The 57,671-nt window shown below is 33.6% G+C and carries 54 protein-coding genes (2 of these 54 only partly in view); 24 read left to right on the plus strand and 30 right to left on the minus strand.

What is annotated here, in order from left to right:
- The 7 genes in view from aspS to FNOD_RS06485 are tightly spaced (at most 33 nt apart) and all read left to right on the plus strand, a layout consistent with a single transcriptional unit that may run on beyond the window.
- Positions 1–447 carry the end of an aspartate--tRNA ligase gene (gene aspS, locus FNOD_RS06455; RefSeq protein ID WP_011994387.1) on the plus strand. The gene continues 1,284 nt to the left of window position 1, outside the view, so only the last 447 of its 1,731 coding nucleotides appear in the window; its start codon lies beyond the left edge, outside the window; its stop codon occupies positions 445–447.
- Positions 448–480: 33 nt separating this feature from the next.
- On the plus strand, positions 481–810 hold the full coding sequence (locus FNOD_RS06460; protein WP_011994388.1) for an STAS domain-containing protein: 330 nt from the start codon (positions 481–483) through the stop codon (positions 808–810).
- A 6-nt stretch (positions 811–816) separates the two neighbouring features.
- The gene (gene cmk / locus FNOD_RS06465; RefSeq protein ID WP_011994389.1) at positions 817–1,476 is read left to right on the plus strand and encodes a (d)CMP kinase; all 660 of its coding nucleotides are present in this window, start codon (positions 817–819) and stop codon (positions 1,474–1,476) included.
- The gene (locus tag FNOD_RS06470) at positions 1,473–4,037 is read left to right on the plus strand and encodes a bifunctional 4-hydroxy-3-methylbut-2-enyl diphosphate reductase/30S ribosomal protein S1 (RefSeq protein ID WP_011994390.1); all 2,565 of its coding nucleotides are present in this window, start codon (positions 1,473–1,475) and stop codon (positions 4,035–4,037) included. The genes cmk and FNOD_RS06470 overlap by 4 nt, the downstream gene beginning before the upstream one ends.
- The gene (gene der, locus FNOD_RS06475) at positions 4,006–5,310 is read left to right on the plus strand and encodes a ribosome biogenesis GTPase Der (RefSeq protein ID WP_041257191.1); all 1,305 of its coding nucleotides are present in this window, start codon (positions 4,006–4,008) and stop codon (positions 5,308–5,310) included. Before FNOD_RS06470 ends, der begins: the two co-directional genes overlap by 32 nt.
- 30 nt (positions 5,311–5,340) lie before the next feature.
- Positions 5,341–5,664, plus strand: coding sequence for a hypothetical protein (locus FNOD_RS06480; RefSeq protein ID WP_011994392.1), 324 nt, complete (start codon positions 5,341–5,343; stop codon positions 5,662–5,664).
- Between the two features lie 21 nt (positions 5,665–5,685).
- Positions 5,686–7,410, plus strand: coding sequence for an HD-GYP domain-containing protein (locus tag FNOD_RS06485; protein WP_011994393.1), 1,725 nt, complete (start codon positions 5,686–5,688; stop codon positions 7,408–7,410).
- Positions 7,411–7,459: 49 nt separating this feature from the next.
- On the opposite strand, the gene FNOD_RS06490 is transcribed toward FNOD_RS06485, so the two are convergent.
- Positions 7,460–8,785, minus strand: a complete 1,326-nt coding sequence (locus FNOD_RS06490) for a substrate-binding periplasmic protein (protein ID WP_011994394.1) — start codon at positions 8,783–8,785, stop codon at positions 7,460–7,462.
- A 241-nt stretch (positions 8,786–9,026) separates the two neighbouring features.
- Here FNOD_RS06490 and rpsB point away from each other — a divergent pair, with 241 nt between their 5' ends.
- The gene (gene rpsB / locus FNOD_RS06495; RefSeq protein ID WP_011994395.1) at positions 9,027–9,806 is read left to right on the plus strand and encodes a 30S ribosomal protein S2; all 780 of its coding nucleotides are present in this window, start codon (positions 9,027–9,029) and stop codon (positions 9,804–9,806) included.
- Between the two features lie 55 nt (positions 9,807–9,861).
- Here the strand turns inward: rpsB and FNOD_RS06500 are convergent, their stop codons facing one another.
- The 3 genes from FNOD_RS06500 to FNOD_RS06510 all read right to left on the minus strand — a co-directional run bounded on the left by FNOD_RS06500 (position 9,862) and on the right by FNOD_RS06510 (position 13,488).
- Complete coding sequence (locus FNOD_RS06500; RefSeq protein ID WP_011994396.1) at positions 9,862–10,749, minus strand: DMT family transporter; 888 nt, start codon at positions 10,747–10,749, stop codon at positions 9,862–9,864.
- A 150-nt stretch (positions 10,750–10,899) separates the two neighbouring features.
- On the minus strand, positions 10,900–12,297 hold the full coding sequence (locus FNOD_RS06505; RefSeq protein WP_011994397.1) for an extracellular solute-binding protein: 1,398 nt from the start codon (positions 12,295–12,297) through the stop codon (positions 10,900–10,902).
- Between the two features lie 120 nt (positions 12,298–12,417).
- Positions 12,418–13,488 carry a carbohydrate binding domain-containing protein gene (locus FNOD_RS06510; protein WP_238374571.1) on the minus strand — a complete coding sequence of 357 codons (1,071 nt, stop codon included), beginning with the start codon at positions 13,486–13,488 and terminating at the stop codon, positions 12,418–12,420.
- 443 nt (positions 13,489–13,931) lie between these two features.
- Between FNOD_RS06510 and hrcA the strand changes: the two genes are divergently transcribed.
- Genes hrcA through FNOD_RS06530 form a run of 4 tightly spaced genes read left to right on the plus strand, consistent with a single transcriptional unit; the run spans position 13,932 to position 18,040 of the window.
- Entirely contained in the window at positions 13,932–14,954 is a 1,023-nt protein-coding gene (gene hrcA / locus FNOD_RS06515) for a heat-inducible transcriptional repressor HrcA (protein WP_011994399.1), read from the plus strand.
- Between the two features lie 35 nt (positions 14,955–14,989).
- Positions 14,990–15,574, plus strand: coding sequence for a nucleotide exchange factor GrpE (locus FNOD_RS06520; RefSeq protein ID WP_011994400.1), 585 nt, complete (start codon positions 14,990–14,992; stop codon positions 15,572–15,574).
- A gap of 52 nt (positions 15,575–15,626) precedes the next feature.
- On the plus strand, positions 15,627–16,754 hold the full coding sequence (gene dnaJ, locus FNOD_RS06525) for a molecular chaperone DnaJ (RefSeq protein ID WP_011994401.1): 1,128 nt from the start codon (positions 15,627–15,629) through the stop codon (positions 16,752–16,754).
- Positions 16,751–18,040, plus strand: coding sequence for a pyrrolo-quinoline quinone (locus tag FNOD_RS06530; protein ID WP_011994402.1), 1,290 nt, complete (start codon positions 16,751–16,753; stop codon positions 18,038–18,040). Before dnaJ ends, FNOD_RS06530 begins: the two co-directional genes overlap by 4 nt.
- Before the next feature lie 10 nt (positions 18,041–18,050).
- Here FNOD_RS06530 and FNOD_RS06535 read toward each other — a convergent pair whose 3' ends face one another.
- Positions 18,051–18,815 (minus strand): LytR/AlgR family response regulator transcription factor, encoded by a 765-nt coding sequence (locus FNOD_RS06535; RefSeq protein ID WP_011994403.1) that lies wholly within the window; start codon positions 18,813–18,815, stop codon positions 18,051–18,053.
- A gap of 15 nt (positions 18,816–18,830) precedes the next feature.
- The gene (locus FNOD_RS06540; RefSeq protein WP_420794717.1) at positions 18,831–19,829 is read right to left on the minus strand and encodes a sensor histidine kinase; all 999 of its coding nucleotides are present in this window, start codon (positions 19,827–19,829) and stop codon (positions 18,831–18,833) included.
- Between the two features lie 134 nt (positions 19,830–19,963).
- Between FNOD_RS06540 and FNOD_RS06545 the strand changes: the two genes are divergently transcribed.
- Positions 19,964–20,554 (plus strand): 4Fe-4S cluster-binding domain-containing protein, encoded by a 591-nt coding sequence (locus tag FNOD_RS06545; RefSeq protein ID WP_011994405.1) that lies wholly within the window; start codon positions 19,964–19,966, stop codon positions 20,552–20,554.
- Entirely contained in the window at positions 20,508–22,436 is a 1,929-nt protein-coding gene (locus FNOD_RS06550; RefSeq protein ID WP_420794718.1) for an anaerobic ribonucleoside-triphosphate reductase, read from the plus strand. The genes FNOD_RS06545 and FNOD_RS06550 overlap by 47 nt, the downstream gene beginning before the upstream one ends.
- A gap of 75 nt (positions 22,437–22,511) precedes the next feature.
- Here the strand turns inward: FNOD_RS06550 and mutS are convergent, their stop codons facing one another.
- A complete protein-coding gene (gene mutS, locus FNOD_RS06555; protein ID WP_011994407.1) occupies positions 22,512–24,983 on the minus strand; it encodes a DNA mismatch repair protein MutS in 2,472 nt (823 codons plus the stop codon).
- A gap of 17 nt (positions 24,984–25,000) precedes the next feature.
- Entirely contained in the window at positions 25,001–25,687 is a 687-nt protein-coding gene (gene tsaB, locus FNOD_RS06560; RefSeq protein WP_011994408.1) for a tRNA (adenosine(37)-N6)-threonylcarbamoyltransferase complex dimerization subunit type 1 TsaB, read from the minus strand.
- A gap of 156 nt (positions 25,688–25,843) precedes the next feature.
- Between tsaB and FNOD_RS06565 the strand changes: the two genes are divergently transcribed.
- From FNOD_RS06565 to FNOD_RS06575, 3 genes are all read left to right on the plus strand, one after another.
- The gene (locus tag FNOD_RS06565) at positions 25,844–27,187 is read left to right on the plus strand and encodes a GntP family permease (RefSeq protein WP_011994409.1); all 1,344 of its coding nucleotides are present in this window, start codon (positions 25,844–25,846) and stop codon (positions 27,185–27,187) included.
- 77 nt (positions 27,188–27,264) lie between these two features.
- On the plus strand, positions 27,265–28,503 hold the full coding sequence (locus tag FNOD_RS06570; RefSeq protein ID WP_011994410.1) for a glycerate kinase type-2 family protein: 1,239 nt from the start codon (positions 27,265–27,267) through the stop codon (positions 28,501–28,503).
- A gap of 351 nt (positions 28,504–28,854) precedes the next feature.
- Positions 28,855–30,108 carry a TrpB-like pyridoxal phosphate-dependent enzyme gene (locus FNOD_RS06575; protein WP_011994411.1) on the plus strand — a complete coding sequence of 418 codons (1,254 nt, stop codon included), beginning with the start codon at positions 28,855–28,857 and terminating at the stop codon, positions 30,106–30,108.
- Positions 30,109–30,158: 50 nt separating this feature from the next.
- On the opposite strand, the gene FNOD_RS06580 is transcribed toward FNOD_RS06575, so the two are convergent.
- The 4 genes from FNOD_RS06580 to FNOD_RS06595 are packed head-to-tail and all read right to left on the minus strand — an operon-like array spanning position 30,159 to position 33,112.
- Positions 30,159–30,911, minus strand: a complete 753-nt coding sequence (locus FNOD_RS06580) for an energy-coupling factor ABC transporter ATP-binding protein (RefSeq protein WP_011994412.1) — start codon at positions 30,909–30,911, stop codon at positions 30,159–30,161.
- A complete protein-coding gene (locus FNOD_RS06585) occupies positions 30,899–31,765 on the minus strand; it encodes an energy-coupling factor ABC transporter ATP-binding protein (RefSeq protein WP_011994413.1) in 867 nt (288 codons plus the stop codon). Before FNOD_RS06585 ends, FNOD_RS06580 begins: the two co-directional genes overlap by 13 nt.
- Entirely contained in the window at positions 31,750–32,529 is a 780-nt protein-coding gene (locus tag FNOD_RS06590; protein WP_011994414.1) for an energy-coupling factor transporter transmembrane component T family protein, read from the minus strand. The genes FNOD_RS06585 and FNOD_RS06590 overlap by 16 nt, the downstream gene beginning before the upstream one ends.
- A gap of 7 nt (positions 32,530–32,536) precedes the next feature.
- On the minus strand, positions 32,537–33,112 hold the full coding sequence (locus tag FNOD_RS06595; protein ID WP_011994415.1) for an ECF transporter S component: 576 nt from the start codon (positions 33,110–33,112) through the stop codon (positions 32,537–32,539).
- Positions 33,113–33,294: 182 nt separating this feature from the next.
- Between FNOD_RS06595 and sufC the strand changes: the two genes are divergently transcribed.
- From sufC to FNOD_RS09710, 3 genes are read left to right on the plus strand one after another with little or no spacing between them, the layout of a single operon-like run.
- On the plus strand, positions 33,295–34,029 hold the full coding sequence (sufC, locus tag FNOD_RS06600) for a Fe-S cluster assembly ATPase SufC (RefSeq protein WP_011994416.1): 735 nt from the start codon (positions 33,295–33,297) through the stop codon (positions 34,027–34,029).
- Between the two features lie 14 nt (positions 34,030–34,043).
- Positions 34,044–35,453 carry a Fe-S cluster assembly protein SufB gene (sufB, locus tag FNOD_RS06605; RefSeq protein WP_011994417.1) on the plus strand — a complete coding sequence of 470 codons (1,410 nt, stop codon included), beginning with the start codon at positions 34,044–34,046 and terminating at the stop codon, positions 35,451–35,453.
- A 35-nt stretch (positions 35,454–35,488) separates the two neighbouring features.
- Entirely contained in the window at positions 35,489–35,704 is a 216-nt protein-coding gene (locus FNOD_RS09710) for a hypothetical protein (protein ID WP_041256949.1), read from the plus strand.
- Here the strand turns inward: FNOD_RS09710 and FNOD_RS09715 are convergent.
- Positions 35,678–36,628: a DDE-type integrase/transposase/recombinase gene (locus FNOD_RS09715; protein WP_011993230.1), complete on the minus strand. Its 951-nt coding sequence runs from the start codon at positions 36,626–36,628 to the stop codon at positions 35,678–35,680. The two genes, FNOD_RS09710 and FNOD_RS09715, sit on opposite strands and share 27 nt — an antisense overlap.
- A 124-nt stretch (positions 36,629–36,752) precedes the next feature.
- On the opposite strand from FNOD_RS09715, the gene FNOD_RS09925 reads away from it, so the two are divergent.
- Together FNOD_RS09925 and FNOD_RS09930 are read left to right on the plus strand one after the other, a co-directional pair.
- Positions 36,753–36,938: an MscL family protein gene (locus tag FNOD_RS09925; RefSeq protein WP_011994418.1), complete on the plus strand. Its 186-nt coding sequence runs from the start codon at positions 36,753–36,755 to the stop codon at positions 36,936–36,938.
- Complete coding sequence (locus FNOD_RS09930) at positions 36,935–37,135, plus strand: MscL family protein (protein ID WP_011994419.1); 201 nt, start codon at positions 36,935–36,937, stop codon at positions 37,133–37,135. The genes FNOD_RS09925 and FNOD_RS09930 overlap by 4 nt, the downstream gene beginning before the upstream one ends.
- A gap of 61 nt (positions 37,136–37,196) precedes the next feature.
- On the opposite strand, the gene amrB is transcribed toward FNOD_RS09930, so the two are convergent.
- The 13 genes from amrB to FNOD_RS06685 form a co-directional block, all read right to left on the minus strand.
- Entirely contained in the window at positions 37,197–38,000 is an 804-nt protein-coding gene (gene amrB, locus FNOD_RS06630; protein ID WP_011994420.1) for an AmmeMemoRadiSam system protein B, read from the minus strand.
- Positions 38,001–38,029: 29 nt separating this feature from the next.
- Positions 38,030–42,589, minus strand: coding sequence for a type II secretion system protein GspD (locus tag FNOD_RS06635; protein WP_011994421.1), 4,560 nt, complete (start codon positions 42,587–42,589; stop codon positions 38,030–38,032).
- A gap of 19 nt (positions 42,590–42,608) precedes the next feature.
- On the minus strand, positions 42,609–43,232 hold the full coding sequence (locus tag FNOD_RS06640; RefSeq protein WP_011994422.1) for a hypothetical protein: 624 nt from the start codon (positions 43,230–43,232) through the stop codon (positions 42,609–42,611).
- Complete coding sequence (locus FNOD_RS06645; protein WP_011994423.1) at positions 43,233–43,634, minus strand: hypothetical protein; 402 nt, start codon at positions 43,632–43,634, stop codon at positions 43,233–43,235.
- Entirely contained in the window at positions 43,631–44,191 is a 561-nt protein-coding gene (locus FNOD_RS06650) for a hypothetical protein (protein ID WP_011994424.1), read from the minus strand. Before FNOD_RS06650 ends, FNOD_RS06645 begins: the two co-directional genes overlap by 4 nt.
- Positions 44,163–45,089, minus strand: a complete 927-nt coding sequence (locus tag FNOD_RS06655) for a hypothetical protein (protein WP_011994425.1) — start codon at positions 45,087–45,089, stop codon at positions 44,163–44,165. Before FNOD_RS06655 ends, FNOD_RS06650 begins: the two co-directional genes overlap by 29 nt.
- Before the next feature lie 12 nt (positions 45,090–45,101).
- Entirely contained in the window at positions 45,102–45,437 is a 336-nt protein-coding gene (locus FNOD_RS06660; protein WP_041256951.1) for a hypothetical protein, read from the minus strand.
- 31 nt (positions 45,438–45,468) lie between these two features.
- The gene (locus tag FNOD_RS06665; RefSeq protein ID WP_238374572.1) at positions 45,469–46,476 is read right to left on the minus strand and encodes a type II secretion system F family protein; all 1,008 of its coding nucleotides are present in this window, start codon (positions 46,474–46,476) and stop codon (positions 45,469–45,471) included.
- A gap of 218 nt (positions 46,477–46,694) precedes the next feature.
- A complete protein-coding gene (locus tag FNOD_RS06670) occupies positions 46,695–47,369 on the minus strand; it encodes an energy-coupling factor ABC transporter ATP-binding protein (protein ID WP_011994428.1) in 675 nt (224 codons plus the stop codon).
- Positions 47,370–47,396: 27 nt separating this feature from the next.
- A complete protein-coding gene (locus FNOD_RS06675) occupies positions 47,397–48,017 on the minus strand; it encodes a class I SAM-dependent methyltransferase (protein ID WP_011994429.1) in 621 nt (206 codons plus the stop codon).
- Between the two features lie 26 nt (positions 48,018–48,043).
- A complete protein-coding gene (locus FNOD_RS06680; RefSeq protein WP_011994430.1) occupies positions 48,044–49,105 on the minus strand; it encodes a sensor domain-containing diguanylate cyclase in 1,062 nt (353 codons plus the stop codon).
- Positions 49,092–49,250 (minus strand): hypothetical protein, encoded by a 159-nt coding sequence (locus FNOD_RS09605; protein WP_187146483.1) that lies wholly within the window; start codon positions 49,248–49,250, stop codon positions 49,092–49,094. The genes FNOD_RS06680 and FNOD_RS09605 overlap by 14 nt, the downstream gene beginning before the upstream one ends.
- Positions 49,251–49,277: 27 nt before the next feature.
- Positions 49,278–50,408 (minus strand): sodium ion-translocating decarboxylase subunit beta, encoded by a 1,131-nt coding sequence (locus FNOD_RS06685; protein ID WP_011994431.1) that lies wholly within the window; start codon positions 50,406–50,408, stop codon positions 49,278–49,280.
- A 221-nt stretch (positions 50,409–50,629) separates the two neighbouring features.
- Between FNOD_RS06685 and FNOD_RS06690 the strand changes: the two genes are divergently transcribed.
- On the plus strand, positions 50,630–51,115 hold the full coding sequence (locus FNOD_RS06690; protein WP_011994432.1) for a histidine kinase N-terminal 7TM domain-containing protein: 486 nt from the start codon (positions 50,630–50,632) through the stop codon (positions 51,113–51,115).
- A gap of 83 nt (positions 51,116–51,198) precedes the next feature.
- Entirely contained in the window at positions 51,199–54,108 is a 2,910-nt protein-coding gene (locus FNOD_RS06695) for an ATP-binding protein (protein ID WP_011994433.1), read from the plus strand.
- On the opposite strand, the gene FNOD_RS06700 is transcribed toward FNOD_RS06695, so the two are convergent.
- The 4 genes in view from FNOD_RS06700 to FNOD_RS06715 are tightly spaced (at most 31 nt apart) and all read right to left on the minus strand, a layout consistent with a single transcriptional unit that may run on beyond the window.
- Positions 54,109–55,305 carry an L-serine ammonia-lyase, iron-sulfur-dependent, subunit alpha gene (locus FNOD_RS06700; protein ID WP_041257195.1) on the minus strand — a complete coding sequence of 399 codons (1,197 nt, stop codon included), beginning with the start codon at positions 55,303–55,305 and terminating at the stop codon, positions 54,109–54,111.
- Positions 55,306–55,336: 31 nt separating this feature from the next.
- Entirely contained in the window at positions 55,337–56,278 is a 942-nt protein-coding gene (locus FNOD_RS06705) for a methylenetetrahydrofolate reductase (RefSeq protein ID WP_011994435.1), read from the minus strand.
- A gap of 30 nt (positions 56,279–56,308) precedes the next feature.
- On the minus strand, positions 56,309–57,058 hold the full coding sequence (locus tag FNOD_RS06710; protein ID WP_011994436.1) for a UPF0280 family protein: 750 nt from the start codon (positions 57,056–57,058) through the stop codon (positions 56,309–56,311).
- Between the two features lie 21 nt (positions 57,059–57,079).
- Positions 57,080–57,671 carry the final stretch of a homocysteine biosynthesis protein gene (locus tag FNOD_RS06715; RefSeq protein WP_011994437.1) on the minus strand. It continues 776 nt past the right edge of the window, so 592 of the gene's 1,368 nt are visible here — the last part of the coding sequence; the start codon falls outside the window, past its right edge; it ends in the stop codon at positions 57,080–57,082.

The raw sequence follows: 57,671 nt of genomic DNA on the forward strand, positions 1-57,671 counted from the left end.
GAAGAAGAAGGAAGATTTGTTGCAAGGCACCATCCATTTACAATGCCGTATATAGAAGATCTCGAAGGTGGAGTTGAATTATCCAAGGTTAGAGCACATGCATACGATATGGTAATCAATGGTTTCGAAGTAGGAGGAGGAAGTATAAGAATACACAGAAGAGACATACAAGAAAAAGTATTTGATATAATCGGTTTAACAAAAGAGGAAGCAAAAGAAAAATTTGGTTTCTTCCTCGATGCTTTACAATATGGCGTTCCACCACATGGAGGTATCGCGTTTGGGCTTGACAGACTCGCTGCAATTGCCGCAGGAGTAGATAACATAAGGGAAGTAATAGCATTTCCGAAGACATCTAGCGGAACATGTTTGCTCACAAATGCTCCATCTGCAGTTACCCAGTTCCAACTTGACGAACTAGGAATTGCATTAAAACAAAGTCAATAACTTTCCTCATAGAAAAATTGGGAGGTGTTCTGAATGTCTATAAAATTTGAAAAGAAAGAACTTGCGGACAAACTCGTTGTTTCTATACATGGTGAAATCGATGCATATCATTCTGGAGAAGTAAAAAAGTTCCTCAAAGATGTTATTTCTGAAACAAAATTGAGCAAAATTGTGCTTGATATGTCTGAAGTAAACTATATTGATAGTGCTGGTCTTGGCAGTCTTGTAGCACTTTACAAAGATGCAAGGATGTCAGAAAAAGAACTTATCCTTGCTTCTCTTAAGCAAACAGTTATGAGAATATTTGAAATGACAAGATTGGACAGAGTTTTTAAGATTGTTCAGACAGTTGAGGAGGCATGATCCAAATTGCATTGTAAAATAGCAATAGACGGCCCCGCTGGATCTGGAAAGACCACTGTTGCCAAGCTAATTGCTCAAAAGCTTGGAATTGACTATTTAGACACTGGAGCTATGTACCGTATTGTCGGGTTGTATTTGCATAGCATTGGCGTAGAGCCGAAATCTACAAGTATTAAAGACATTCTGGAAAAAGTTAACATAGAATACATTGGTAAAGATTATTATTTGAATGGAAAAAAAGTGGGCGATGAAATAAGAACACCGGAAGCAGGAATGTTTGCTTCACAGTACGCAGCTAATCCAGAAGTTAGAGAATTCCTTACAAAAATACAAAAGCAAATATGCAGTAACAGAAGTATCGTTGCAGAAGGCAGAGATATAGGGACCGTAGTCATGCCTGATGCAACAGTAAAGATTTTTCTCGTAGCTTCGCCTGAAGTTCGCGCGAGACGAAGGTACGAGGAACTAAAATCCAAGAACATGGAAGTTAGCTACGAAGAACTATTAAGACAAATTGAAGAAAGAGATAAAAACGATTCTAACCGTGATGTGGCACCGCTTGTAAAAGCTCCAGATGCTATAGAAATAGATACATCAAATTTGAGCATAGAAGAAGTTGTTGAAAAAATTTTAGATATTGTAAAAGAAAGGTGCAGAATAAAATGAGTAATGAAACAAATAAAGTGAATTTAGAAATTATAGTTGGCCAATATGGCTTTTGTTTTGGTGTTGATAATGCTGTTAGAGAGATAATAGACCACTTAAATAAAGGCGAAAACCTCTTTACTGATGGCGAAGTTGTACACAATAAAAATGTTCTTGAAGAATTGAAAAGACTTGGTTTGAAGTACTCACCTCAAGAAAATGGTACTTTTGTTGTAAGGGCACATGGTCTGCCACCTGAAAAGTTGAATGAAATATCAAAAAATTACAAAGTTATCGATTTGACATGTCCAATTGTTCAGAATCTTTTTGCTCTTGGAAAGAAATTATCAAAAGAAGGATACAAAGTTGTAGCTTTTGGAAAGAAAGATCATGCAGAAATGGTAGCTTTTGCCGGACATGTAAAAAATTCTTTAGTTACTACTGAACCATTACCCTTGCTAGACAATAAAATAGCAATAATTAGTCAAACAACAAGCTCTAGCGAAAAATTTGCTTTGTTTATTGAAGAAATGAAAAAATTAAACAAAGGTAAAGAGATAAAAGTCATAAACACAATTTGTAAAGTCACCATTGAAAGAGAAGAACAAGCAAAAAAGCTTGCCCAAATTTGTAATTTCGTTGTTGTCGTTGGAGGTAAAAATAGCTCAAATACCAAAAAACTATTTGAGATAGCATATAACTATGGCAAAGCTGTACATATAGAAAGCATCAATGAAATTAACGAAATAGAAGAAATGTTGTTTAGAGAAAAATCAAAAGATATCCAAACCATCAAAATAGGTTTAATAAGTGGTACATCTACATATTCTAAAGATGTCGAACACATCTTAAAGTATCTTGTAAAAAACTACGGTGGGAGGGAACTTTACATGGAAGATTTAAACAACTTAAAACAAGAAGTCTTGGAGGAATCTTTTGAACAGCTATTAAAAGAACATGAAAACATGAATCAAGTGGGAAGGGGAAAGATTGTTGAAGGTATCGTAACAGAAATTACACCCACGGGACTAACAATTGACCTTGGTGGAAAGGTAACAGGAGTTGTTCCTTTAGAAGAACTTTTCAAAGAACTTAATGAATATAAAGTTGGTGAACAAATCAAAGTTAGAGTTGAAAAAATTAACGAAGAAGATGGAACCGCTATCCTTTCCGCAAAGAAACCTATGGAAAAGATAATATTTGATGAAATACAAAAAGCAAAAGAAAATGGAAAACCAGTAAGTGGAAAGATAATCGAAAGAATAAAAGGTGGATACAGGGTCATCCTCGAAAATGTTGTTGAAGCGTTCTTGCCCGGTAGTGAATCAAATATAAGAGAAGATGAAGAAATACCAAGAGAAAAAATGCAATTTGCCGTAATTTCTTACGAAACACGTGGTAGAAAAACAAATATCGTTGTTTCAAGAAAAAAACTTTTCCAAAAACTTATAGACGAATTCTTCTCAAATAGAAAACCGGGCGATGTAGTCGAAGGAATAGTCGAATCTATTTCTGATAATGGCGCATTTGTAAAAATCGCGGGTATAACAACGGGCTTCATACCAAATAGCGAAATATCTTACAACACATCAATTAAAGCCAAAGATGCTTTGACCGTTGGGAAAATTATGAAGTTCTTAATCAAGGAAATAAATCCTGAAAGAAAAAGAATACTTTTAAGTCTTAAAGCACTATTACCTGATCCTTGGGAAAACGTTGCTAAAAAATACCAGATTGGTCAAACTGTTACCGGAGTTGTAACATCAGTAAAACCTTTCGGCTTTTTCGTGAAAATTGAAGATGGTGTTGAAGGCTTCGTACCTATTGAAGAAGTTTTCTGGGGAAGAAAAGGGAATATAAACGAAGTCGTTAGCATCAACGATTTTGTCAAAGTTCAAATTTTAGAAATTAACCCAGAGAAACGTCAAATGAAACTTAGCTACAAAAGTGTTATCGGAGATCCTTGGGAAAAAATAGCTAAGAAATTATCCGAAGGAGATATAAGCGAAGGCAAAGTAGCAAAAGTACTTCCGAATGGTGTAATTATAGAAATCGAACCTGAAGTAACCGCATTTTGCAATATTTCTGAAGTTTCTTGGAATTTTGTCGATAACATCGAAGATGTAATAAAAGAAGGAGAAAGTGTAAAATTCCAAGTACTCAAAATCGATCCAGAAAATAAAAAAATCCGCGTTAGCATACGTAAAGCCAAGCCAAACCCTTGGAAAGCATTTGCCAATGCTCATAAAGAAGGAGACATTATTAAAGTAAAAGTAATAAAAGCTGTAGAAAAAGGTTACATAGGTCTTTGTGAAGAAATAGAAGTGTACATTCCGAAATCACAAGTTTACGAAAATTTAAATTTGGGCGATGAAATAGATGGTAAAATAATTAAGCTTGAAGAGCAAAAAGATATTTACAAAATTATCGTTAGCCCAAAAGCATACGAAAACTCACTGGCAACTAATAAAAATGAATCGAAAGACTTTGAAGGAGTAACGTTGGAGGGAAAAATTTCTGATGCAAACGCCGTCAGTGAAGAAAAACAAAATACCAACAGTTATTTTAGTAGGGAAGAGTAACGTTGGTAAATCAACCCTTTTTAATAAACTCGTTGGAAAAAGAAAATCAATAGTAGCAGATGAAAATGGTACAACCAGAGACGCGGTCGTAGACCGCGTCGTTTGGTATGATAAGACATTCCAATTAGTTGATACTTGCGGTATTTTTGAAGGAAAAAACGATGAAATTTATGAAAAAAGCAAGGAAATAACTATAAAATCACTTTCAGAAGCAGATTTAGTCATCTTTGTGGTCGATGGAAGGAAAGGGCTTTCTTCAGAAGATTACACAATAGCTGACTTGATTAGAAAATCAGGGGCGGAGGTTATTTTGGCCGCCAATAAAGTTGAAAATGAAAAAATTTATCAGAAAAATCTTCCGGATTTTTTTTCATTAGGTCTTGGCGAACCGTTTCCAGTTTCAGCTGAGCAAAGTAGGAATCTTGATGAACTTATAGAAACAATCATTAATAAACTTACATCAAAAGGTCTTGAATTAACTGCCAGTGAATACGACGAAAATATAATAAGAGTAACGTTAGTTGGAAAACCAAATGCAGGTAAATCTTCTCTTTTCAATATGATTGTAAAAGAAGAGCGGGCTTTGGTAACACCTATCGCTGGTACTACGCGGGATATAATAGATGAAATAGTTCAAATAAATAACAAAAATTATTTGTTCGTTGATACTGCGGGATTAAGGAAGAAAAGTAGAATAGAGGATTTTATTGAACGTGTAAGTACAATGAGAACAATTGATTCAATAGAACGATCCGATGTTGTTGTACTTGTTATAGACGCTACAGAAGGTATAACTCGACAAGACCAAAGAATAGCAGGACTTGCCGAAAAAAACGGAAAAGCCACCGTTATTGTTTTCAACAAATGGGATTTAGTTAAACACGCAGACAAAAGAGTTAAGGAATACCTAGATCAAGTAAATGAGAAATTGTATTTTATAGATTATAGTCCTGTAGTATTCACAAGTACCGTCAGCAAAGTTGGTTACAAAGAGCTTATAAACGCTATAAACAAATCATACGAGTCGCTGCACAAAAGAGTTCCAACAAGTGCCATAAATTCTGCAATTCAGAGAATGATTATAAAACCACCACATGGTTTAAAATTGTACTACGGATTACAAGTTGATATAAGACCTCCTACATTTCTTTTCTTCGTAAACAAAACTGAAGTACCAGAGAGTTTTCAAAATGCAATTAGAAGAACAATCAGAGAAAATATAGAGCCATTCGTTGGCGCACCGATATTTTTAAAATTCAAAGAAAGAGAATAAGTAAAAAAACAGTGAATTTGAGGAGCAAAAATGGAAGAGTTTGAAAGTTTAAACAACGAATTCCTTCAAGAACTTGACAAACTTTTAAAAGAAACTAATTGCCCAGAATGTGTAAAATGCGGATGGTGTTGTAAACATACCATCTGTTATTATGGTGAATGGGATTACGAGAAAAATCAATGTAAATTTCTAACAGAAGATAACTTATGCAGTAAATACGATGAAATCGTAGCGTTAGAAGAAGATATGAGATTAGAAATTAAACTTTTCGGTAGTGGATGTTGCTTAAATTACTCAAATCCAGACAGGTTGAAAATAATAAAACAAAGAAATAAAAAATTAGAAGATTTTTAAATAAAGAGGTGTAAACGTGGTATGCTAAGCAGTCAGAAAATAACAAAAGTTATTATGAAAAGAAATGTAACAATAGCTTTAATTGTATCAATAGCTTTTGCTGTTGTCTTTCTTGTGTGGCTTGGAAATTACATTTCAAAAGAGTCGTTTAAAACACACGAAACACTAAGTAAATCTTTCCAAAATATAGTTGATACACTTTCAAATCTTATTTTACTCAACGAAGAAGAAATAGAGATGCATATAAATTCTAGTTTGGCACTTGCAAAACAACTATTGGAAAATGGGAATTACAGTAATATAAACGAAATAAAGAAAATTTATCAATTTTCACTCTCAAAAAAATTTGTTGATATAGACGTCGTAATATCTAACAAAGAAGGCTCTATAATTGCAGCTACGGGCTATTATTCAAACTTTAGCTTTCTGAACTTCAAACCCATTGAAACTAAAATTAGCAACGCAGATATCACTGAACAATATCCGAAACTTCTTTCATTTGTTGGTTCAACAAGACGATTGGCGCTCCATACATGGGTAAAATTCAAAGATAACTTTATAGTATTTGCATTTTATTTAAATCCTGAGTTTTACGAAAAACCTATTGAGGCATTTACAACTAACAAAATAGGAAACATAAAAGATATAGCCATATATGTAAATGACAAAACCCGATTGGATACTTCTCAAACATCATTAGACAACAAAATATCCGAGGTATATTCCGAAAAGGAAATTCATCAATTTTTGAAAGTGACATTCTACAAAAAATTCATACTTTCCAAATATGATACAATTACTACACCATTGTATTTAAGAATTACAATGGAATATTTTAATTATCTATACATAAGCTTATTGTTTATTTTGGTTTTTGTTGGTACAATGCTCATTTTTACATACACATCTTCAAAATCATCTGTTGATCCGTTCATTAAAGACTTAGAAAAATTGGACACCGCTGTCCGAGAAATAGGCAATACCGGTATACTACCACCAGCTGGAAACTTTGTTTTAGCCGAAAGTCAAGAATTCTACGAAACACTCTCTGCAATACTTCAAGAACTAAGTGCAACAATGGAAGAATTGGAGGCAACAAATGAAGAACTTGAAAGAGCATATAATGATATCGCTAAAAAGAGTGAAGAATTTAAAAATCTATTGCTTAACATATCTGAAAGATTAGCAATTATAGCTGAAGGTTACGATGAAAATACGGGTCAGCATATATTCAGGGTTAAGTTACTTAGTGGATTTCTTGCGGAAAAGCTCGGATTGGACGAAGAAACGGTTGAAAAAGTCAAGATGTTTGCAAGTTTACATGATATAGGAAAAATATTTGTTCCGAAAGAAATTCTCCAAAAACCTGGAAAATTAACAGCTGAAGAATGGGAAATTATGCGTCAACATACAATATATGCCAAAAGAATCTTAGATGTACCTGGTTTTGAAAGCGCACTTAACATCGCACTTTATCACCACGAAAATTACGATGGAACAGGTTATCCTTTCGGCCTCAAGGAGAAAGAAATACCTATGGATGCCCATATAGTAAAACTTGTTGATGTCTACGATGCCCTAAGGTCTTCAAGACCATACAAGAAAGGATTTACTCATGAAGAAGCAATGAATATAATATTAAATGGTGATGGAAGAACTTCACCTGAACATTTTGATTCAAAATTACTCGAAGTTTTCGAAGAATATGAAGCTGATATAAATAGACTTTGGGAAAGTATAAAATAAGAAAACATCCACCTAAAAAGGTGGATGTTTTTCTAACGCTTAGTGCGTTTTAAAAAGCACTATTTTTACTTGCTTCAAATAAAGCGTCTAATATAACTTTCTCGATATTTCTATTCTCTTCTGAATTGTAAACCTTGAAACCTAACGAAAATTGAATATCAAAACCAGAATTTAAAAGTTTCTCCCTCAAAATCCTCCTAAAACTTTCCAAAACAAATGCAGCATATGAGAATAATATAATAACATACTCATTTTCACTATATTTAAATGCAAAATCCCCTTCTCTTATAACATTATTCAAAACATTCTCAAATATATTTCTATTCTTCTCTTCAAGATTTTCTACCTTAACGACTAGGACTGAAAGTAATCGATTCTCTCTTTTCGCCAACTCTGAGTACTTTTCCGATAAAATTATTCCAAAGGTTTTGCTGTATATTTTATCATTTAATACAACATTTTCGTTACTACTTTTTACTATACCCTCTCTAAATCCCTCAATTTTTCTTTCATATTCCCTCTTTAATTTTTTCATGCTGATTTTGTGTGACAAATACACAACTCCTAACGAAGCTATAAGAAATACTATAATTATAATCCAAAGATATCCAGGTACCTCAAATTTTTTATTTTCTTTCATTAAAAAGTAGCTATTAAAAAGCTTTTCAATCTCACCATTGGATTTTAGGTTCCTGATAGTTCTATCTATTTCCTGGACAAAAATATAATCTATGTCCTTCTTAAAAGCAAATTTCAGCAAGACAGGTGAAAAAACATAACTTGTTTGCCGAACATTTGGTACTTTTTCACTATTTACTAAGTATGAAAGCCTACTAACAACTCCAAAGTTATACTTACCATCGTTGACATTTGAAAGAACATCATAGTAAGTATCAAACTCATCAAAGTAAACTTCTATTCCAAAACTATTCATCAACTTCTTAAATTCGTTGTAATATATATCTCCTCGGTTAACCGCTACTTTCTTCCCATTCAGTTCTTGAATATCTTTAAATGGAACATTAGTTACAAGAACCCCCCAGTTTGTTAAAACCGGTTCTTCGTTGAATTTATAAATATTTCTACGCTCTTGAGTATCGGCAACAACCGTAAGTATGTCTATTTTTCCCATTCTTAACTCTTCTAGTAAACCATTGAATTCTCCAAAAACAAACTCAATTTTTTCAGACTTAACATCAAACGTTTTTTTCAATATATCTATAAACAAACCCTTGGGTTCTCCGTTTTCTTCGTAGCATAGTGGAAAATTATCATAGTAACCTATTTTTAAACCAAAGGTTTGAATACAAAAAATAAACGAAACCAGAGTCGCTAATATTACTGATTTTAAGGCGTTATTTTCAACATTTTTCATATTATCACCTCTCATTTTTAACGCTTACAGTGTTCATTAAATTTCTAATTTACGAATATATTTTACCACAATTCCTCTTGACTTATGAATTTAATATGATAAAATTCCATAGGTCAATGCCAAGTCATCACTTGGCAAAATTCTCACGCTAACCGTTTCCTACCCAGGTGCTTTGCTTAAAAAGCAAAGTCGGTAGGTGAAAGGTGGCGGAGGAAAAAACCAAATTCATGGAGGTGTAGGTATGCCAGTAGTAACTATGAAACAACTTTTGGAAGCAGGTGTACACTTTGGCCATAGGACACAAAGATGGAACCCAAAGATGAAACCTTACATTTACGGTGCAAGAAAAGGTATTTACATCATCGACCTTCAAAAGACAGTTAAACTCATCGATGAAGCTTACGATTTTGTCAGAGATGTCGCAAGCAAAGGTGGAACAATCCTTTTTGTTGGAACAAAGAAACAAGCACAGCAAGTTGTCAAAAACGAAGCGGAAAGATGCGGCGGATTCTACGTTAACAACAGATGGCTCGGTGGACTTTTGACAAACTTCCAAACAATTCAATCAAGAATCCAACGCCTTATCGAACTTGAAGAAATGGAAGCAAACGGTGAACTTGACAAACTTCCAAAGAAAGAACAAAGCAAACTCAGAAAAACACTTGAAAAGCTTAGAAAGAACCTTGGTGGTTTGAAAAACATGAGAGGGCTTCCTGATGTAATATTTGTTGTTGACCCAAGGAAAGAAAAAATAGCAGTAGAAGAAGCAAATTATCTTGGAATACCAATTGTCGCAATGGTTGACACAAACTGCGACCCAGATCCAATTGATTACGTTATCCCCTCAAACGATGACGCGATAAGAGCAATAGCTTTGATTGCTTCAAAGATTGCGGACGCATATCTTGAAGGAAGAGAAGGAGTACCATATTCATCTGAAGAAGCAGCGGCTCAACCTGAAGAGAAAATCGAAGAAATTGAAATAAACATACCCGAGGGTATCGGTGAAGAAGAAATATAAAAATTCATAGTAAAAACAGCCTTTCCAAATGGAAAGGCTGTTTTTTCTCAAATAACTATCTCACAAGTTTGGATTCTTGAACCTTCATCTTAGTGCTTAAAAAAGAATTTCCAAATAGTGCAACTAAAATCATTACCATCCCCAATATCTGCAAAGGCCGAATCACTTCGTTTCTAATAATGCTCCCTGCTAATACAGAAACGATAGTCGTCAAATTTGAGAAAAGGGAAGAAATCGTCGGCGAGACCTTACTAACCATGAAATTTACCAAGAAAAAAGCAACCGTTGAAGACAAAATGCCAAGGTAAAGAGCACTTATTATAACCGGTTTTGCGAAATTCAATGTAAATTGTCTAGTAAAAATACTTAAAGACGTAAAAAACAAAAATCCGGTTACCATCATAAAAAATGTTATCTCTTCAGGCTTGAATTGTTTTGAAAGTTTCCTTGAAAAAATATTATAAAACGCGGCTGAAAAAACAGCACCAAGAATTAATAATTTACCAAATAAAGAGCCAGACATTTTCTCACCATAGCCTATTATTAAAACAACCCCGATAAAGCTCATAAACGCAAAAACAATTTGAAACCATTTAATTTTTTCTTTCAATAAGAAAGGCGAAAGAATAACGATAACAATTGGAATCATAGCTATTAGCATTCCTGCTTCGGAAGAAGCCGCAAATTTTAAGCCATTTGTCTCAAAAATAAAGTAAAGAACAGGCTGGAATATAGCTACTTTCCATAATTTCCAATACGGTTTTTTTTCGAGTTTTACAATTCGAGATGAGATTAATACCAACATGGCAACAGTCGCAACGAAAAAACGGTACGAAAGAAAGGTATAAACAGGAACGTAATCAAGAGCGTTTTTTGTAAAAAGGAAAGAAAGACCAAATATAAAAGACATAGCTAAACCTGATAGGATAACTCTGATGTCCAACCTAAACACCTCCGAAGAAATACATATAAATACACAAAAGTTCGTATAGCGAATATATTTTTTAATATATTATACTATCATTAATTAAAAAAGAGAACTCCCAATCTTAAAAGATTGGGAGTCTCTTTGAAATTTTTCTTTCACTTTATATTACTTTCCTTCAATTTGTTTTCTTATTTGTGGAAATTTCTTTTCGGCTTCCGCTAATTTTTTCTGGAAAATAGTCCATGATTCTTTTATAACCTTATTAGCTTTTTCTTGAGTCTCTGCTGCAACAGCTTCAGGTTGAGTTGCACCTGCTCTGATTTTCTCGTTGACTGGGAATATAATATCCCAAATAACTTCAACCCATCCCGGTACTACCTTCCACATATCAACTCTAACGGTCTTATCAAGATTCTTAAGCATATACTTAATCCCATTTGGTATCTTCATTTTTTCGAAATAATTTATAACATCTGGGTGCATTGTGGCAGGTATGAACCAATCGATAAGTCTTCCTTTTTCTTCACCTTCAGACTCAAAGAGTTTTAATCTTGCTACAACTCCTCTTGGATCGTATGTGAGAAATCTTGCGAATAAGAACGCTTCTTTCGGATATTTTGTTGTTGAGGTAACGAATGTATAATTAACATGTACAGGAAACCTCTGACCAATCTTTTGATCGTAAGGAAGTGGGTAATAATCAAAATTCCAAGGTACTGTTCTTAGCCAGCTCCAATCGTACGTTGCTTCAAACCCCATAAGAACTTTTGACTCTCTGAAAGCATCCGCGTCTTTACCAAACTTCTTTTGATAATCGTCAAGCTCTCCTTTGTTTCGTGCTTCTTGATTAATCATATCGTCTGAAACAAGACCTGGTATAGATTTAAGCTCTTTTTGAAGCTTAATAGCAGGTATCCATCCACCTTTTACAAGATCAAATTCCCATTTCTCTGGATCAAAACTCCAAAATGTAGTGTGGTCACTAAGTACGGCCGCCATAAAAGTATCAAATTCCCAAAGCTGATTTATTCCTGAATATTCTCTCGTTGTAGCTCTTCTGGCATAATTTTTGAAAAGATCAACTGTCCATTCTTCATACTTTGGAACTTGTAAGTTGAGTTTCTTAAGCAAATCAAGATTCAAAACAATACATTCGAAATGTAACCTTTCACCCAAGGCATATGTTTTACCATTGTACTTAAATGCGTTTCGCACACTATTTGGAACATACTTTATATATGGGTCATCTTTTAAAAATTCATCTAATGGATAAACCCAACCTTGTGAGACAGGATATGATAATGGTTCCCAAGATTCGGCTATAACATCTGGTAAAACCTGCTTAGCAGAGGCTCTTGCTGTAAGAAAACTGTTTACTTCCGGCTCGTTTACAACCAATTTAACTTCTATATCCGGATAGTACTTATTAAACTCCGCGATAAGCTTCTTGTACCTGTCAACATTCCAACTCCACACAGAAACTGTTATCGTTGCCTTCGCAAAGATGCTGATGGAAAACAAAAGTAAAAACATCATTAAAAATACTCTTGAGTACCTTTTCATCCTCTCAACCTCCAGTATTCTTCTGAGAAAGTTCCAAATCTAGATATGTCAGCTATAAAACATAATAGAAGTCTTTTATATAAGCAAATAAAAAATACTTTTATGCCAAAGCTTAGTATTTTACTTAACTGGCGAAACTGAAACATCATCAAAGTAAAACGTTGTCGGCTCACCTTTTCCAAGCTCAAGACTTAGAGTCACTACTGGGTCACCATTTTCTGGATGGGTATATTCGAATGTAAATGTCTGCCATTCTTTTGTCAAGTCAAGTTTCTTTTCAAAATATGTACCATACGGTGCACCAGTTTGAACTAACTTCAAGTTTATAGAGCGTGGAACATCAGCTTTTGCCTTAAGAGAAATTATGTATTTTCCACCTTTTCTAAGTTTTATCCACTGGTTAAATTGTATATGCCATGTTTCCGTACCAGTATCTCCAACAACGATGTACCCATACCCATCTTTAACACCGTATTCTGATACTTTAGCTGAGCTAATACCATACTGACCTGCTTGCCATATCCACCATTCAGATGGCATACTTCCTTGGTCATTGACTATTTTGTAGCTAAAATCACCATCGTTGACTAAATTATCCGGTTCTTCTTCATCGAACTCGTATTCAACAGTCTCAACAGGTTCTTCTTCAGTTCTGTACTCTGGTGGAATTTCCGACTTATCAATTGGTTTGATTACAACATCTGAGAAATAAACAGTTGTTACTTCTTGTCTTCCAAGTTCAAAGCCGAACGTTACAGTTTCATCCGCTCTGTCAGGATGAGTATAGTAAAATTCATAAGTCTTCCATTCTTGTGTCAGTTCTATCGTTTGCGAGAAATAATTCGTCCATGGATCATGAGTTTGGAGTATTTTCACATTAATTTTTCTTGGTTTATCCGCCTTGGCTCTGAAATAAATATAATAGCTCTGTTTTGGTGTTAAATTAACCCATTGATTGAATTGTATGTGCCATGTATCAGAACCAACATCCGCAAGTTTTATGTGCACATAACCATCTTTAACACCATAGCTCTCAACCTTTCCACTGCTGACACCGTACTTTGCAGCTTCCCAAAGCCACCAATCATATGGATTCTTTTGTTGATCGTTTGTTATGGGAACTAAAAACCTTCCGTTATTTACAACACTTGTACTTGAAACATTTCCACCAAACACGAAAGACGAAATCAAAAAAGAGCACTTGTTAATAGCAAAAACTCCGCAACTCTTCTCATATTTTCACACCTCCAAATTCCTAAATAGTTAAATTAACTTTTATCACAGTTAAAGATTTTAGAATTATTCAGAAAAGTTTTTCCACCGAACGTTTAGTATTATACTAATGTAACCTGTTACACACAAAACTTTGAAAAATTAAACATTTAATAACAATTAAATGAAAAAATGCGAACTATAGTTTTTAATTCTCGATTTATCTTTATTTTTTATACACCCCTAGCATTTGAGCAACTGTAAAAATCGAGAGTTATTACTCTAAAAGATTGACAAAAAGAGCATTTGTGGTATAATTTTGGCAGATGGATAATAAGTTTGCTAACATAAGTGATAATTTTCAAAGCAACGAAAATCTAACAAATAAAAAAGTAAAATTCAAGCACTGAGGAGGTGCTTTTATGGATATTACAGAACGCCAAAAAAAGATACTTTACTGCATTGTTCAGGATTACATAAACACAAAAACTCCGGTAAGTTCTAAACGTGTGCTTGAGAGCGCTATTATAGGGCGTTCTGGCGCAACTATACGAAATGATATGAATAGGCTTATGAGGGCTGGTTACATTTATCAACCACACACATCCGCTGGAAGAGTTCCTACCGACAAAGGGTTACGTTTTTACGTTAGTGAATTGAAAAAAATACGTGATGAAATAAAGTCGAAAAGCACACATGTTGACACAGCGGCTAATTTTCCAATAGGTGATATGGAAAAAGTTCTCACCGGCGCGGCAAAATTGCTAAGCTCTTCAACTAAAGGCATGGTAATTATAGAAAAACCAAATCCTCTAAACCTAAGAGTAAAGAGAGTTGTAATTACACCTGTTAGTAAGAATTTTTCAATAGTGAATATAGTTACCTCGCTTGGTTTAAGCTCTTCAATACCACTTCAACATGGCGAAATTGAAAATGTAGCACACGTTGAGGAAATACTTAACAAGGTTATCTCTGGACTTACTTTGAATGAGTTTAAAACAAGAATTAAAGAAATAATATCCAAGATAAATAATTTCAAAGAATTCGATTTTTCAGAAATGGGGAAAGGGTTTTTGGAAATAACTGAGAGATTGTCTATGGAGAGATACGAAGATTACATTTCAGAAGGACTGTATAATTTGTTGTCTAATGACAGAATAAACCTTAAGAAGTTGCAAAATATACTTGGCTATGTTTCCAGTGAAGATTTTTACAAAGACGTTTTTGAATTGGAAAGCGATATATACATAGGTAAAGAACATAGCTTAAGATTTTTAGATGATTTCTCAGTAATTTTAGGTGATTTTTACGCAGAATCAACACCAATTGGACGTATCGCTGTTATATTTGACAAGTATGGAAAGTACGATCAAATAATAGATAGCTTTGAATTCATGCTTAACAGATTGACAGAATACTTCACAGTTGTATCAAGAAATGTGTAAACAGACAAGAATAAGAATATAAAGGAGGGATTTAGATGGAATTCGAAAAAGAAGAAAAAAAACAACAAAATACTGAAAACAATGAAATTAAAGAAATTAAAGAAAATACCAGTGAAGAGAATAGCGTACAAAATATAGAAGATGAGAATAAGCAACTAAAAGAAAAAGTTGCCGAGCTTGAAGCTCAGCTCAAAGAGATTCAAAATGCTGCAAGATTTATAAAAGCATCTTTCGAAAATTACAAACTAGACGTTGAACGTCAATTAAAGGAAAATACACGTAGTACCGCTCTTAGAATTTTCAGAAATCTTATACCAATTGTGGATGATTTCAAGAGGGCGCTTAATTATTACAACCAAACTCAAGATTTGGAAGAATTTTACAAAGGAACTCAGAAAATTATCGAAAAGTTTTTCAAAACATTAGAAAACGAAGGACTAAAACCAATAGATACTTCTGGAAGATTTGATCCTTTCTTACATGAAGCTGTGGAAAGGGAAGAACGCGAAGATGTAGAAGAATATACAATAATCGAGACGATTGAAGAAGGTTACACATACAACGGGCAGGTTATAAAGCCAGCGAAAGTGAAAGTAGCAATTAAACCAAGAAAAAGTTAAAAATCGTAGAATACCAGAATTAGAATTTCAGAAAATTTGAGAGGTGATTTTTATGCCAGTCAAAAAAGACTACTATGAAATATTAGGTGTTTCAAAAAATGCTAGTGATGATGAAATAAAAGCTGCGTATAAAAAGCTTGTTAAAGAGTGGCATCCTGATAGACACACTGGCGATAAGAAAAAAATTGCAGAGCAAAAATTTAAGGATATTCAGGAAGCATACGAGGTACTTTCTGACCCTCAAAAGCGTGCGATGTACGACAAATTTGGTTACGTAGGGGAAGGTATACCTTACAATTATGAATACACCACATCTTCTGGTGGAGGCTTTGGCTTTGAAGATATATTTAAAGATTTCTTCAATGATGATATCTTCAACATATTCTTTGGCAATCAGCGCACACAATCATCGCAAAGAGTATCTGGTAAAAGGGTACCAAAACGTGGCGAAGATATAAATATAGAAGTAACATTAAATGAAGCAGACGTATTCACGGGAAAGGATGTAACTGTTGAATACGATAGATATGAAGAATGTGCGCACTGTCATGGTGAAGGAGTTGAACCTGGTAGTAAGTGGGTTACATGTTCAAAGTGTCACGGGACAGGTGTTGTTCGTGAAGAAAGGAGAACACCTTTTGGTGTATTTATAAACCAATACACCTGTGATGTTTGCGGTGGACGTGGTAGTGTTCCGGGAGAAGTATGCCATGAATGTAGAGGTGCTGGAAGGATTAGAAAGAGAGTGTCCACAGTTGTAAATATTCCAGCCGGTGTTGAAAACGGCTCTGTTATAAGAGTTCCAAGAAAAGGAAACGCAGGAATTAACGGTGGAGAATACGGAGATTTATATGTCCATGTTAATATTAGGAAAACAAGCGAATACAAACGTGAAGGCGATGATATAATAATAGATGTCCCTGTTGATTACGTAACTGCAATTCTTGGTGGAAGTGTAACTGTAAACCTGCCGAGTGGTGAGTTTGTCGAAGTTGAAATTCCTTCAGGAACACAACCAAATGAAAAAATAATTGTCAAAGGCAAAGGATTTCCAAATCTAAGAAGTGGTAAGCGTGGGAATTTAGTAGCTAATATTGTAGTAAAGATACCAAAAAGGGTATCTCATAAGGAAAAAGAATTGCTAAAAGAAATAGCAAAAGAAAGAGGGGTTAGAATTTGAAGTTTGAATCCAAAAAAGTTTCAGCGATAAAAAAAAGAAAGAAAAACACGCTCAAAAAAATCTTCTTTTCACTGTTTTTTGTTGTTTTAATTTTTGGCATTTTGTTTGCTATTTACAATTTAGCAAAGTTTGTACCACTCTTTGCAAACTCGACTCCTGAAAAAAGTAAAGATAAAAAGGTCGAATCAAAAGTTATATCTTACAATGATTCTTATGAAGTTAGATTCCATAAAGTGATAAAAGATGGCAAAAACATAATAGCCATTGGTACTGTTATGAAAGACCCTTCTTTAAAATATCAACTATTAGTTGTCTCTTTTGACGAAAATGGAAATGTAAAGTGGAAAACAGAGTTTGGAAAAGAAGGCGATGAATGGGGATACGATATACTTAAATCAAATAACGGTTACATTGCCCTTGGAGTCGTCTCTTCAAAATCATTAAATGTAAACGGCAGATACGATGCCTTGGTTCTTAATATAAGTAACTCGGGAGATGTAATTTCGTACAAAGTTTACGGTGGACCAGATTGGGACAGAGCTTACAAATTGCTTAAAGTTAAAGATGGATATGTCTTTGCTGGAGACAATTTTATGAAAGGTGGAGATATTTTAGAAAACTTTGGTGAGCACGATTACTGGATAGCTAAAATAGATAGTAAAGGAACCTTATTGTGGAGCAAAAGTTTCGGTGGAATTAGGTGGGATAGAGCTTATAGCACAGATTATGATGCTGAAACTGATACCATAATAGTTGTTGGTTCTTCAAATTCGTTTACAGACGGAACAAGATACGAAGGTTATGTACTGGCTTACGATTCAAATGGCACATTAAAATGGAAAACGTTCTTATCAAATTTAGGAACAATATGGCCAACAAGTGCCTCTATTGCTAACTCCAAAATTTACGTTGGTGGATACGCTTACGAAAACGGAAGTGAAAAATCTTTTATTGCTATGTTGAACTCATCTGGAAAAGTTGAGTATATTAAAACATTTGCTGATAAAACAAGAATAAATGCTATAAAAGTTAAAAAAACAGAAAAACAAGACATAGTATACTTTGCCGGTTATAAAGATAATGGTACAAAGCAACCTTGGTATGGGCAATTTATCTTTTCATCTGAAATGACAGAACCTGTTTTGGTAGAGTACTCTATAGATTCTGAGTATGGAATGTTATTCGATATTCTTATTGAAGATGGTTACGTAATTACTTCAGGTTCAACAATGGAAAAAGGAAAAGCAATTGGATTAATCAAAGCGGTACCGGAAAAAGGATTATAAACTCGAATCACTAAGTATCTATAATTTTCTTTATATTTTCTTTATACATTCTTCCAACCGGTATTATATTCCCATTTATGAGCTCTATCGCTAAACCTCCAATATAGTTTTTCAAAATTTTTTTAACTGCGTTTATCGAAATAATATAAGACTTATGCACACGTATAAATTTGTCTTTCGACAATTTCGCTTCAAACTCTTTCAAAGGAGTCTTTGTTTTAAGAATGCCTTGTTTTAAATTAACTACCGTCAATCCTTCACTTGCTTGAAATAAAATTATATCATCGCAATTTACAAGTACTATCTCATTTTCAGTTTCGATAGGTATTTTTTTTTGTAAGTTCGATAAATCGTAAGACAATCTTTCAAGCATGCTTCTAATTTTTTCCTCTATGAAATCTTGATAGTTCTCATTTAATTTTTTCGATTCTATTGCCTTACTAACCTTATCGATTGCGTTTTTCAATCTCTCCCTACTAACTGGTTTTAAAATATAATCAATAGCATTCCTTTCAAATGCTTTAACTGCATATTCCGAATAGGCTGTTACGAAAACTACGTATGGTTTATGATTAATCTTGCTAAGCAGATAGAACCCATCCTTATCACCTAAGTTTATATCCAAGAAAAGCACGTCTGGCTTAAGTTCGTCAACCAATCTAATTCCTTCATCTACATTATCAGCCCATCCAAGAACTTCTATCCCTTCTTCTTTCAGCATTTTTTCGAGCACCATCGCAAGTAATTTTTCATCTTCGACAATTACACATTTCATATGATCTCACTCCGTTTAGTCCTTTATAATCATTTTGACAGTTGTTCCTTCGTTTTGTTTTGAAACTATCTCCATAGTTGAGTTTTTCGAGAACAGTTTTAGTCTTTCTTCCACAAGATTTATTCCAGTGCCTTTAACTATTTTATCCGCTCCTATTCCTGTGTCTTTTACTGTTATAACAATTTGTCCATTAATGGTTGTGCATGAAATATAAATTTTACCACCTTTTTTCGACTTTGAGATTCCGTGTACGACAGCGTTTTCCACTACAGGTTGAAGAATTAACGCAGGAATTTTTTTATACAAGCATTCATCCGCAACAAATATTTCGAAATCGAGCTTTTCCCCCAACCTTGTTTTATTAATTGAAAGATAACTTTTTGTTAATTCGATTTCTTCATTAATAGTCCAAGTTTCCGGCGCGTCAACACTTTTTCTAAGCAAATTTCCAACTTCCAAGAGGTAATTTTTTATCTTGTCTTTATCTTCATCAATTTCAATCATAGATAATGCCGTTGCGATTGTATTAAAAAGAAAATGTGGATTTACCTTTGATTTAAGAGACTCAAGTTGAAATTTAAGTTTGAGTTCCTCAAGTCTTTTGTTTTCTGAAATTTGTCTTTCCAGTTCTCTTTTTAAAGTTAAATACGATATTCCAAATGAAACAAGTAAAAGAGTTAAAACTATTAGAAGTGTATTTAAAAAATCTAAAATAGCACTCTCTGGATAATTTTTCAGCCATATTTTAAATATATTAGAAAGCAAGTATGAAAAAGTTACTAATGAAATAACTACCATAATAGTAAAGTACAACCATCTTAATTTAATACCTTTTTCTTTCATATTTTCTGTAAGTATTCTGAGAACATAGTACGATAGCCCTATAGTGTTAACAATTACAAATATAGAAAGAATAGAAATAAAATATAAATTCGACGGAAGAAGGTACATTGAAAACACAAAGATAACAAGTACAAGCAATTGAAGAAATAATACTACCTTCAAATCTGACACCTCTTTCATTTCAACTTCAACTTGACTTTCAGTGATAAATATGATACTATATATAGTGTACTTTTTACAGAACATTCAATATATTGTTTATTTATTGGTTAATTAGTTGTGAAAGTATTGAAAGGGGGGACTATATGAATTTTACCACAGGAGTATTTACTTTCCAAACTACACAAAGCCAACAAGATCTGAATAATCCACTTGTTCACACTGTGAAGGTTCTATACGGTGACCATCCTTATCTACCTTCGGTTAGTATTTACTTTCAAGGTTGTGATGCTTTTCCAAAATGCGCAGGTTGCCATAACCCTGAAACTTGGGATTTCGACGAGTCTTTCCAAATAAATTTTGACCATCTATTAGCAACAGTTGTTCAAAAAATAGAATTGCTTTTAAACAAATACCCACAAGTTGCCCTTGCTTTTCTGGGTGGGGAACCACTATCGGTTAGAAATAGAAGAAGTGCTTACCTTATTGCGAAATTTGTTAAAGAAAAATTTGAAGATAGAGTTCTAACAATTGTGTATACTTGGAGGATGCCGGAAGATTTAACAAAAATAGATATTCCTTTGGATTACTTTGATGAATTTGTTATGGGAAGATATATAAAAGAACTTCACCAAAACGGATTCCCAGCTTCTTCAAATCAAATTTATTTCTCAAGGAGGGTGAACTCAAATGTCAGATATTCTAGAAATTCTAAATTACATGAACTTTTCAGATGATTTCGTTGAGGAATTGAAAAATGTGCCAAAAAAATTTTTAGAGCTTGAAGGTATATATTGGCAATTGGATATAGCCAGCTTTACAGAACATTTTTTCAATAATGGAATACTGAATTCTTCGATAGATTCCAACGCGAACGTTAGAAGCACAAACGTTTATACTTACTTCAACGAAATAGTAAAACCTTGGTCTAAACTTTACTCGTTGTATTACATATACAACCGTATGAAAAGTTTGTTTGGTGAAGATGATGCGAAAAAGTTTTTGAGGTACGAAATACTTGGTGATATATATTTACATGACGCGCACCACGCGGCATTCGAACCATATTGTTATGCTTATTCACTCCGCCCAATTGCTGAAAAAGGGCTGTTCTTTATCGATAGCATCAAATCAACACCTGCAAAACACCTATCTTCTTACATACAACATGTGATTCAATTCGTCATGTTCGCCTCCAATCAGCAATCGGGCGCCGTTGGTCTACCTGATTTCTTCGTATGGCTTGCTTACTATTACAATAAAGACTTAAAAGAAGGAATTATCCCCAAGGGATTAGAAAAGCAATACTTACATCAACACTTCCAAATTTTTACTTACTCTATCAACCAACCAATCAGAGGCACACAATCACCATATACAAACTTCACATATCTTGATAGAAATTACATAAAGACCATATTCGAAGGAGAGACATATCCAGATGGCTCACAAATTACAGATTATGTTGAAGATATTATCAACCTTCAAAAGGAATATTGGATGTGGATTACCAGTGAACGAGAAAAACAGATGTTTACATTCCCAGTACTCACAGCTTCACTACTCTATAAAGACGGCAAATTCGTTGATGAAGATAGTGCAAGGTTTATTAATAAAGTCAATATGAAATGGCAAGATACAAACTGGTATATTTCAGATTCGATCGACGCAGTCGCATCGTGTTGTAGACTCACAAGTTCTACAAAAGAGTTGAAATCAAAACAATTTAGCTTGGGTAAAGAAAAATTGGCCGGTATGTCCAATTCTATAGGAGGTTCTGATTTAAACATCGGTTCATTTAAAGTTGTTACAATCAATCTCCCTAGGATAGCACTTGAAACAAAAGATAAGGTGTTATTCAAAGAAAAACTTAGAGAAAAAGTTGGATTGACGCATAAAGTACTTGCGAGTATAAGAAATATTATTCAAGAGCGTATCCAACAAGGAGTATTGCCGCTTTACAACCTTGGGTTAATGGATTTGAACAGGCAATATGGAACAGTTGGAATAAATGGACTATATGAGGCAATGGAAATTCTTGGTTTAACAACAATGGATATAGATGGTATAAAGTACACAAAAGAAGGAGAAGAATTTATCAGCGAGATACTTGACGAGATTCGCAAACTCAACGACGAAGCGTTTGAAATGTACGATTTTACATTCAATATCGAACAGATACCCGCAGAAAAAGCTGCTGTAACTTTGGCAGAGAAAGATAAAATTTTGTACAACACAAATTATGCTCTCTATTCAAATCAGTGGTTACCTTTAACCACAAACACAGACATGCTTAATAGAATAAAATACTCTGGGATGTTCGATAAAAAAGTCTCAGGTGGTGCGATACTGCATATAAATATAGATTCACCATTCAGAAGTGAGGAAGAATCGTGGAATATGGTTAATTTAGTTGCACAAATGGGTGTTGTATATTTTGCATTCAATCAAAAGATTAGTGTCTGTGAAGAAGGACACGCTTTCTATGGTGAAAAATGTCCAATGTGCGGAAAAGTAAAATCTGACGAGTACCTTAGAATTGTCGGTTACCTTGTACCTGTAAAATCATTCAACAAAGTAAGGCAGAAAGAAGAGTATCCAAAGAGGGTATTTTACTAAAAATATATGAAACAAAAAACAGGATGACACTTAACGTCATCCTGTTTTTTTATTTTAGCTTACTTTATCTCATCGTTAAAACAATTTCATTTGACCTTCTGGTACACTTTTTTTCGTAGCTTTTATTTTTTTCATTTGACCTTCCTTAAGCACACCAACTTTTTTCTCCAAATCACTCTTCTCAACTATGATATTTAATATTTCCTTAGCCCTCTCTATTATACTCTCTGGCAGCCCTGCAATCGCCGCAACCTCTATTCCATAGCTTCTATCCGCCACACCTTCCACAACTTTATGCAAGAATACAACTCCATCCGGTGTCTCCTTAACATCAACAGTTAAATTTTTTATACCACTGTACCCTTCGGAAAGCTCTGTTAATTCAGTGAAATGTGTGGCAAATATCGTTTTGCATTTTATTTCGTTGTAAATATACTCACTCATAGCCCACGCGATACTTATGCCATCGAACGTGCTTGTACCTCTCCCAACCTCATCAAGCAAAACCAAGCTTTTTTGGGTAGCTTTAGATAATATAAGTGCTACCTCGTTCATTTCGGTTAGAAACGTACTTTTCCCTGTTGAGATATCATCTCTTGCACCCATTCTGGTGAATATCCTATCGAAAACAGGTACTTTTGCGTATTGCGCCGGAACAAAACAACCAATTTGAGTCATCAAAGCAATTAAACCGACTTGGCGAATGTACGTACTCTTACCACTCATATTTGGACCTGTTAAAATGTACATCCTCAGTTCATCGGACATATAAATATCGTTTGGAACAAATTCATCAACGAAGCGCTCAACAACAGGATGTCTGCCATTCAAAACCTTGAATTCTGAGTCTGAAATTTCCGGTTTGGAATAAGAATAAAGTTTTGAAACGTACGCAAAGTTCGAATACACATCAATCCAACTAAGCATTTCTGCCAATTTTCTTAGGTCTTGGGTGTATCCTTTCAATTCATCGCATATTTGTTTAAATATAGTCTTTTCTAATATCTCAACCTTTTCTTTAGCCGCTAAGATTTTCTGCTCAAACTCTTTTAACTCGGTGGTTGTATACCTTTCCGCGTTGACTAATGTCTGTATCCTAGTATATTCCTGTGGTGCGAATTTAACTTGACCTTTTGGAATTTCTATGTAATATCCAAAGACATTGTTGAAACTTACCTTTAACTTTTGAATACCTGTCTTCGCCCGCTCACGTTCCTCGAATTCTTTCAATTTTTCATTAGAGTGATACAGAAGTTCTCTGTATTCATCAAGTTCTTTTGAAACTCCTTCTTTAATTATCTTACCCTCACCTAGTTCACCTTCAAATTCCTCCAAAAGTGTATTTTCTATCTTTACTTTTATTTGTGATAAGTCAGGCAACATTTGAGCTAGTTGTATTAGCTTTTCGTTCGTTGATAAAGCCTCTTTAATGGGTTCTACAACTTCCAACGTTGTTTTTAAACTTATCAAATCTTTTGGTTTTGCACTATCGTACTCAAGTCTGTTGATTATCCTTTCTAAATCGTAAACACCATTCAAATATTCTCTAATTTCGTTTGTCAAAAGTGGATCTTCGTAAAAGGCTTCAACATACCATAAACGCTTTTCTATTTCATTTCTATCTTTAAGAGGGTGAAGTATTACCCACTTAAGAAGTCTTCCTCCCATCGGTGTATTTGTCTTATTGAGCACATCGTATAAATTCTTTCCTTTATCGCCTGGTATGAGAGAAAGATTTTCGACTGTTGTTGAATCAAGTGTCATATATTTTGATTCATCCAAAGTTTTTGGCACTTTTAGTTTTGCTTGTCTGTTGAGTGTGTAATTGATATACTTTATCGTCGCACACAAAGGTTTTGAAGCTTCACCAAGTTCGAAGTGCTCAATTGAAACTAACCCGTAGGCCTCTTTTATGGTCTGAATATCATTTTCATAGTACCAATCATCCAATTTATCGACAAAAATTCCAAGCACTCTTGCAATATTAACTATCTTATCGTAAAAATTCTCTGGGCAAATTATTTGAGATACTCTATGTGTTTGCAAAAAATCACTTATTTCATCAATGCTTTCCATTTGCTTTATTATAACCTCTCCGGTAGAACTGTCTGTGAGTATACAAGAAATCTTTCCATCTTTGGTTTCGTAAAGTGACATCATGTAGTTATTTTCAGTAGTCAAAAGTTCATCTTCTATTATCGTGCCTGGTGTAATAACTCTCGTTACTTCTCTTTTTACTATACCTTTTGCAAGCGCAGGATCTTCCATCTGCTCACATATCGCGACTTTATAACCCGCATCAACAAGTTTTTTTAGGTAATTGTCAAGCGCATGATAGGGAATACCTGCCATCGGAGCATCCTGACGCTTGGTAAGGACGATATTCAAAATCTTAGAAACGGTAAGTGCATCATCAAAAAATGCTTCGTAAAAATCACCCAATCTGAAGAGTAATATGGAATCTTTATATTTATCTTTAATATCCAAATATTGCTTCATCATAGGCGTAATTTTCAAATTTTTAGTATCGAAAAGACTCTTTTCCATATACTTCCACCTCAAAATTACTTGTTTTCATTTTGCATATTCTCTAGATTTTGCTTTTCTCGGAGTCTTTTCTCAAAATTCAATTCAGCGATACTCTTTTGTAAATACATAGGTTCTACGTATTCAACAAAATTTCCCACTTTAATCTCCTCTGAAACTAGTTTAAATAAATTTCTTGACGAAGGGAAGTTAATATCGTCATCTTCGAACCTTTCATCGAAAAACTGCGCACCATCACCTATAAAAACTTTATCGTTGTATTTCTTTGCTTTCTCTCTTATAGAATCTATACTATCGATAAACGGTGCCTCAATTTCTATTAAATTTCCATCTCTCTGCCCTTTGTAAATAGCGCCATATAGATATCCTTCCCTCGCTTTTCTAACCACAACGATATAACCATCGTAAAATTTCAAATTAGAAGCGATTAGCTTTAAAGAATTTACCTGAACAATCTTTTTCCCTATCCCAAGACCTGTAGCGAAGGAAATTCCAACACGAAGTCCAGTAAGACTCCCTGGCCCAATCCCTATACCAACAACGTCTATATCACCAAAATTTACTTCCTTCATCTTTTCTACAATTTGATTTATCTGCAATCCATGTTTCTCGTGTGTCTCAAGGTCTATGAATACCTTCTTTTCATCATCTACGTAACATGATGCAACCCTCGATGTTGATGTGTCTATGGCAAAAATCTTCAATTAGATGACCTCCTTGACTCTAAATCTTATATTTTCTTTTAATTATTATATCACAATTATTTTGGTTAATTTTGTGAATTAGCATATAAACATTTTTGTGGATTTAAATTTTTTTAGTATAATTTTATTACCATTCTTTCAAAAGGGGGGACTGTTATGGGAGTTTGGATGGTTATCTTGTTGCTACTCTCCATTATCTTTATAGTTTATTCTACGGTTCGCTGGAGACTACATCCATTTCTTGCATTAATCTTCGCTGCGTTTTTGTACGGAATTTTATCAAAGATGAACTTAGGAGACATCGTAAAGTCCATTACTGAAGGTTTTGGTGGAACTGTGAGTTCTATAGGTATAGTTATTGTTGCTGGTACTATCATCGGAGTGTTTCTTGAAAAATCTGGTGGAGCATTCACTATGGCAGAATCTGTTTTAAAATTAACTGGGAAGAAGAATGTTCCACTGGCTATGAGCATAATAGGGTACATAGTATCTATACCTGTTTTCTGTGACTCTGGATTTGTTATATTAACCCCTCTCAATAAAGCTCTCACAAAACGTGCAAATCTTTCACTTGCCACAACGGGTATAGCCTTAAGTTTAGGTCTTTATGCAACACACACTATGGTTCCACCAACACCAGGCCCAGTTGCTGCCGCCGGTGCTCTAGGTGCAGATTTAGGACTTACTATACTGATGGGTCTAATAGTGTCTATTCCAGCAATAATAGTAGGTTGGATATTTTCAATAAAGTTTGCTTCAAAGATACAAATAGACCCTGAACCAGAATTAACTGAAGAAGAAATAAATAAGAAAATGAAAGAAGCTCCTTCTGCAGCTGGAGCATTCCTCCCTATAGTTCTTCCAATAATTCTTATAGTTTTAAAATCCGTTTCAGATTTTCCAACAAAACCATTTGGAGATGGCTTTTTACGCAATTTCATTGGTTTCGTTGGACATCCAGTAACAGCATTAATGATAGGTGTCTTGATTTCATTCTTACTACCAAAGAAAGTTGACAAAGAGATATTCTCGATGACTGGATGGGTTGGTCAAGCTGTTCAACAGGCAGGAATTATCATCCTTATCACGGCGGCTGGTGGTGCATTCGGTAAAGTTTTGCAAAATTCAGGCATAGCAAACGTTATAGGTCAATACCTTTCCGCCGCGAACCTTGGAATGTGGCTTCCGTTTATTATAGCTGCAGCTATAAAAACGGCGCAAGGGTCATCAACTGTAGCTATAATAACTACCGCATCGTTATTAGCACCTCTCATGGAATCTTTAGGTTTTACTTCTAATATGGCAAAAGCTTTAGTTGTCGTAGCAATAGGCGCTGGTTCAATGGTTGTATCACACGCCAACGATAGCTATTTCTGGGTTGTATCGCAACTTTCTAAAATGGATGTAAAAACTGGATACAAATTGCAAACTTTTGGTACACTCCTTGAAGGTATTACCGCAGCTGTCGTTGTTTGGATCTTCAGCTTTTTCTTAGTATAATACTAAAATACTAAGAATCCCGAGGTTACTTAGCCTCGGGGTTTTTGTTTTGTATAATATTTTTGAGAGGTGGTTTTATGAGAGAAAAATTAAAAGCGATAATTAACGAAGTAATTAACGAAGTCTTACCAGATAAAGCCGTTAAAAACAAATTGAAAGAATTAAATGTTCAAAGTGAAGTCATATTAGTTTCCATCGGAAAAGCTGCATGGCGCATGGCGAATGCCGCAAAAGAAGTTTTGGGAGATAGAATTAAAAAAGGCATAGTAATAACAAAATACAAACACTCCGAAGGTCCTATAGAAGGAATTGAAATATACGAAGCGGGGCATCCTACACCCGATGAAAATACCATCAAAGCCACGAAAAGAGCATTAGAGATAACTTCAAACCTTTCGGAAAATGATACCGTTCTTTTCCTTGTTTCCGGTGGTGGATCTGCATTGTTTGAAATGCCAAAAGATGGGATTTCATTGAGTGAAATGCAAGATCTTACTAACCAGCTTCTTAAAAGTGGGGCTAATATAGTTGAGATAAACACTATAAGAAAACATCTTTCAAAGGTTAAGGGCGGACGTTTTGCTCAACATGTTTATCCCGCAAAGGTTCTCTCACTTGTATTATCAGATGTACTGGGTGATAGGTTAGATACAATCGCATCCGGCCCAGCTTATCCAGACAGTTCAACATCACAACAAGCAATTGATGTAATTGAAAAATATAAATTGAAAGTTTCAAACGATATTTTAAATGCTCTCAAAGAAGAAACACCAAAAGAATTACCAAACATTGAAACCTATATCATCGGTAGTGTAAAAGTCAGCTGTGATAAGGCAATGGAAAAAGCTCGTGAATTAGAGTTTAATACAATAATTCTAACAACCCAGCTTAACTGCGAAGCAAAAGAAGCTGGGAGATTTCTTGCAGCAATTGGTAAAGAGATATTGGAAAATAACAGGCCCATTCCAAAACCAGCGGCTGTTATTTTAGGTGGCGAAGCGGTAGTACATGTAAAGGGCAATGGTAAAGGTGGTCGAAATCAAGAACTTGCGTTGTCGTTTGCTATAGAGATCGAAGGTTTAGAAAAAATAGCTCTTTGTTCTTTCGGAACTGATGGAACCGATGGACCAACTGATGCCGCTGGAGGTATCGTAGATGGTCAAACTTGCGAAAAAATAAGAAAAGCCGGTTATTCGCCTGAAAAACTTTTGGAAAACAACGATTCATATAACGCACTTAAAATAGCTAACGACTTACTGATAACAGGTCCTACAGGAACAAACGTAAATGATTTAATTGTAATGCTAGTTGAATAACCAAAAATGTGTATTGACTTTGAAAAATTATTTTTGTATAATATGCAAAAATACAACAAGGAGAATCAAGCTTAATGAGAGATATTCAAAATGTTAGTCTAAACGTATCTTTGAATTCATATGGCAATTCAAACAATTCAAATAATCCCGCATTAGTTATGTTCTGGTGGTGGTGGACAACCGGTGGTTGTCCACCTTCTTGTTGCTGTTTTGATTAGTTGAGGAAATCGAAAAATCAAACAGCACAAGTTGAGAAAAAACTAAGGACAACCGCCGGATATGAAAAATTTCATATCCGGCGGTTTTTTATTTACCCTAAATATCCATTATATCAAAGAGGAGGAAGAGAGTATGAGAGAAAAAGTATATCTAAAGTTTGAAGAGATGCCAAAGGTGTATTACAACGTTTTAGCGGATTTGCCATTTGAACTTGACCCACCACTTGATCCAGAAACAAATAAACCTATTTCTCCAGAGAAACTTTTAGCGATATTCCCAGAGCCATTACTTGAGCAAGAAGTTAGCAAAGAAAGATTTATTCCAATACCTGAGCCCGTGCTTAAAGAGTATGCAGTATACCGTCCAACGCCACTTGTCAGAGCAACATTCTTGGAAGAATATCTCAGAACAAGAACAAAAATATACTATAAGTACGAAGGAGTAAGCCCTACTGGTAGCCACAAGGTTAACACAGCCATCGCTCAAGCTTATTACAATAAAATCGCCGGAACTAAAACACTCGTAACGGAAACAGGCGCAGGACAGTGGGGGAGCGCACTCTCATATGCAGGTCAAAAATTCGGACTTGACGTGCGCATTTTCATGGTTAAGGTTAGTTACCAACAAAAACCATTTCGAAAGATACTTATGAATTTATTTGGTGGAGATGTTCAGCCAAGTCCAAGTAACTTAACGCAAATAGGGAGGCAATTTAGCGAAGACCATCCAGGGACATTAGGTATAGCCATATCTGAAGCAATCCATACAGTTTTAAACGAAAAAGATGCAAAATACTCTCTTGGAAGTGTTTTAAACCATGTGCTTTTGCACCAAACTATCATCGGACTTGAGATGAAAAAACAGCTTGAGATAATAGGAATAAAACCTGATATAATTGTTGCCTGTCACGGTGGTGGCTCAAACTTCGGTGGTAGTGCTCTTCCTTTCATACCAGATGTGCTATCAGGAAAAAACATAAAGATTGTGGCTGTGGAACCGGAAAGTTGTCCATCGCTTACAAAAGGTGAGTACAGATACGATTTCGGTGACACTGCAGGATTAACACCTTTAATGAAAATGTACACATTAGGCAAAGACTTCGTACCACCAGCAATCCATGCCGGTGGGTTAAGATACCACGGCGCTTCACCCATAGTTTCAAAACTTTACCATGAAAGACTTATCGACGCGGCTAGCGTAACCCAAGAAGAAGTCTTCGAAGCTGGAAAATTATTTGCAAAACTCGAGGGAATAGTTCCTGCCCCTGAATCTGCCCACGCAATCGCGTATGTTATAAAAGAAGCTAAAAAAGGTGATAAAGAGAGCATCGTATTCACATTATCAGGACATGGATACTTTGATTTAAACGCTTATATAAATCAATGACTTAAAAACATTAAAAATCTTAAAAATAAGCCAAGTGAGAGTCACTTGGCTTATTTTTTGTCGATAGCTTTACGTAACTTATACAAAGTAGGCAATTCAAGGTGGGCTTGTATAATTTTACTTTCATCTTTTAAAACTTCCTTTGTTGGTCCGTCAGAAATCACCTTTCCTTTGCAAAAAACTATGGTCCTTTCAAAATTCTCCAAAACAAAATCCATATCGTGAGTTATAGTTAAAATAATCTTACCGCTCTGAACAAGATTTTTAACTATCTCAGCTATACGACTTATCGAATATCTATCTTGGGCTATCGTTGGTTCGTCTAAGATTACTATCTCCGGCTCCATAGCCAATACGGAAGCAAGACAAAGCAATTTTCTCTCAGATAAAGTCAAATCGTAAGGATGTATTTCTTTTTTATCTTCCAGACCAACTAATTCTAAAGCTTTCAGTGATTTTTCATAAGATAAATGTTTATCTTTGAATATATTAAGGGGACCAAACATAACTTCATCTATAACCTTGCTCTTAAATATCTGATCTGAAGGATTTTGAAATACTAACCCTATAACTTTCGCAAGTTGTGCCACCGTTGCTTCTTTTGTATTTTGACCTTTGATAAAAACATCTCCTTTAACAGGTTTCAAAAGGCCTTTTAAAAGTTTTACAAACGTTGTCTTTCCTGCGCCATTTTCACCAACTATCGCTGTTGGTCTATCATCAAAAGAAAGCGTAATATCTTCAAGTACATACTTTCCCGGTTTGTATGCATACCACAGATTTTTAACTTCTATAATTCCCATTCTATTTGTGCTCCTCTCAGTACTTCAACAGCTTCTAGAAATCTTACAGGATACAAACTTTCCTTATTTTTTAAACCGTATTTTTTACATATCATCGTTTGATAAGGTTCTCCAATTTTGTATTCTTCGATTTCTGGCAGAGAAAAAATCTTTTCTGGTTTATCGTAAGCAACTATCTTCCCATCGTGCAAGAATATTATCTTATCAACATACTCGACAAGCTTCTCGTACTTGTGGTCGACTATAACTATCGTCATTCCATCTTCCCTGAGTTTTGATATCGTCTCATAGACCTCATTTGTACCTTGTGGATCGAGTTGAGACGTTGGTTCGTCAAGTATCAAAATTTCAGGTTTAAGAGCTAGCATGCTCGCTATCGCAAGTCTTTGAAGTTGACCACCGGAAAGTTCAAAAGGATTTTCATCTTTCTTATCCCAAAGATTAAATTTTTTCAATACTTCTTCTATTCTTTTAACCATTTCTTCTTTTTCAATCCCTATATTTTCGAGCCCAAAAGCAACTTCTTCGTAAACACTCATCTTCGCACCACTAATTTGAGAGAAAGGGTTCTGGAATATTATTCCCACTTTTTTAACTCGTTCTTCAGGAGGTATATGCCTTATATCAATTCCATCTATGTAAACAGTTCCACTGTATTTTCCTTTAAAAAAACTTGGCACGAGTCCACTTAGTGCATAGCACAATGTAGACTTCCCTGAACCATTTCTACCAATTATTCCAACACACTCACCTTGGTTTATAGTGAATGTTATATCTTCCAATACATTCCTTTCCGTAAAAGGATACCTGTAAGTTAAATGCTCAACTTTAATTTTCTCTAATGTATTACCCATAAAACGATCCTCCAAACAATTGCAAAGACAAGCGAAATTCTAAGAATGTTTAGAATAAATTTATCTAAATTTGTCTCTCTGATTTCATTTAGCATTGTTCTTTTCCCTTGTATGTCAAATCCCCTAACTTCAATCGCCATAGCCCGTTCACGTGCTTCAACAAGTGAAGAAAGAACAAGAGGACCTAACAAAGCAACGAATGCTTTCATTTTTCTGAAAAAATTTCCTTCCGTTTCAAGTCCCCTGGAACGCTGTGCATCTATAATTGTTGAAGTCGTAGAAAGCATTTGTGGAATTACCTGCAGCACAGATGATAGAATGTAACCAAATTTTGGTGATAACCCTCTTTGAACAAGGTTATTGACAAGGTCTGATGGTTTTGTCGTAAGGATTAGTATACCAAAAGAAATTATCATGTTGTACAACCTCAAAATCAAAACAAAAGCATGAACAAGACCTTCTTTGTAAAATTTTATATTACCAATCTCAAAAATCACAGTTTGATTTGAAGGATTAAATAAAACTTGTATGATAAGTATGGAAATTGAAAGCACAAGCACAACAGCTAAAAGTGTTAACATATGTTTCATTATACGAGCATTTAAAGACAATATAAACGATAATACTACAAACAAACTTCCCACCAATAGTGATGGGAATAATAATGTAATAATAACAGAAGTAACAGCGTAAACCAATTTTGTTACTGGCGCAAGTTTATGAACTAAAGAATCACCTTCGACGTATAAACTTAAAACCTTCACTTGATTATTATTCCTCTCCTCTGAAAGTATAAATTAAAGTTTTTGGCAATGCTTTAAATATACCAAAAGCCACAAAAACGGAAAGTACTTTGTCAACAAGATCCACTACCAACTCATCAAAGAACGAAGCGAGCCATACACCAACATTTCTTGACCTTAAAAATCCAAAGAGTGCATCTCCCCAAACATTACCCGTTTGACCTTCCCAAAAGATAACGTTAAGAGGCACAGAAATAGCGGTTGCAACAATGGCAATGATAAGACCGCTCAGTAAAGCTCTAAAAGCATTTTTAAACATCTTGGCTTTGTAAAGTAACCCAGCGGCAACACCTATACCTATGCTTGTGAGCGCGTATACAAAAGAAATTGGTCCAGCAGTCAAGCCATATATGATGTTGTTAATCGCGCCACTAAAACCACCTACGACAGGACCTGCAAGCATGGCTGCAAGTATTGTACCAATTGAATCAAGCCAAAGAGGTAACTTTAAAGCTTCGGCAAAGAACTTACCAGCATAATTGATACCAACTGCTACAGGAATTAGTACAATGATAGCCGTTGTTAACTTTGAAGATTTAGCCATAGTCTCTCCCCTCCTTAAATTAAATGATTAAGGCTTATTTTAAATTATACCACATTTTTCAAAAGCATTACTTGCCTAAGATTTTTAAGTAATTACCCCTTTACACACTAAATTAGATATGGTATAATACAGTTAGTTATACCTAATATAATAAGTAATTATATCTATGGAGGTGCATATATATGTTATTGGAAGTTAAAAACCTTACGGCAAAATTAGCTGAAGCGGATAAGACGATATTAAAAGGTGTTGACTTAAGCATTGGAAAAGGTGAAGTCCATGTTATAATGGGCCCAAATGGTTCGGGTAAATCGACCCTTGCTAATGTAATAATGGGAAATCCTAAATATGAGGTTTTATCAGGCGATATACTATTTGAAGGAGAGTCAATTCTCGATTTAAGAACTGATGAAAGAGCTCAAAAAGGTATAATGATGACTTTCCAAAATCCGTATGAAATTGAGGGTGTTAAGCTTGACCAATTACTTTTGATAGCTTACAGGAAACTCCACGGAGAGGATAAAACCTTCTTCCAACTTGATAAAGAAATGAAAACATTAGTAGATGAAGTAGGTTTACCACACGAATTTCTTGAAAGATTTGTTAACTTGGGTTTCTCCGGTGGGGAAAGGAAGAAAGGTGAAATTTTACAAGCAAGGTTTTTAAAACCAAAATTGCTGATACTTGATGAGATTGACTCTGGTCTTGATGTTGACGCGTTGAGAATAGTCGCATCACAGATAAATAAGATAAAAGAAGATGGTACATCTTTGCTTATAATTACTCACTATTCGAGGATTTTGAATTACCTTGATGTCGATAAAGTTCACGTATATGTCGATGGTAAAGTCGCAATGACGGGTGATAAATCCCTCGCATACGAAGTAGAAGAAACTGGATACGCAATTGTTAAGTAAGGGGGGGATAATAAATGTCAAATCTCAATGAACTGTTGTATGAACTCAAGCAGAAAGAAAATTTTGAGCTTAAGGTAAATGTCCCAGCCGCACTTAAATTGCCAGCGGGATTAGATAGAAAGTTAGTCTATGAAATCTCAAAAGCAAAAGATGAACCTCAATGGATGACAGAACATAGGCTTAAGTCATTTGAGATATTCGAAAAATGGCATGAGCCAGATTGGGGTGTCGAAAGAGACGAATTGGATTTGTCTAAGATAGTGCCTTATGTAAAACCCAACGCAAAAAAGACAACGTCTTGGGAAGAAGTGCCAAGTGAGATTAAAGAAGCGTTCGAAAGACTTGGTATCCCAGAAGCGGAAAGAAAATATCTTGCTGGCGTCGGTGCACAATTCGATTCTGAAATGATTTATAAAAATATAAAAGAGGAATTGAAAAAGTTAGGAGTTATATTCATAGATATCGAAACAGCTGTTAAGGAATATCCTGACCTTGTAAAAGAATATTTTATGAAGCTTGTTCCTCCAACCGATAACAAATACGCCGCGTTACATGGGGCACTTTGGAGCGGCGGTACGTTTTTGTACGTTCCAAAAGGTGTTAAAGTGCCTCTCCCGTTGCAATCTTACTTTTTGTTTGGAAACCCAGGTGGTGGACAATTTGAACATACGGTGATAATCGCGGACGAAGGAAGCGAAGTTACATATATCGAAGGTTGTACAGCACCTAAATACGATGTGGTGAATTTACACATTGGTACGGTCGAAGTGTACGTCAAGAAAGGTGCGAAGTTGAAGTATTTAACAATGCAAAACTGGAGTAAGAATATGTTCAACCTTGAAATAAAACGCGCGATAGCTTACGACGATGCTGTAATGACTTGGGTGTCTGGTTCGTTTGGAAGTTACAAAACAATGGTTTATCCAGCAACGATATTAAAAGGTGACAATTCCGTATCTGAAAATATCTCGATATCATTTGCCGGTCCCGGTCAACATATCGATACAGGTTCCAAGGTCATACACATAGGTAAGAACACGCGTTCAACAGTCGACGCAAGGAGTATAAGCATAGGCGGTGGTTGGTCGTTCTACCGTGGACTTTTGAAAATAATGGAAAACGCTAAAGGTTCTAAAGCCTCTGTAAGTTGTACCGGACTTATGATAGATAACAAGTCAAAAAGTGATACGGTACCTATCATAGAAGTGCATAATACTGATTCAGACATTGGCCACGAAGCAAAGATAGGTAGAATCAAAGACGAGCAGATATTCTATCTTATGAGCAGGGGCTTAAGCGAATTGGAAGCAAAGGGATTAATCGTTAAGGGGTTCATTCAACCAGTTGTCCAAGAATTGCCATTTGAATACGCTATAGAATTGAATAGACTCGTCGATATGGAAATAGAATCTTCAATTGGTTAATAGGTTAAAGTTTCGTAAATTAGGAGGCGCTTAATATGGAAAAAACATTGCGTTTGACACATCAAAACCTTAGAGCAATTGTACCTCAGAGGAAAACAATTGATATAAAAGATTACGAAGTGGACGATTTTAAACCCAGCGGAAATAATCTCTTAGACGAATGGCGCATAAAGAGATTTTCTGAATATTTAACATATAAATTTCCATTTTGGAAAAGGATAGTGTTAACTTGTAGTGATGAAAGAGTGTAATTGTGAAAGAATGCGATTGATATTGCCATTGTGCGTTTTCCAAAGATTCTTCACTACACAAAATCCTTGAATATATTTCGCTAAGTTCTTCGTATTCTTCAGCCCTCGCTTGAGTCGGAAAAAGTCTTTCAACAATGAAAACTTAGATTCACATTGATTGTTTTTACCGAGCGGTACCACTACGTGATTGATATTTCTGAACAACAGCTTTACTGCACTTTCATATGCACCAAGTCCATCAGTAATAAGTTCAATGTTTCTAGGTTTTGAATTACCAAAGAACTTCTCGAGCAATACTTTGACTTGTCCCATATCACGATACTTTGAGACATGCCAACAAAGAATTAAGTTAGTTTCGTGATCAACTAATAGCCAAACATAGTACTTTTGTTCTTTGAACACAAGAACAGTTTCATCAGCATGAACTGAGAAAACATTTTCGATGGTAAATGTTGGAAAAAGTACAGAGAATAAAGTACACAATTTAATAACCCATTTGTATATGGTGACATGAGATACTTTGATATTAAGAGAATGAGCAAGAGAGCGATAAGACATATTGTGTTTCATATACAAAACAAAAGCCTTTAAGACGAAAAAGATAGGGAAGCGGAAATATTTAAATTTCTCAGGAATAAGGGTGACTGGTTCGGGGAGGTTAAAAGGTACTCTATCTTTGGTACGACAAGCTCTACAACGGAAGACAACGAAAGAGCGACGGACTTTGTAAATTTGCATAGATTTACCACAAGAAGTGCATTTGGGATAAGGGAAAGGGAAGTTTTTGCGTTTTTGAGAATGGGAGAGTTTGAAAGAATGATGGCAGAGTTTGCAAAGGAATTGTTGGTTACCGTATTTGTCATGACCGTTTTTGTATAAGCTGGTGGAACCGCATTTTGGACAAGAGAGCGTTGAGTTGTTCATATCGGGATACCTCCTTTGTCGAGAGTTGGTTGGGGGGTGTCCCCTCTTTATAAGGATAATGCGGTTTTTGGAAAGTTTCAATACTTTTAGTTAACATTATCACTCACAAATAGGGGGCAGGTTTATGAAAAAATTTATGAAAGAGTTCTCGGATTTTTTAAAGCAGTATAATGTTATAGGTCTTGCCGTTGCTATAATCATCGGTGGAAAGTTAAATCAATTTGTCACATCTTTTGTAAACGACTTATTAATGCCAGCTATTTTCCAACCAGTTTTATCCAGCAACCAGTTTTATCCAGGTTGCGTTTGAGCAAAATTGAACAAATTAACTGGCACGGTATTTATTGGGGGAAAGTTGTTTCGGCTGGTATTGACTTTTTAATAGTTGCTTTCTTAGTATTTTTGCTTATAAAATCAATGAACAAAGCTGCTGAAAAAACAAAAGTAGCCGCTGAATTAGCTGCTAAGAAAGTGGAAAAAATTGAGGAAAAAATAAAGAAAGACTAATGTTTACAATTAAAAACAAAAGGCGACTTTATGTCGCCTTTTTGTTTTCTAACGTAATCAATCACCAAAGGATAAATGAAGCGTATCCAACGGTATAGGAATAATCCTGCGAAAATTCCGCACTTGTTGTGTGATAAACAAGCTCTACATTACTAAATAAACTCCTTACAACCGCGACAGGACCTGGTCCACACATCGTTATGTTGTGTTTCTTTATTCTCTCGTAAAGGCCCTCAATATCGCCTTCTAATATCTTTTCGATGGCCAATTTGTCTTTTTCTAACGTTATTTCGTGTGGATCGTAATGATTAAAATCCGAAGACGCAACTACAAGTGTGTCAGGATATTCTTTAATTATTTGCTTTAGTTTATCAACTATTTTTGAAACGGTTGATAAACGCTGATCCATCATACACACTGGGATGATTTTAAATTCTCCAAATGCATATTGCAACAATGGTAACTGTACCTCTATGGAATGTTCGTACAAATGTGCCATTTCATCTGAAAAGATAACAGTATTATCGATTAGTTTGTCCGCTATCTCACTATTCACCTCTATATTTCCTAGAGGAGTCTGCCAGATACCTTCACTCCAAACTGAAACAAGTTCACCGTAACCTGTATGATTCGGGCCAAATATTATAATATTTTTTGGTCGACCATATTCAGTTGCTTTTTTAATTCCCATACCTGCTGTTTTACCACTGTAAACATAACCAGCGTGCGGTAATATTAATCCAACAGGTTGGCTGAAAAAATCCTTATTAGTCGCCCTCTCACCAACAAATGCCTCACAAGTTTTCTCAAGTTGAATAGGTGTACCTGGATAAAATTTGCCAGAAACAACAGGTTTCCTATACATTCATTACGCCTCCGAAAATATAAAATCACTTATTCTTTCATAATATCAACTATTTTTGCTGTTAAGAATATCGTTATGCTTCTTTGTTCTGAAGCTTCTTTCGTTCCTCTGAAAAGGTACCCAAGAATTGGTATGTCTCCAAGGATTGGTACTTTCCATTCCGACTTGCTCTTTTCTTCCCTTGAAAGGCCGCCAATAACAAGTGTCTGACCATCTTTAATTGTTATTTTTGTGCTAGCATCTCGTTTGTTAATTTTTGGAAGTCCGTTTACTAAAACAGAGTAATCAAAATTACTTACAGAAGTTGTAATTACAAGATCGATAGTGTTATCTGCGTTTACATATGGAACTATCTTTAGTTCTATTCCTCCTTCAAGGCTTATTACTTGTTCATTGGTTTGTCCTCCAGAAGTACTTACAATTTTCAAAGGTATCGAATCACCAATAAATATTCGTGCTTCTTCGCCACTTTTTGTCATTATATTTGGATTTGCCAAAAGTTTTCCAATACCACTGGTTGCTCTGAAAGGAGTACCTTGTTCCGCCCCGCGAAGATCAAGTGAAATTCCAGCTTCGTTTAATATCTTATCAATTATCGAACCATCTAAAATATCAAGTAAGCTTACATTAAGAGTTAAACCATTTGAACCAAATGTTAGATAATTTCCAGCTTTTAGTAATGTAACAATTTCTTCTGAAAGTGAACCATTTCTTGATTCGTCTATTATTCGCGCATCGATAGAAACTATCTTTGGAGTTGTAAACTTTTCAATTAATTTGTTAATATCATCTACGTTCTTAGGATCAAGGTCATAAGCAACAATTATACCTGCAGAAGGACTTACCATTGTCTTTCCACCATAAAATTTTATAAGTTCTTCAACTTTATCAGTGTTTCTTGGAACATTAAATGTGTAAGTTGTTTGTACTTTAGTTGCATCTGGTGTTGTATCTACAATGTAGACATTCCCAGATTTTTTGATTGATATCCCATAATTCAGCATTATTGAATTAAATGTTTCAAAGTCAATCCCAGAAACTGACATTGTTGCTGTTCTATCTATTGGTTTTGCAAAGACCACTTGATATCCAAGTTCATCAAAAATAGTTTGAATAACTTGTGAAATAGGTTCGTTATCTATCTTTAAATTTATCAATCCATCCTTAACAAACGCCTTTTTTGAGTCTGTCTTATTATTAATAACGCCCTTAGGTGTAATGTAAGTTATGCTTCCTACTTCTGTAAAGTTAACCCAGGTTGAAAATGTTTCTTTGAAAGTTTCATAATTAATATCTTTTAGATACATGGAACTTATACTAGCACCTATTTTCTCTAATTTATAAGACTTGTTAAGTTTAACCATAACTTGGGTGATGATATCATCAACAGGCATATTAGAAACATTTATAGTTATAAGCCCATCTTTAACAACAACAGGTTCTGTTTTAATTTCTTCTTTTACAACCTGGTTTGCAGTTGTTGTACTTTGCTGTGTTTTCATGATTGAAATATAATAAGTATCATTTTTCAATTCATAAGTTATATTATAAGATGATAACTTATCTAAAAATTCTTGGAAATTTGAAACTACCGTTCTCATAGAACATGTAGATTTTATATCATCAACCAAAACGAACTGTTGTTTAAATAACCTGCCAACGGTTATTATAACATCTTTTATATTTTTATTGCTAACATCTATTAAGAGTTTATCGTCAACAAGACTGTATTCTTTGCCTTGCTCTAAAGATATTTCGCCTATAAATTTGCTAACTTTACCAATTTCCTCTTTTGACCCAACGACAATAAATCCCTGAGAAACTTTATAAGTTTTAACGTTAAAATATTCTTTTATCAAGCTATCAAGTTCTTCCGGATAATTTAACAATGTGTAGGATTTATCTAAAACAGAGTTCTCAGATACGAATTTTTTTACATTTTCAAGTTGCTCATTTGTTCCAAACACAACATAGCCTTGCGATGTTTTGTAAGTTTCAACGTTGTATAAAGTCTTTATAACACTATCAAAACTATCTGGATAATCTATAAATAAATATTTCCTTTCAGGGGTTATAGACAATTTTTCAATCTCTTGCTTAATTTTCTCTACATCTTTTATTTCTCCATTTATGTAAATTATATTCCCTACTTGTTCTATCTCAACACTTGGTGCAATTAACTTGGAAAGCTTATCAATTTCTTCTTTCTTCAAATTTTGCGGTAATACCATCGATAATAATGAATCTGAAGGATTTAGCGAGTTTAGATAACTTACGGCTTCTGCCACGTTTTCTTTTAATCCTGTGACAACCATTTTATTTATATCAGGGAAATAATCAATCTCAACGTTATATACTTTCTTTAGGTAATCTATATGATTTTGTCCTACTTTAAACGATAAATCAACGCTTACACTTTCAATCAATTTAGCATATTCTTTTGCTCTAGATACATTTGAAGGTGTACCTACTATATACGAAACATCACCAGCTTGGTATAATTTAACATTAAACAATTCTCCTAGCATTTTAGATGAATTTGGTTCTATTTTTCCTAGTATTTCAACTATATTTTCAGATTCTTGAACAAAGTTTTCCAAAAATTTCTTTGCGTCATTTACAAGAGAACCTTGTAAAACTATACTTTCTCCAATTTGATATACCTTAACATTGTATATATCTTCAACGGCTTTTTTAGCCTCTGATTTGTATTTGTCAGGCAATATAATCATTGTGTTACCATAATCTTTTCTAACTTTCTCAATAGTAGTCTTCGCAGTTTCAATTTCAGATTTACTAACAGTTACTATAAAATATTTATCTTTATCCTCAACAACATAGCCTGTTAATTTGGATATAACCTCTGCTGGAGGATCTGTAGGAATCTTCTGAATTGCAAAATTTGTAATCTCCTCAGAAATGGATTTTTTAAGTCTTTCAATCTCATTAATCCTTCCTTGAACTAACTTTGTACCATCTGAAAAGTTTTGCAAAATAGTAACTTTAAATTTCTTTAAGAAATTTTCATCAGCTTTTACAATGTAGGTTGACTCACCTAAAACATCTACATATTTCAAAAATTTCTTGTAAGTATCTTCGCTAGAAAAAAGATTTACGATAACTTTATTTTCTATTGTTTTCATATCGAAATCATTTTCCAAGACGCCGATATATTTGAGTATTGAAATTACAACATTTTCTGGAACGTCATCAATTACAATTTTCCAAGGATTTCCAATGTATGATTCTTTTGAAAGTGACAAGGCAATTTTTTCATAACCAGAAACAACATACAACTTGCCCGAAACCACTTTGGGGTTAGAATTTGGATAAATTTCTTTTAAAACTGCCTGAACTCTTTCAGGATAATTCACATCAACAGGTATATATGTTACTGTTGTTGATAGTTGAGTGACTTTAGACTCGGCGCTTTTAATTATTTTTTCAACTTGAGAAACTATAGAAGCATCATCAACCAATATGGCTAGCTTCTTATCTGATTGAAGAATCGCAAAATCTTTTATATCGTATATCTTTTGCAAAGAAGTAATTAGAGAGCTAAGCTCATCTTCGCTAATGTTATATTGAATATAGTACCACTTGCGTTGCTGAATTCTTGCCATAATTTGTTTTAGTAAATTCTCTACTTCTAAAGGTTTTGATGTTTTAACAGCTATTTTTTTCTGTTCTTTTAAAATCACATAATCATCTGTTGTAAACCCATATATTTTTGAAATTTGAGAAAGCGCTTCCTCAATATCTTTGTCTGAAACATTGTATGAAATATAGTACCAATCTTGAACTTTCATAGGCACCAGAGCTTCAGCTATCATTTTATATTCATTAACTCCACCATAGATGAAAACTTTTGATTTATCTCTGGTTAAACCCAAATAAGATCCAGCACTTAAAACTTCTCTCAATTTTTCAACATTCACTTGCGCATCGTAAACTTGCCAGAAAACAGCAAAATTCTTTTGAATTTCCTCCTTGCTTCCAATATACATAACTTGGTCAGAAGCGTAAGCGTAAGAAAGATTGGCAGCAGTTAAAATTGTTCTGATTACATCTTCAATAGAAGAGTTATCTAGCTTAATGCTTACGGACTTATCCTTGGCTCCGTCGTAAAGAACCACCTTAATTCCAAAAAACTCGGCAACATCTTTTATTAAAATATCACTCTTTATATTTGCAAAACTTGCGGTTAACCTTTTTGAAGACATACTATATGGCAATCTTATATACAATTTAGTACCTGTGGTATTGTACTTAACACTTCCTGGAGTTAAAGTATAAACAAAAGCATTGACTTTTCCGTCTATTGGAACTATTTGAACGCCCTCAGTACTACCTATTGAAATAGGTAAGTAAATTGATCCTTTTGCAAAATCATCAATAAGGAAATAATGAACAGTTCTACTCTCGTTTTTACCATAATATAAAACATTAGGCGCTTTCGAAAAAGAAAGTACAATTACAATCTCATTAGTCGACGTTACATAACTTACGTCTAAGAGTTCTGAATACAATAATGTATTGAAAAAAACAAGTACCAAGAAAACTATAAAGTATTTAATTAACCTATTCATTAATAATCCCCCCAAAATATTATTGTTTTGCCAGTAAATTAGAAAGTTTTTTTATTTTCCCATCGTAAGTATCAAGTAAAATAATTTCAAATTCACGAACATCTATAATTTTGTATCTATTATCAATTATTTCCGTATCGTAAAAAGATTTTGTATCCGTTCCTTGCCTAATATATACTTTTCTTCTTTGCTTACCACCCTCGGAAATGGATAAATAACCAACATATTCGAACTCTGCAGTTGATATATCTTCAATTTCTCCAAAAGCTGAATTAGTACTTTTAAGCCTCGAAGAAAGAAACTTACTATCGCCAGTTGATACTTTGTCAAATTTAATTTCAAGTAAGTAAGGCTTGAACATATCAGTAAATGTAGAATCTGGTATCATGTTTTGTATTTCAACAATAGAAAGATTTTGAGCAATAACTTGTGAACTATTTTCTGTTTGATTCAAACTCGGATTTTGCCATTGATTTTGAACACCTTGAGTAGGAGTACTAACTGATTGTTGAGCCGTCTGTAGTACCGGTTGAGGATTTGGTGAATTCATACGTATAAGAACAAAAATAGCAACAACCCATATAATTACTGCAATCAGTAATAGAATAAGTGTTTTTTTATTGACTTTTCCCCCAAGAGTCACCTAATCGCCTCCCACTTTCAAATTCACAGTGTAGTAAACGGGTGTTGCTTCAAATAAAATTGGATAATAAACATTGGCATTCATGTAAAAGTATTTTATTTCTGCAACTTTTTTGGAAAGTATCTTAGATAGTAATTTTTCAACATCATCAGATATTAACTCAGAATTAACTTCCATCTCTAACATATTTCCAAAATCTTCTTGTAACTTTGCAAGAATTTCAGATTCTTGCTCTAATTGTTTTAATTTGTTGTATACTTGAGTTACTTCTGACAATTTGCTTTCTAAATTTTTCATATACTGATAGTAAGAATTGTAAAAATATATACCTGCCATTAAAAAAAGGACAATCATAATAAAAAATGCAATTAATACCGCTATTTTTCGCTGAATAACAATCACTTTTCTCCCTCCATGTTGTACCTAAAGTATCTCATATTTCCAAAAAAATTTTTTTCATCAATTTTATTTATAAGAACATTTTTATAAAGCTTTGAGAGATCACTGTATACAGTTTGTGTAGATACCTTAGTTTCAATACCATATTCGTAAAAATCAATAAAAAATTTGACTCCATCATATCTTATTTCTTTCAGAAAAATTCTATTTGGTATTCTTGAAGCGAAGTATGAAAAATATTTCAAAAAATAGATATCTTTGTATGAATTTAGAATACTATTTTTCACAACTATATTTGCGTTTCTAATTTCTTCAACCCTTTTTTCAAAAGTATACTTCAAGTTATCAATTTGTTGATCAAGATTTTTCATATCTAAACTTGATAAATTATTGAAAACAACAGGATAGTTCCTTAAAAGTTTACCTGTTTCTAAAATCTTCATCTGATATGAAAGATAGATAAGAGAAAGCGCTGGAAGCGTGACAAATAATAAAATTATAATGAAAGTCTTTAACTTTATTACCCTCTTTTTACCATTTGATAGATTTAACCTTTCCAATTTCGATACCCCCTCTATAAATAAGACCAAGATCAGCTAAACCTATTTTATTCTTATCCTTAGTTGGAAAAAGTAATACAGGTTCAGAAAATTTTCCTCTAAAATTACCTTCGAAACCCAATATAATATCTCTCATAATTTTAAAGTCACATACAACTACTATTCCAGAAATCATTTGAATATCGATTTTCTCGATCTCAGTAGTGTTAGTAGCTATTATCAATTCCCTCTCTATTTGCGAGAGTACGTCTATAGAAATAGAATCCACTATTCTTTTTGCTGCTTTTGTGAGTTCCTCATTTTCACTTCTTTCTATCTCAAATAGTTCAAAACCAGTTTCCTCTTTTACAATCTTACTTATATCTTCCATAGAGAAATCTAAAATTCTTACATTTATTATCGAATTGTTGTTCATAACAACTATACCTGATGACATTCTCCCCAAAACGAGATACATCCAATACCCTGGAAATTTTTTCGTAACTAACAATTCCGATAATATATTCGGATAAGCAACGTCTGGCTCGAAAGAGATGTTTCTTGACATTTTATATCGATCATAATCAGATTTTCTTACGAACAAAACCAGAGTTTTACCATATACTGTGGGGATACAAGAAAGATTTATTTCTTCGTTTAAATCCATAAGCCTTCTTATCTCAAGCTCCGCAATTTTTTTCATCTCTGAATAATTTTTAACTGGTGGAAGTTCAATATAAGTTGTTTGTATGATATCCCAAGGAATATTTATAACAACCATGCTCTCCGGATCAGGAGAAATTGGTTGCTGATAAAAACCTTTTATTTTTATATTACCGGAAAAATAATTAGCAGATAGTGTCCCATACTCACTTTGTTCTGAGTTATATACTAGTATCTCGTGTACAAAAATTCCCACTTTATCTCCCCTCTACTTTCCATTTGAAACTTCAAACATTATTGGTTCAATAGTTATCCCATTGAAAAAAGTACCACTCTCAGTCCAACCAAATGGAATTATAAATAATCCTTTTAAAGATTCTTCTGACATTCTATAGAATTCCACCTTGTTATCCTTTCGAGATATTCTACATGAGTTTGAATTATATTCTTTTACAACATTAGCTTTCCAAAGACCAGAATAAACCGCTGTTTGGATGTATTCATAAGATATATCTAAATTAAGCAATTTCGAAAAGTTGAGTATCATTGAAGTTAAGATAAATGTAATTACAAGAATTGAAATAACGATTTCCAAAAATGTCAAGAAAATCACCCGAACCTTGAATTTGTCAAACTCACCTACCAAACTGTCCTTGCATTTGGAAGATCGTTGAGTACATAGTAAAGGCGATGAATGCTATAAACAAACCAACAAAAGCAATTAGTGCCGGTTCAATTAAACTAACAAGTTTTTTTGTATCACTAAGAATTTCTTCCTCATAAAAATCTGCAACTTTCTCCATAACAACATCTAGTTTACCTGTTTCTTCGCCTGTTCCAACCATTTCGTAAACTATTTGAGGAAAAATTCCAGCACGTTTTAAAGCTCCTTTCAAATTACTACCAGCCTTTACTTCTTCTATGACCTTTGAAATTATTGATATAAATCTTGGATTATTAGATGCTTTCGCTGCCATATCCAAAGCATTTACCATAGGAACACCACTACCTATAAGAACACCTAGCGTACGCGTAAATCTCTCATTCGACATTTTTTGTCTTAACTTTCTTATCGGCGGAATAAGGTTACCGATAAAATCTTTTACATAAGCACCGTAAACAGTATCAAGAAAAACCTTCAAACCATAACCAACCGCGATAACAACTGGTGCCAAAATGTACCATTTTTTTGTGAATATATAATTCATCTTCATTAGCATCCCAAGGACACCACTTTGAGGAACCGTTCCAAAGACAGATATTAATCTTGGAAGAATAAAGACAGAAATAACTATAACAACCACCACAGCAAAGCCCAATATAAACATAGGATATGCCATAGAAGATTTTACCTGTTCCCTTAATCTATTTACACTCTCATAATAGTTTGCTACTTTTTTCATTGTTACATCTAATATACCGCCTTCTTCACCTGCTTTTACCATGTTTATAAATATAGAATCAAAAATACCTTGACGTTCAAGTGCATCTGAAAAAGAAACACCAGCTTTCATATCAGAAGCAACTTCTTTCAATGCTATTCTAAACTTTTTTGAAAAAACTTCTTGTTCTGAAAGAGTTATAACGGCATCGGCAAGCCTAATGCCTGCAGAAATCATCGTTTCTAATTGCCTTGCAAACAAAACTATATCCTTTAATTTTGCTTGAAAGACTGCTTTTTTCTTTCCCGTTGAACTGCTTCTAGTTTTTTCACCTTTCTGAACAAGATCTGTTATAATTATTCCTTGCTCTCTTAATCTATCAAGTGCTTCTTTAACGCTTTCAGCTTGAATTATACCTTTTAATTTTCTTCCAGACCTATCTACACCTTTGTATTCAAATACCAGATAATATCACCTCTTTATTTCTTTATCACTTCGTCGGAAACCATCTTGCCATCTTCAAGTGTAATAACTCTTTCACACAAATCCATAAAAAGCTCTGGTTCGTGCGTAGCTATAATATAACCCTTATTCTGATTTCGAAAACTCTCCAAAATTTTTCTAATTGATAAATAACCTTTCAAATCTAACCCTGCTGTTGGTTCATCAAAAATCAAAAATTTTGGATTATGAAGTAAGATAGAAGCAATCGCTATCTTGCGCTGTTCACCACCAGAAAGCTTAAAAGGTGATTTGTAAAGTATTTCTTCATTTAATCCCACACTAATAAGCAGTTTTTTTAAATCTTCCTTTGTGTAAGAAACTCCAAAGTTTTTTGCGGCATATGTTATTTCTTGTTCAACAGTTTCGTTAAAAAATTGTCTTTCTGGTATTTGAAAAGCAACCCCAAATTCTTTTCTAAAATTGTATGCTTTTTCAAATGGGTTTGTACCATCGTAAAATATTTTCCCTGATGAAGGTTTTATAAGCAAGTCTAAAAGATAAATCAGCGTTGTTTTTCCTGATCCAGTGTTTCCAACAAGTAATATTCTTTCATCAGTTGTAAATGATAAATTTATGTTACTCAGTGCTACTTTTTCAACATCCGTATTTTTTTCGAAAATAACGGAAATATCTATCAATTCAACTTTCAAAATTCATCACCTACTAAATCTCTTTTTTTATCCATTTATTTTTTTCGAAATATAAATCCTTATTCCTCCTTCTTTCCATACATCTTCAGCGTTACCAAATATCTCTTTCATGTAATTTTTAATCCTCTCTCCACCTTTGTTGTGATAAGCTACTAGCTGAAGTGTACCACCATCCTTGAGATGTTGAAAAGCACCTTCTATAAGCTTCATCCATACTTCTTTTCCAGCAACAATTGGAGGATTAGATATAATATGGTCAAAAAGATAACCTTCCCAAGGTTCGTAAAGGTTTCCTTGCCTAATATCAGCTTGTATATTGTTATCTTTTGCGTTTATCTTTGCAAATTCGACAGCACGTTTATTAACATCGGACATGAAAAGTTCTATAGATGGATTTTCCTTCTTTAATGTAATTCCGATAACTCCGTACCCACAACCTATATCTAACACTTTTCCACTGATATTTTCACAGTGATTTATAAGTATTTCTGTTGCTTTATCTACCTTTCCAAAAGAATACACACCTGATGGACTTTTAAATTTGTAAACATGGCCATTCTTAAGCTTTAGTTCAACATCCCTAACTCTTAAGACTGATTGTGGTTCTTCAGAATAATAATGTTCAAAACTATTTTTATCTTCACTCAATTCTGAGCACCTCCAAAATTCATTCTTTATACTTTTACAGATTTTGATTCTTTTACTGGTTTTGATTTTTCTTCAGCTGAATTGATTAGAGAATCCACATCCTTTCCATCTACGCCATATTCACTTATACCAATAGTGCATGTCAAATCTAGATTTTGGGAATTTATAAACTTCACTATACTATCATTCAATCTATCAAAAATGTTGTAAGGAAATGATTTTGATATAGCCAAAACGGCAAAACTTTCTCTATTCAACGAAACTAAAATATCACTTCTCCTAATATTCTTTTCAATTATTTTTGCGAATTTTTGTAAAATATTATTTCCGTAATCAAAACCATGTTTTCTATCTACTTCGTCAATGTTTTCAAATTTAATTTTTATAAGATAAAGATTACTGGAATCTCTCTTAGCCAAAGAAACGTATTTATCAAAATAATTTCCAAGTACCTTGTAATTTGGAAGATGAGTAACGGGATCAAACATAACAACTTTGTTTATCTTTTCGTTGAGTTCTTTCACTGACTTTATAAGTTCAAAACGCTCTACAGATAAAGAAAGTAAATCGCTTATCATTTCTGCGAAAGGTAAAAAATTGTTTTTCTCAAAAGTATATTCATCTTCCCATGTATCGAGGTTGAAGAAGCCTACAATTTTTCTCTGAACCCTTATTGGAATAGAAACAAAGGCCTTAATATTTTCAATACTTTTGACCGATTCTTTAAGAGTATCATCAATATTTCCTACTTTCTGTGATAATTCTTTTATAAAATCAATACTTTTTCTTTTAATGATATAAACATGTTTAAACCTTCTCATAAACATTTCTTCCTTTTTAAACCTTATCTTTTCCAGCAATTTGTAATCGTGGTTATAAGCCGCAATGTAATAAAAAGAGCCATCAACATCTTGAAGTAGCACACTTCCACTGTGGATAAATGGTATATTATCAACTAATACCTTCAACAATGCTTCAAAATCTTTTCTTTTCAAGGAAGTTTCTCTCTCCGTTGAAAATTCAAGAATAAGTTCGCTGAAGCTTATAAAAGCATTTTTCACTTCTTCAGAAAAATTATTTTGCTTCATTTGAATTACTCCTTGAATCATATTTGGAGAACATTTTGACGAAAAATTTTATCGATAAAAAGAATAAAGTAAGAACCAAAATCAAAAACAAATAACCAACAATACCTACCCTTAAAGCTTTGAAAAACTCTGAAAAGTTTATCATAATTAAACACTCCTTGAGAAAAAATTTTCATATTCCACTGACAAGTGCAATTAATATTCCGCCAGCTAAAACAGAACCTATCTGCCCTGCAACGTTTGCTCCCACTGCGTACATAAGCAAATAATTTGTAGGATCTTCTTTCCTTCCAAGTTGATGAATTACCCTTGCGGACATAGGAAAAGCGGAAATTCCAGCTGCTCCAAGCATAGGATTTATCTTACGCTTTAAAAATAAATTCAAAAACTTAGCAAATAAAACCCCTCCAGCTGTATCGAAAATAAAAGCAACAAGCCCAAGAAGCAATATAAAAAGTGTTTGCGGTCTAAGGAACTTATCTGCAGTCATCGTCGATCCTATTGATAAGCCAAGGAATATAGTAACTATATGCGCAAGTTCATTTTGAGCAGTCTTCGATATACTATTCAAAACACCGCATTCTCTTAAAAGGTTGCCAAACATCAAAAAGCCAATTAATGCAGCAGAACTTGGAGCTAGTAAACTTGCAACCAGAGTTACCAATATTGGGAAAATTATTCTAATTTTTTTATTTATCTTGACTCCTTTAGGTTCCATTTTTATCTTTCTTTCTTCTTTTGTCGTAAGTAACTTTATTACAGGTGGTTGAATTATAGGGACAAGGGACATATAAGAATAAGCCGCAACAGAAATAGGTCCTAAAAGTTCTTTTGCAAATCTACCAGCAACATAAATAGAAGTTGGTCCATCGGCTGCACCTATTATTCCTATCGATGCTGCTTGTTTTATATCAAAACCTAACAAAGTCGCGACAACCATCGTTGCAAAAATTCCAAATTGAGCAGCGGCACCAAATAAAAACATTATCGGATTTTCAAGTAATGGTCCAAAATCAATCATAGAACCTACAGCAATAAATATCAAAAGTGGAAAAATTTCTGTTATAATACCAATATCGAAGAATATATTCAAGACACCTTTGTGAAGTACACCATCTATAACCTGATCAACTGCTGAACTCAGAGGAATGTTAACTAAAATGGTTGAAAATCCAATTGGAATTAGTAATGCTGGTTCGTATTCTTTTGATATAGCTAAATAGATTAAAAAGATTCCAATAAAAATCATAACCAAATTCCCTATGCTTAAGTTTAAAACACCTAAAAACAAATTCAAAGCCATTACCCATCACCCCATTTGTTAGTTTTTATTATAATTTTATCAAAGTGAGTATATCAAATTACACACACGTTAATAACTAACACTTTTATTTTAGCATAAAGTTTAGTAAAAAATATTTGATCTATTTTTTGTTACTTAAATTTAAATAACTCTTAAATAAAACTATTTTAAGTTTACTTTACATGAAATATATTAATATTATTTAAACTAGAGGTGATAGTATGATATTCTATGTACCGATTTTTATTATATTTTTGTTTCTGTACAATTCTATAATTGCGCTTCAAACAATAACAGTATTCGCAAGATACAAGGTGAAGGAGCTTTCTTATGCAGGAATTTTCGTTTCGGCTGTAATAATGTTGTACTCGTTTGGATACGCTATGGAATTGATCTTTATAACTTCCAGTGATATAAGCTCTGCTTTTCTGTGGTACAAAATACAGTATTTCGCAATAGCATTTATCTCTTTTAGTTTTTTTGTATTTGTAAACGCGTTTGTTGGAAGAAAAATTAAGAAAAATATAGTCATTCCACTAATGATTATTCCATTAATCACTCTTATTTTACTTTGGACAAATCAATTTCATCATCTTTACTTGAAAGGATACCTTGAAAACGGAAAATATACCATACCAGGTCCTTGGTATTATATAAAATTGGTATTATATAAAACTTATTTACGAATACATACTCATTGGCTTTAGTTATTACATTATGTTATCAGAGATAAGAAAAAAAAAGATTCTTATTTAGTAGAAACACAATTATTCATCTAATTTTTGCGGTTATGATTCCTCTCTCATTAAATATTATATACATAATTTTAAAGATGAACATAGACTTGACTGCTTTTGGACTGATGGCAAGTATAATTATTCTTTTTTACGAATCTCAAAAAAAGTACGGATTAGATTTTAGAGAAGTAGCAAAGGAGATAACATTTGATTCTACTAATGATATGATAGTTCTTATTGATAAAGAAGAACACATTCTTAGTTACAATAAATCTTTTTCTTCAATGGTAAAAGAGTTTCTTGGTATAGAAGAATTAGCTTACAAAAACATATCAGAGATTTTGTCACAAGAATGTATTTCCGTAATAAGAAATGGTTATGGCATTGTCGAAAAATTTGGTAGATATTTTCAAATAAGTGTTGTTGATATTAAAGAAAAAGTTAAAAACTCAAAATTTGAAGGAAAAGCTGTCTTTTTCCATGAAATAACGGATATTAAAAAATTAGAAGAAGAAGTTATCGCTGAAAGTAAGAAATATCAAACACTCTTTGAATTTTCCCCTCTTGGAATTCTTGTAGAAGATTCTAATGGTAACATTTTAGATGTCAATCCAGAATTTTGTAAGATAAATTGTTTAAGAAAAGAAGAACTAATCGGTCAACATGTATCTATTCTCGCACCAAAGGAAGATTACGAACAGGTTATAAAAAATATCAAAGAAATTATCTCTGGAAAAACCCTTATCCACACAGTTAGAAACCTGTCTCGTAGTGGAGAAGTAAAGTACCTTGAACTATACGAAAGAAAAATAACACTTCCTGATGGTAAAGATGGTATATTGTCTATCCAAAAAGATATAACAAAAATTGTTATGGCACAGAAGGTTATAAAATCGCTTGCAAAATACCAACAGATAATTCTTCAACTTGCTCTAAACATTATAAACACACCTGTTGAAAAGATTGATAAAGAAATTAAAAGAGCAATTGAACTCATTGCAAAAGAATTAAACACAAATAGAATTAGAGTCTATAAATTTTCAGCAGATGGCAGTTTTAATTCGATAAGTAACTGGTTTTATTCTAATAATCCTATTGAAAACACCTTCGTATCGTTTAACATTAAAGATATAAGTGGAAAAGAATTAGATGAACTAATGGCAGGTAAACAATTTTCAATAGCAAAACAAAATGTTTCAAATGAATTTATCAAAAAAATGTTTGGAGAAAATTCTATCTCACTCATTACTCCGATAAAAATAAACGAAAATGTTATAGGTTTCATAAGTGCAGCCTTTAAGGAAGATAGAGCGTTAACTGTTGCCGAAAAGAGGATTTTCTTGTTACTCGCGACGCTACTTGCAAACTCGGAAATCAGAAAAAAATACGAAGAAGAATTAATAAAAGCAAAACAAGAAGCTGAAAAGGCCAATCAAGCTAAAAGCATTTTCCTTGCTAATATGAGCCATGAGATAAGAACTCCTCTTAACGGAATAATAGGATTTACAAATTTACTTAAAGAAACAAAACTTGATGAAAAACAAGAAAAGTACGTTTCGATAATTCTAAAGTCAAGTGAATTATTACTAGAAATAATCAATGATATCTTAGATCTGGCAAAAATTGAAAGTGGTAAATACCAACTTGAACCATTAGAAACAAATTTAAAGATGGAACTCCAAAGCTCACTATTACTATATGAAGCAAAGGCAAAAGAAAAAAATGTTGAATATGAAATAAGAATAGATAAAGAAATAAGCGATTGCTTAATACTTGATAGTGTAAGGTTGCAACAAGTTATGTTTAATCTCATAAACAACGCGATAAAATTTACTCCAGCCGGTGGCTCTGTAAAAGTTTTTGTAAAAAAGATTTCTGAAGATGAAGAGCATGAAAATATAAGATTTTCAGTAATTGATACAGGAATAGGTATTCCAAAAGAAAAACTCGAAAAAATATTTGAACCTTTCGAACAGGCAAGTGTGTCCGTAACGAAAAAGTATGGTGGAACGGGGTTAGGTTTGGCTATAAGCAATTTAATAGTTAGTATGATGGGGTCAAAGATAATTGTAGAGAGCGAAGAAGAAAAAGGAAGTCATTTTTATTTTGATTTAAAATTAAAAAAGTGTTCTAAGAAAGAAATTACACAAGACATGAAAACAATAAAATCAAAAAAGTACAATGCAAAAGTATTAGTTGCTGAAGACTACGAAATAAATAGGATACTTATAGAAGAAATACTAAACAAATACGATATAAAACCAGATTTTGCAGTAAATGGTAAAGAAGCCGTTGAGATGGCATTAAATAAAGATTACGACATTATCTTTATGGATGTATTAATGCCAGAAATGGATGGTATAGAAGCAACAAAGAAAATAAAAGCGATAAAACCTAACCTTCCAATTATAGCACTTACCGCACACGCATTAAAAAGTGTAAAAGAAGAAGTATTATCCGTTGGTATGAATGATTACATAACAAAACCTATAAAAATTGCTGATTTAGAAAGAGTTTTAAATAAATTCTGTAGTCATTTAGAATCGTCTGAAAAAAGTGAAAAAGAAGCGCGAATTTTTAATGCAAATATTGTTGGAGAAAAAAGAGAAATAAACGAAATCGAAAAAGATATAGAAATAACTAAGCAAGAACAAGGTTTTGACGAAGAGTTTATGAAAGAATTAATCAAAATGTTTATAAATTCCACCAAAGAAAGCATTTTAAACATACGGAATGCTTTACCAAAAGTCGATTTTAAGACTATTCAAAGGGAAGCACATAGTATAAAAGGTGCAGCTAGGTCTCTTAACTTCAATAGTATTGGAGAACTTGCTTATCAATTAGAAATAAAAGCAAAAGAAAAAGATGATTCGTTTGATTATGAAACTCATTTAACTCAGATAGAAGAAAAACTAAGAAACGTTATTAATTTTTTCAGAATAAAATACGAAAAGAATAATTAACTAACAATGACCAATAAAATCAATGACATCTTGGTCAAATTGCCTTAGAGATTTTGTTAATAGTTCAATTCTTCTAATAGTTTCTTCAACATCTTTTGCAGCAAAGCCATTTCCACATGGTATATTTGTGTCTTTAAGCGCCAATTTTGAAGCGTTCAGTGCCATTTGTGTACCTATACTTGCTTTCAGTGCACAGCCTCGTTTAGCTCCGTCGCAAGTCATACCAAAAAGCGTCGCTAAAACGTTATTTATAGCATTTTTTATTTGCTCAGCGTTACCACCTGCAAGGTAAGTTATTGCAGCACTACTGCCAGCTGATGCTATGGATCCTGCACCGCACACAGGTGTTAAAACACCTGTGAACGCTTTTATGTAAGTTGTTACAAGAATACTTAACAAAACTGCCTTTTCTATTTTTTCTTCTGGCATTTCATTTTCCCTACCGTACAATGTTGGGGGAACTATCGATGCTATACCCTGATTACCACTACCAGCTACAGTCATTATTGGTATCAATTCGCCATTCATTCTCTCATCAACACCAGCAGCAACATATGCGGGTATTCCTTCTTCCAGTGCATATCCAAAATTCCCTTCTTTTTTTATTCCTTCCCTTGCAGCGTTAACATTGTATTTTATGCCTTCTTTTACAACATTTACAACATCTAAATCAGGATTTTCAATGTATTCAAAGATATCGTTCAAAGAAATTGATTTAACCAAATCTTTCTTAAAATTAACACTCGTTTGAGTGTTTCTTATTTCATTCCCATCAACAACTATTTTGCTAATATTATCATGTGAATCAGTTATTTCAATCAACACTTCGTTATCTGCTTCAAGCTTTGTTTTGATATGGAGATTATACGAATTCTCATAGCTAACTCTTATTTTATCTTTCAATTCATAAGCTTTTGAAAGTACATGTGAATTCACATCTTTGAAAACTTGCAAGCCATATTCTGGTTTTCCTACAAGATACGCAAGAGCTATTGCGAGGTCAAATCCATGTAAGTGAGTACCAGGTATACCTACTTCTAAACCATTTTTATATGTATTTCTGTCCATTATCACATCTATGCTTTTCAATACACCCCTCAAATACCCTTTCCCAACGGCAACCGACAAACCTACAGCAACAGGTTCCGTGCAGCCATACGATAATTTTACATTATCGAAAAATATCTCCCTGATTATACTTCTTTTTGAATTCTCTCCTTCTAAAAACTCAGACATTTAAAATTCCTCCTTCTCTTAGTAACTTCAAAACCTTGCAAACTTCTTCCCCTCGTCCCATCGTAAAAATATGAACCCCCGGAGCATCTTTTTCAAGAAGATTTTTGATTAGTTCAACAGTAAAACGGACACCTATTTCAAATTCTTCACTTTCAGATTTAGCTTCTTCCATTTTTTCAACAAATTTTTGTGGAATATTCACGAAAAACTTCTTTGGAATAGAATAAATTGACTTCTTACTTACCACAGGTTTTACACCCGGTATAATCGGTATATTTATCCCCATACTTCGAGATTTTTCAACAAATTTTTCATAAATTGCTGCATCAAAAACCATTTGAGTTATTATAAAATCAGCGCCATTATCAACTTTCTGTTTTAAAAACCTTAAATCAACGTCTAGATTCGGAGCTTCAAAATGCTTTTCTGGATATCCCGCAACTCCTATACAAAAATTTGTTGGTTTGGCTTCTGTGTAAAGGTATCTCCCATTGTTCATATCAGATATTTGCTTAACCAAATCTGAAGCATATTTATAGTCACTCTTCGCTACAGATTTAACTTCTTCCCCACGCACTACAAAGACATTTTCAACACCCATTATAGACAAGTCTATTAAAATATCCTCCATCTCAAATTTGTTCATACCTTTGCAAACCAAATGAGGAACAACATCGATATTGTACCTTTTCATCAAAGCGGCAGTCAAACCTATTGTTCCTGGTCTTTTTATCTTTTGAACCTTAATTATTCCATTTTCCGTTTCTAAATAATCTATTTCAGACGGATGGCGCGTTATATTTATGAAAGATATGTTATAATCCATCAACTTATCTAAAGTGGCAAATATTTTTTCAACATCTTCTCCTCTCTTAGGAGGGATTATCTCTATCGAAACTATCTTTTCATTTCTTAATTTTTCAACGATTTTCAACGTTTTGCTCCCCCTTCTTGCCAATATAATCTATATTTCGAACCTCACATTCCCTATAACTCCCATTTTTCCATTAATTATAATTACTACCCCATATATTACATCTTCCAAAAAACTTTTTGTGTATTCCAAGACATCTGTAATATCTCCGCTTATTTTTACCATATTTGAAAGTTTAGTTGCAAATCCATCTGCTATTAGTGAGTTTTTGGCTATAACTGTAACGATATCCGCATTACCAAAATTAAGAGAATGACCTATCTTTCCAGATGAACTACACACACCAAATTCTCCAGAACTGAGAACTATAGACAATCGGTTAAATTCACTATCAAAGTTGGAGAATATTCCTATTCTTGTTTCATCGAACGAATTGATGTATATATCACCGCCATTCTCAACGATAACTTTTTTACTTTTGTACTTCTCAATCAAATTTTTACCAACCAACTGAGAAAAGGCACCAGCTACACATGCCATCGGACCTACACCGGCAGTATTTGAAGCTTCTATCATTTTTTTAGCAATTTCTGGGGCATTGCCATCATATCCAATAGGTACCAAAGAAGTTTTAAATTCCTTATTTTTCCTTATATAGTCTTCCAACTCATTGTAAAGTCTTTTCACAGTTTCATACGTAAAATCGAGCATTTCAAGGTCAAAATTGTCAACTCCTACCCAGATATCCGTGTACTTGTACTTAACAAAAAAGCCTGTGATATCTTTTGAATAACTTTCCCTGTAAAACCTTTTAACAATAGGAATTTTACTTGATTTCATTTAAAATCCCTCAATAATTTTTTAATTTTCTGATTTCTCGTAAGGTAATCTTATACCTTGAGGACAAGAATCCGAACACAATAGACAATAAGTACACTTTGAAGCATCGTATCTAACTTCTCTATTTTCATCAAAATAAAGTGCATTGGTACTACACAAACTAACACACGCGCCGCAATTCACACAAGTTTTCTCGATTTTACTCTTCAAAGTTATATAGTTTTCTCTCATAGGTTCATCTACAATTTTTTTATCTGAAAGGCTTTTTAATTTTCTTTCCTCGTGGAGTTTTTCAACTGGATTAGTCAAAAAGAACATACCTTCCTTTATCCAGTTTTTCAATATTTTAGAAATATCTCTAGCTTTATTCAAACTTGATAATGAACTTGTTTTAACTTTTTTACCATTTATTTCAACATATCCGCTTTGCAGTTCTTCATAATTAACTACTTTTATTGTTGGTTTATCAATTTTCGAATAGTCTTTAATTTCTGTTTGTATGTCTCTGTTTGATAAACTAACATAATAAGCTATTTCTTCGTTTAATATGGGGATTGGAATCCCAACACCAACAAATAAAGTAACTCCATAATTTTTAAAGTACGCGCCTTTA

The organism is Fervidobacterium nodosum Rt17-B1, assembly GCF_000017545.1.
Classification (GTDB): domain Bacteria; phylum Thermotogota; class Thermotogae; order Thermotogales; family Fervidobacteriaceae; genus Fervidobacterium; species Fervidobacterium nodosum.

What these genes read in the sequence shown, in the direction of transcription:
- FNOD_RS06460 (WP_011994388.1), top strand. Translation starts at nt 481, where the DNA reads ATGTCTATAAAATTTGAAAAGAAAGAACTTGCGGACAAACTCGTTGTT.
- FNOD_RS06470 (WP_011994390.1), top strand. Translation starts at nt 1,473, where the DNA reads ATGAGTAATGAAACAAATAAAGTGAATTTAGAAATTATAGTTGGCCAA.
- FNOD_RS06480 (WP_011994392.1), top strand. Translation starts at nt 5,341, where the DNA reads ATGGAAGAGTTTGAAAGTTTAAACAACGAATTCCTTCAAGAACTTGAC.
- FNOD_RS06485 (WP_011994393.1), top strand. Translation starts at nt 5,686, where the DNA reads ATGCTAAGCAGTCAGAAAATAACAAAAGTTATTATGAAAAGAAATGTA.
- FNOD_RS06490 (WP_011994394.1), bottom strand. Translation starts at nt 8,785, where the DNA reads ATGAAAAATGTTGAAAATAACGCCTTAAAATCAGTAATATTAGCGACT.
- rpsB (WP_011994395.1), top strand. Translation starts at nt 9,027, where the DNA reads ATGCCAGTAGTAACTATGAAACAACTTTTGGAAGCAGGTGTACACTTT.
- FNOD_RS06505 (WP_011994397.1), bottom strand. Translation starts at nt 12,297, where the DNA reads ATGAAAAGGTACTCAAGAGTATTTTTAATGATGTTTTTACTTTTGTTT.
- hrcA (WP_011994399.1), top strand. Translation starts at nt 13,932, where the DNA reads ATGGATATTACAGAACGCCAAAAAAAGATACTTTACTGCATTGTTCAG.
- FNOD_RS06520 (WP_011994400.1), top strand. Translation starts at nt 14,990, where the DNA reads ATGGAATTCGAAAAAGAAGAAAAAAAACAACAAAATACTGAAAACAAT.
- dnaJ (WP_011994401.1), top strand. Translation starts at nt 15,627, where the DNA reads ATGCCAGTCAAAAAAGACTACTATGAAATATTAGGTGTTTCAAAAAAT.
- FNOD_RS06535 (WP_011994403.1), bottom strand. Translation starts at nt 18,815, where the DNA reads ATGAAATGTGTAATTGTCGAAGATGAAAAATTACTTGCGATGGTGCTC.
- FNOD_RS06545 (WP_011994405.1), top strand. Translation starts at nt 19,964, where the DNA reads ATGAATTTTACCACAGGAGTATTTACTTTCCAAACTACACAAAGCCAA.
- FNOD_RS06550 (WP_420794718.1), top strand. Translation starts at nt 20,508, where the DNA reads ATGTCAGATATTCTAGAAATTCTAAATTACATGAACTTTTCAGATGAT.
- mutS (WP_011994407.1), bottom strand. Translation starts at nt 24,983, where the DNA reads ATGGAAAAGAGTCTTTTCGATACTAAAAATTTGAAAATTACGCCTATG.
- FNOD_RS06565 (WP_011994409.1), top strand. Translation starts at nt 25,844, where the DNA reads ATGGGAGTTTGGATGGTTATCTTGTTGCTACTCTCCATTATCTTTATA.
- FNOD_RS06570 (WP_011994410.1), top strand. Translation starts at nt 27,265, where the DNA reads ATGAGAGAAAAATTAAAAGCGATAATTAACGAAGTAATTAACGAAGTC.
- FNOD_RS06575 (WP_011994411.1), top strand. Translation starts at nt 28,855, where the DNA reads ATGAGAGAAAAAGTATATCTAAAGTTTGAAGAGATGCCAAAGGTGTAT.
- FNOD_RS06580 (WP_011994412.1), bottom strand. Translation starts at nt 30,911, where the DNA reads ATGGGAATTATAGAAGTTAAAAATCTGTGGTATGCATACAAACCGGGA.
- FNOD_RS06585 (WP_011994413.1), bottom strand. Translation starts at nt 31,765, where the DNA reads ATGGGTAATACATTAGAGAAAATTAAAGTTGAGCATTTAACTTACAGG.
- FNOD_RS06595 (WP_011994415.1), bottom strand. Translation starts at nt 33,112, where the DNA reads ATGGCTAAATCTTCAAAGTTAACAACGGCTATCATTGTACTAATTCCT.
- sufC (WP_011994416.1), top strand. Translation starts at nt 33,295, where the DNA reads ATGTTATTGGAAGTTAAAAACCTTACGGCAAAATTAGCTGAAGCGGAT.
- sufB (WP_011994417.1), top strand. Translation starts at nt 34,044, where the DNA reads ATGTCAAATCTCAATGAACTGTTGTATGAACTCAAGCAGAAAGAAAAT.
- FNOD_RS09710 (WP_041256949.1), top strand. Translation starts at nt 35,489, where the DNA reads ATGGAAAAAACATTGCGTTTGACACATCAAAACCTTAGAGCAATTGTA.
- FNOD_RS09715 (WP_011993230.1), bottom strand. Translation starts at nt 36,628, where the DNA reads ATGAACAACTCAACGCTCTCTTGTCCAAAATGCGGTTCCACCAGCTTA.
- FNOD_RS09925 (WP_011994418.1), top strand. Translation starts at nt 36,753, where the DNA reads ATGAAAAAATTTATGAAAGAGTTCTCGGATTTTTTAAAGCAGTATAAT.
- amrB (WP_011994420.1), bottom strand. Translation starts at nt 38,000, where the DNA reads ATGTATAGGAAACCTGTTGTTTCTGGCAAATTTTATCCAGGTACACCT.
- FNOD_RS06635 (WP_011994421.1), bottom strand. Translation starts at nt 42,589, where the DNA reads ATGAATAGGTTAATTAAATACTTTATAGTTTTCTTGGTACTTGTTTTT.
- FNOD_RS06680 (WP_011994430.1), bottom strand. Translation starts at nt 49,105, where the DNA reads ATGAAGCAAAATAATTTTTCTGAAGAAGTGAAAAATGCTTTTATAAGC.
- FNOD_RS09605 (WP_187146483.1), bottom strand. Translation starts at nt 49,250, where the DNA reads ATGATAAACTTTTCAGAGTTTTTCAAAGCTTTAAGGGTAGGTATTGTT.
- FNOD_RS06685 (WP_011994431.1), bottom strand. Translation starts at nt 50,408, where the DNA reads ATGGCTTTGAATTTGTTTTTAGGTGTTTTAAACTTAAGCATAGGGAAT.
- FNOD_RS06690 (WP_011994432.1), top strand. Translation starts at nt 50,630, where the DNA reads ATGATATTCTATGTACCGATTTTTATTATATTTTTGTTTCTGTACAAT.
- FNOD_RS06695 (WP_011994433.1), top strand. Translation starts at nt 51,199, where the DNA reads ATGATTCCTCTCTCATTAAATATTATATACATAATTTTAAAGATGAAC.
- FNOD_RS06710 (WP_011994436.1), bottom strand. Translation starts at nt 57,058, where the DNA reads ATGAAATCAAGTAAAATTCCTATTGTTAAAAGGTTTTACAGGGAAAGT.